Source organism: Acinetobacter sp. YH12129, assembly GCF_013418685.1.
Classification (GTDB): Bacteria; Pseudomonadota; Gammaproteobacteria; order Pseudomonadales; family Moraxellaceae; genus Acinetobacter; species Acinetobacter amyesii.
Genome location: NZ_VPBP01000011.1, coordinates 1 through 57671, shown reverse-complemented (window position 1 = coordinate 57671; position 57671 = coordinate 1). Strand labels below are relative to the sequence as shown.

Annotated in this window: 52 protein-coding genes, 2 pseudogenes and 1 other annotated feature; of the genes and pseudogenes, 38 read left to right on the top strand and 16 right to left on the bottom strand. The window is 39.4% G+C overall.

Annotated elements, in window-relative coordinates:
• Nucleotides 1–647: 647 nt before the first annotated feature.
• The 9 genes and pseudogenes from FTU65_RS07815 (at nucleotide 648) to FTU65_RS07780 (ending at nucleotide 9382) form a co-directional block, all read left to right on the top strand.
• Nucleotides 648–3539: a type VI secretion system Vgr family protein gene (locus FTU65_RS07815; RefSeq protein WP_180066631.1), complete on the top strand. Its 2892-nt coding sequence runs from the start codon at nucleotides 648–650 to the stop codon at nucleotides 3537–3539.
• Nucleotides 3539–4939, top strand: coding sequence for a hypothetical protein (locus FTU65_RS07810; RefSeq protein ID WP_180065543.1), 1401 nt, complete (start codon nucleotides 3539–3541; stop codon nucleotides 4937–4939). The genes FTU65_RS07815 and FTU65_RS07810 overlap by 1 nt, the downstream gene beginning before the upstream one ends.
• A gap of 14 nt (nucleotides 4940–4953) precedes the next feature.
• Nucleotides 4954–5934, top strand: coding sequence for a PoNe immunity protein domain-containing protein (locus tag FTU65_RS07805; protein ID WP_180010882.1), 981 nt, complete (start codon nucleotides 4954–4956; stop codon nucleotides 5932–5934).
• A gap of 38 nt (nucleotides 5935–5972) precedes the next feature.
• Nucleotides 5973–6881 (top strand): annotated as a pseudogene (locus tag FTU65_RS07800) (PoNe immunity protein domain-containing protein); the annotation flags it as partial.
• Nucleotides 6882–7003: 122 nt separating this feature from the next.
• On the top strand, nucleotides 7004–8272 hold the full coding sequence (locus tag FTU65_RS07795; RefSeq protein WP_180005254.1) for a type VI immunity family protein: 1269 nt from the start codon (nucleotides 7004–7006) through the stop codon (nucleotides 8270–8272).
• Entirely contained in the window at nucleotides 8241–8519 is a 279-nt protein-coding gene (locus FTU65_RS16550; RefSeq protein WP_368856485.1) for a transposase family protein, read from the top strand. Before FTU65_RS07795 ends, FTU65_RS16550 begins: the two co-directional genes overlap by 32 nt.
• Nucleotides 8520–8547: 28 nt before the next feature.
• Nucleotides 8548–8775, top strand: a complete 228-nt coding sequence (locus FTU65_RS16165; protein ID WP_257245643.1) for a transposase — start codon at nucleotides 8548–8550, stop codon at nucleotides 8773–8775.
• Between the two features lie 153 nt (nucleotides 8776–8928).
• Nucleotides 8929–9180 (top strand): hypothetical protein, encoded by a 252-nt coding sequence (locus FTU65_RS07785; RefSeq protein ID WP_180010878.1) that lies wholly within the window; start codon nucleotides 8929–8931, stop codon nucleotides 9178–9180.
• A 19-nt stretch (nucleotides 9181–9199) separates the two neighbouring features.
• The gene (locus FTU65_RS07780) at nucleotides 9200–9382 is read left to right on the top strand and encodes a hypothetical protein (protein WP_180005252.1); all 183 of its coding nucleotides are present in this window, start codon (nucleotides 9200–9202) and stop codon (nucleotides 9380–9382) included.
• An 82-nt stretch (nucleotides 9383–9464) separates the two neighbouring features.
• On the opposite strand, the gene FTU65_RS07775 is transcribed toward FTU65_RS07780, so the two are convergent.
• The gene (locus FTU65_RS07775; protein ID WP_078189109.1) at nucleotides 9465–10244 is read right to left on the bottom strand and encodes a ferredoxin--NADP reductase; all 780 of its coding nucleotides are present in this window, start codon (nucleotides 10242–10244) and stop codon (nucleotides 9465–9467) included.
• A 106-nt stretch (nucleotides 10245–10350) separates the two neighbouring features.
• Here FTU65_RS07775 and tsaA point away from each other — a divergent pair, with 106 nt between their 5' ends.
• Nucleotides 10351–11064, top strand: a complete 714-nt coding sequence (tsaA, locus tag FTU65_RS07770; RefSeq protein WP_180010876.1) for a tRNA (N6-threonylcarbamoyladenosine(37)-N6)-methyltransferase TrmO — start codon at nucleotides 10351–10353, stop codon at nucleotides 11062–11064.
• 39 nt (nucleotides 11065–11103) lie between these two features.
• Here the strand turns inward: tsaA and FTU65_RS07765 are convergent, their stop codons facing one another.
• Nucleotides 11104–12117 (bottom strand): hypothetical protein, encoded by a 1014-nt coding sequence (locus FTU65_RS07765; protein ID WP_168379329.1) that lies wholly within the window; start codon nucleotides 12115–12117, stop codon nucleotides 11104–11106.
• 210 nt (nucleotides 12118–12327) lie between these two features.
• Between FTU65_RS07765 and FTU65_RS07760 the strand changes: the two genes are divergently transcribed.
• The 4 genes from FTU65_RS07760 (at nucleotide 12328) to FTU65_RS07745 (ending at nucleotide 16676) form a co-directional block, all read left to right on the top strand.
• The gene (locus tag FTU65_RS07760) at nucleotides 12328–14085 is read left to right on the top strand and encodes a GspE/PulE family protein (protein ID WP_180027311.1); all 1758 of its coding nucleotides are present in this window, start codon (nucleotides 12328–12330) and stop codon (nucleotides 14083–14085) included.
• Between the two features lie 104 nt (nucleotides 14086–14189).
• Nucleotides 14190–14552, top strand: a complete 363-nt coding sequence (locus tag FTU65_RS07755; protein ID WP_180066629.1) for a NirD/YgiW/YdeI family stress tolerance protein — start codon at nucleotides 14190–14192, stop codon at nucleotides 14550–14552.
• A 131-nt stretch (nucleotides 14553–14683) separates the two neighbouring features.
• Nucleotides 14684–15352: a response regulator transcription factor gene (locus FTU65_RS07750; RefSeq protein WP_180009491.1), complete on the top strand. Its 669-nt coding sequence runs from the start codon at nucleotides 14684–14686 to the stop codon at nucleotides 15350–15352.
• A 4-nt stretch (nucleotides 15353–15356) separates the two neighbouring features.
• Nucleotides 15357–16676: a HAMP domain-containing sensor histidine kinase gene (locus FTU65_RS07745; protein WP_180066627.1), complete on the top strand. Its 1320-nt coding sequence runs from the start codon at nucleotides 15357–15359 to the stop codon at nucleotides 16674–16676.
• Nucleotides 16677–16874: 198 nt separating this feature from the next.
• Here the strand turns inward: FTU65_RS07745 and hemP are convergent, their stop codons facing one another.
• Complete coding sequence (gene hemP, locus FTU65_RS07740) at nucleotides 16875–17045, bottom strand: hemin uptake protein HemP (RefSeq protein WP_078189103.1); 171 nt, start codon at nucleotides 17043–17045, stop codon at nucleotides 16875–16877.
• A gap of 147 nt (nucleotides 17046–17192) precedes the next feature.
• Here hemP and FTU65_RS07735 point away from each other — a divergent pair, with 147 nt between their 5' ends.
• The gene (locus tag FTU65_RS07735; protein WP_180066625.1) at nucleotides 17193–18092 is read left to right on the top strand and encodes an NUDIX domain-containing protein; all 900 of its coding nucleotides are present in this window, start codon (nucleotides 17193–17195) and stop codon (nucleotides 18090–18092) included.
• A gap of 141 nt (nucleotides 18093–18233) precedes the next feature.
• On the opposite strand, the gene FTU65_RS07730 is transcribed toward FTU65_RS07735, so the two are convergent.
• On the bottom strand, nucleotides 18234–18755 hold the full coding sequence (locus FTU65_RS07730; RefSeq protein ID WP_257222973.1) for a tetratricopeptide repeat protein: 522 nt from the start codon (nucleotides 18753–18755) through the stop codon (nucleotides 18234–18236).
• Nucleotides 18756–18792: 37 nt separating this feature from the next.
• Nucleotides 18793–21186: a penicillin-binding protein 1B gene (gene mrcB, locus FTU65_RS07725; protein WP_180010867.1), complete on the bottom strand. Its 2394-nt coding sequence runs from the start codon at nucleotides 21184–21186 to the stop codon at nucleotides 18793–18795.
• 152 nt (nucleotides 21187–21338) lie between these two features.
• Between mrcB and FTU65_RS07720 the strand changes: the two genes are divergently transcribed.
• Together FTU65_RS07720 and FTU65_RS07715 are read left to right on the top strand one after the other, a co-directional pair.
• Complete coding sequence (locus FTU65_RS07720) at nucleotides 21339–22277, top strand: NAD(+) kinase (protein ID WP_078189100.1); 939 nt, start codon at nucleotides 21339–21341, stop codon at nucleotides 22275–22277.
• 2 nt (nucleotides 22278–22279) lie between these two features.
• On the top strand, nucleotides 22280–22546 hold the full coding sequence (locus tag FTU65_RS07715) for a YeaC family protein (protein ID WP_078189099.1): 267 nt from the start codon (nucleotides 22280–22282) through the stop codon (nucleotides 22544–22546).
• A gap of 90 nt (nucleotides 22547–22636) precedes the next feature.
• Here the strand turns inward: FTU65_RS07715 and FTU65_RS07710 are convergent, their stop codons facing one another.
• A complete protein-coding gene (locus FTU65_RS07710) occupies nucleotides 22637–23635 on the bottom strand; it encodes a glycosyl transferase family protein (RefSeq protein ID WP_180010865.1) in 999 nt (332 codons plus the stop codon).
• A gap of 408 nt (nucleotides 23636–24043) precedes the next feature.
• On the opposite strand from FTU65_RS07710, the gene FTU65_RS07705 reads away from it, so the two are divergent.
• Together FTU65_RS07705 and FTU65_RS07700 are read left to right on the top strand one after the other, a co-directional pair.
• Complete coding sequence (locus FTU65_RS07705; protein WP_180066623.1) at nucleotides 24044–25390, top strand: dicarboxylate/amino acid:cation symporter; 1347 nt, start codon at nucleotides 24044–24046, stop codon at nucleotides 25388–25390.
• Between the two features lie 171 nt (nucleotides 25391–25561).
• On the top strand, nucleotides 25562–26704 hold the full coding sequence (locus tag FTU65_RS07700; protein WP_180065547.1) for an acyl-CoA dehydrogenase family protein: 1143 nt from the start codon (nucleotides 25562–25564) through the stop codon (nucleotides 26702–26704).
• 126 nt (nucleotides 26705–26830) lie between these two features.
• On the opposite strand, the gene FTU65_RS07695 is transcribed toward FTU65_RS07700, so the two are convergent.
• Complete coding sequence (locus FTU65_RS07695) at nucleotides 26831–27361, bottom strand: DJ-1/PfpI family protein (RefSeq protein WP_180065550.1); 531 nt, start codon at nucleotides 27359–27361, stop codon at nucleotides 26831–26833.
• 572 nt (nucleotides 27362–27933) lie between these two features.
• On the opposite strand from FTU65_RS07695, the gene pheA reads away from it, so the two are divergent.
• From pheA to FTU65_RS07675, 4 genes are all read left to right on the top strand, one after another.
• Entirely contained in the window at nucleotides 27934–29043 is a 1110-nt protein-coding gene (gene pheA, locus FTU65_RS07690) for a prephenate dehydratase (RefSeq protein ID WP_078194414.1), read from the top strand.
• A gap of 69 nt (nucleotides 29044–29112) precedes the next feature.
• A complete protein-coding gene (gene hisC / locus FTU65_RS07685; protein WP_180009484.1) occupies nucleotides 29113–30204 on the top strand; it encodes a histidinol-phosphate transaminase in 1092 nt (363 codons plus the stop codon).
• Nucleotides 30205–30207: 3 nt separating this feature from the next.
• Nucleotides 30208–32457 (top strand): bifunctional prephenate dehydrogenase/3-phosphoshikimate 1-carboxyvinyltransferase, encoded by a 2250-nt coding sequence (locus tag FTU65_RS07680; protein ID WP_180065552.1) that lies wholly within the window; start codon nucleotides 30208–30210, stop codon nucleotides 32455–32457.
• Nucleotides 32458–32569: 112 nt separating this feature from the next.
• Entirely contained in the window at nucleotides 32570–32941 is a 372-nt protein-coding gene (locus FTU65_RS07675; RefSeq protein WP_078189090.1) for a hypothetical protein, read from the top strand.
• Nucleotides 32942–33024: 83 nt separating this feature from the next.
• Here FTU65_RS07675 and FTU65_RS07670 read toward each other — a convergent pair whose 3' ends face one another.
• Nucleotides 33025–33549, bottom strand: coding sequence for a hypothetical protein (locus FTU65_RS07670; RefSeq protein ID WP_180065554.1), 525 nt, complete (start codon nucleotides 33547–33549; stop codon nucleotides 33025–33027).
• 285 nt (nucleotides 33550–33834) lie between these two features.
• Complete coding sequence (locus FTU65_RS07665; protein ID WP_078194407.1) at nucleotides 33835–34461, bottom strand: alpha/beta hydrolase; 627 nt, start codon at nucleotides 34459–34461, stop codon at nucleotides 33835–33837.
• Nucleotides 34462–34586: 125 nt separating this feature from the next.
• Here FTU65_RS07665 and yaaA point away from each other — a divergent pair, with 125 nt between their 5' ends.
• The 4 genes from yaaA (at nucleotide 34587) to FTU65_RS07645 (ending at nucleotide 39148) form a co-directional block, all read left to right on the top strand.
• Nucleotides 34587–35369, top strand: coding sequence for a peroxide stress protein YaaA (gene yaaA / locus FTU65_RS07660; RefSeq protein ID WP_180065556.1), 783 nt, complete (start codon nucleotides 34587–34589; stop codon nucleotides 35367–35369).
• Between the two features lie 957 nt (nucleotides 35370–36326).
• Nucleotides 36327–37649: an NCS2 family permease gene (locus FTU65_RS07655; RefSeq protein WP_180065558.1), complete on the top strand. Its 1323-nt coding sequence runs from the start codon at nucleotides 36327–36329 to the stop codon at nucleotides 37647–37649.
• A gap of 66 nt (nucleotides 37650–37715) precedes the next feature.
• Nucleotides 37716–38717: an adenosine deaminase gene (locus FTU65_RS07650; RefSeq protein ID WP_180065560.1), complete on the top strand. Its 1002-nt coding sequence runs from the start codon at nucleotides 37716–37718 to the stop codon at nucleotides 38715–38717.
• A 56-nt stretch (nucleotides 38718–38773) separates the two neighbouring features.
• Nucleotides 38774–39148 (top strand): hypothetical protein, encoded by a 375-nt coding sequence (locus tag FTU65_RS07645; RefSeq protein WP_180009410.1) that lies wholly within the window; start codon nucleotides 38774–38776, stop codon nucleotides 39146–39148.
• A 52-nt stretch (nucleotides 39149–39200) separates the two neighbouring features.
• On the opposite strand, the gene FTU65_RS07640 is transcribed toward FTU65_RS07645, so the two are convergent.
• Nucleotides 39201–39758, bottom strand: a complete 558-nt coding sequence (locus FTU65_RS07640; protein WP_180065562.1) for a cytochrome b — start codon at nucleotides 39756–39758, stop codon at nucleotides 39201–39203.
• 212 nt (nucleotides 39759–39970) lie between these two features.
• On the opposite strand from FTU65_RS07640, the gene FTU65_RS07635 reads away from it, so the two are divergent.
• Together FTU65_RS07635 and rnhB are read left to right on the top strand one after the other, a co-directional pair.
• A complete protein-coding gene (locus FTU65_RS07635) occupies nucleotides 39971–40357 on the top strand; it encodes a hypothetical protein (protein ID WP_168379346.1) in 387 nt (128 codons plus the stop codon).
• Between the two features lie 93 nt (nucleotides 40358–40450).
• A complete protein-coding gene (gene rnhB / locus FTU65_RS07630) occupies nucleotides 40451–41020 on the top strand; it encodes a ribonuclease HII (RefSeq protein WP_111885320.1) in 570 nt (189 codons plus the stop codon).
• 92 nt (nucleotides 41021–41112) lie between these two features.
• Here the strand turns inward: rnhB and csrA are convergent, their stop codons facing one another.
• The 3 genes from csrA to alaS all read right to left on the bottom strand — a co-directional run bounded on the left by csrA (nucleotide 41113) and on the right by alaS (nucleotide 45936).
• Complete coding sequence (gene csrA / locus FTU65_RS07625) at nucleotides 41113–41367, bottom strand: carbon storage regulator CsrA (protein ID WP_078189080.1); 255 nt, start codon at nucleotides 41365–41367, stop codon at nucleotides 41113–41115.
• Between the two features lie 248 nt (nucleotides 41368–41615).
• The gene (locus FTU65_RS07620; protein WP_078194395.1) at nucleotides 41616–42896 is read right to left on the bottom strand and encodes an aspartate kinase; all 1281 of its coding nucleotides are present in this window, start codon (nucleotides 42894–42896) and stop codon (nucleotides 41616–41618) included.
• Nucleotides 42897–43242: 346 nt separating this feature from the next.
• Nucleotides 43243–45936, bottom strand: coding sequence for an alanine--tRNA ligase (alaS, locus tag FTU65_RS07615; protein ID WP_180065564.1), 2694 nt, complete (start codon nucleotides 45934–45936; stop codon nucleotides 43243–43245).
• A gap of 870 nt (nucleotides 45937–46806) precedes the next feature.
• On the opposite strand from alaS, the pseudogene FTU65_RS07610 reads away from it, so the two are divergent.
• From FTU65_RS07610 to FTU65_RS07600, 3 genes and pseudogenes are all read left to right on the top strand, one after another.
• A pseudogene (locus FTU65_RS07610) lies at nucleotides 46807–48040 on the top strand (IS3 family transposase).
• Nucleotides 47082–47199, top strand: a sequence feature (AL1L pseudoknot). Its footprint overlaps the pseudogene before it by 118 nt.
• Nucleotides 48041–48193: 153 nt before the next feature.
• Nucleotides 48194–49222: a type I glyceraldehyde-3-phosphate dehydrogenase gene (locus FTU65_RS07605; protein ID WP_180012240.1), complete on the top strand. Its 1029-nt coding sequence runs from the start codon at nucleotides 48194–48196 to the stop codon at nucleotides 49220–49222.
• A 200-nt stretch (nucleotides 49223–49422) separates the two neighbouring features.
• A complete protein-coding gene (locus FTU65_RS07600) occupies nucleotides 49423–49725 on the top strand; it encodes a hypothetical protein (RefSeq protein WP_078189224.1) in 303 nt (100 codons plus the stop codon).
• 163 nt (nucleotides 49726–49888) lie between these two features.
• On the opposite strand, the gene FTU65_RS07595 is transcribed toward FTU65_RS07600, so the two are convergent.
• On the bottom strand, nucleotides 49889–50188 hold the full coding sequence (locus FTU65_RS07595; RefSeq protein WP_078189075.1) for an AzlD family protein: 300 nt from the start codon (nucleotides 50186–50188) through the stop codon (nucleotides 49889–49891).
• Nucleotides 50185–50931 (bottom strand): AzlC family ABC transporter permease, encoded by a 747-nt coding sequence (locus FTU65_RS07590; RefSeq protein WP_180065566.1) that lies wholly within the window; start codon nucleotides 50929–50931, stop codon nucleotides 50185–50187. The genes FTU65_RS07595 and FTU65_RS07590 overlap by 4 nt, the downstream gene beginning before the upstream one ends.
• Nucleotides 50932–51073: 142 nt before the next feature.
• Here FTU65_RS07590 and FTU65_RS07585 point away from each other — a divergent pair, with 142 nt between their 5' ends.
• The 6 genes from FTU65_RS07585 (at nucleotide 51074) to FTU65_RS07560 (ending at nucleotide 57066) form a co-directional block, all read left to right on the top strand.
• A complete protein-coding gene (locus tag FTU65_RS07585; protein WP_078189073.1) occupies nucleotides 51074–51529 on the top strand; it encodes an Lrp/AsnC family transcriptional regulator in 456 nt (151 codons plus the stop codon).
• A gap of 321 nt (nucleotides 51530–51850) precedes the next feature.
• Nucleotides 51851–53017 (top strand): ATP phosphoribosyltransferase regulatory subunit, encoded by a 1167-nt coding sequence (locus FTU65_RS07580; RefSeq protein WP_168379351.1) that lies wholly within the window; start codon nucleotides 51851–51853, stop codon nucleotides 53015–53017.
• A gap of 66 nt (nucleotides 53018–53083) precedes the next feature.
• On the top strand, nucleotides 53084–54403 hold the full coding sequence (locus tag FTU65_RS07575; protein ID WP_078189071.1) for an adenylosuccinate synthase: 1320 nt from the start codon (nucleotides 53084–53086) through the stop codon (nucleotides 54401–54403).
• Between the two features lie 561 nt (nucleotides 54404–54964).
• Nucleotides 54965–55768 carry a M48 family metallopeptidase gene (locus FTU65_RS07570; RefSeq protein ID WP_078194387.1) on the top strand — a complete coding sequence of 268 codons (804 nt, stop codon included), beginning with the start codon at nucleotides 54965–54967 and terminating at the stop codon, nucleotides 55766–55768.
• A gap of 97 nt (nucleotides 55769–55865) precedes the next feature.
• On the top strand, nucleotides 55866–56174 hold the full coding sequence (locus FTU65_RS07565) for a hypothetical protein (RefSeq protein ID WP_180012234.1): 309 nt from the start codon (nucleotides 55866–55868) through the stop codon (nucleotides 56172–56174).
• A 154-nt stretch (nucleotides 56175–56328) separates the two neighbouring features.
• Nucleotides 56329–57066 (top strand): M48 family metallopeptidase, encoded by a 738-nt coding sequence (locus FTU65_RS07560; protein WP_180066634.1) that lies wholly within the window; start codon nucleotides 56329–56331, stop codon nucleotides 57064–57066.
• 56 nt (nucleotides 57067–57122) lie between these two features.
• Here FTU65_RS07560 and FTU65_RS07555 read toward each other — a convergent pair whose 3' ends face one another.
• The gene (locus tag FTU65_RS07555; RefSeq protein WP_180066621.1) at nucleotides 57123–57449 is read right to left on the bottom strand and encodes a hypothetical protein; all 327 of its coding nucleotides are present in this window, start codon (nucleotides 57447–57449) and stop codon (nucleotides 57123–57125) included.
• Nucleotides 57450–57671: the final 222 nt, after the last annotated feature.

The following is a 57671-nucleotide window of genomic DNA, read 5'->3' as shown; positions in this document are numbered from 1 at the left end:
ATTTGTATTGATTAACCATCAATTTTTTTCACATGACTTAAGATTCTAAGAAAATAAAAAGCGCGATTATTTGGGGTAATCGCGCTTTGCTGACAATTGTGCGTTCAAATCATTCACTTTGTTAGCTTAAGTCAATGATTTGATTTTCGAACGTTTTATACGTTTTCTCTCATTTATATTTTTACCCTCTGAATGCTAAATTCATTCGGTTTTTGCAGCAAAATAGACAGACTTGTCTGTTTTTTTTGAATTATAGGGGATCTTAGGTGAATTACAAGACAGGAAAGAAAGGGTTGTGTGTTTTTTAATCTGACTTGAGTTTAAATTAATCTACTATTTTTAAAGATAATATTAAAAAATTGATCATTAAGCTCGATTTAAATTAGACGATAAAACTATTTTTACAGTTGCGTGCATGACGCTGTTCGTTGGGTGCAAGTACATGGTCTAAGACCATTTGGTGAATATTTTATATGCAAGAAGTAATTAGTGAGTGGGTTCTCCGCTTTTTATTTTTAAGTGAATTTTTGAATCGTGGATTTTACATAACGAAACATCTTCTATGGTTTTAAGCATTAAGTTTATTGATGAATTTGACTAAACTAGCAGCAAAATTATTTCCATGATTACAATTTAGAATTTTTATTATGTTAGGCAAAATATTTGCTGTATTAGAACAATTGGGTCTATCCGCTCAAAAACGTGCCATTCATGTGCAATTTTCCAACCCTGCGTTGAATGAAGAGCTTTTTATTCAACGTATTGATGGGGAGCATGTCTTAAACCAAGGCCTGCAAGCGACTTTGATTTGCCTATCTACTAATGCACTTATTCCACTAAAACAATTTATTGGCGTACAAGTCGCCGTTGATCAAGTGACCGATCAGGGCGAACTCTTCCGCACCACGGGTATTATTACCGAAGCCACCCAAGGCCAGAGTGACGGTTCACTCACGCTGTATAAACTCACTTTAGAAGATGCAACATCGCTGTGGCATAAACGCAGGAACAGCCGTGTGTTTATGAACAAATCTGTTCGCGATGTCAGTGAAACTCTCTTTAAAGAATGGCAAAGCAAAAGTCCGCTCTTTGCTGCCAGTCTAACGCTAGATCTAAGCGGTTTAAGTCAGAACTATGATGTACGACCTTTCATCATGCAGTCGAATGAAAGCGATTATGACTTTTTAACGCGTCTTTGGCGCAGTGAAGGCATCAATTGGCTCATCGATGAAGCGCAGCTGAAAGCACCACATTCCTCAGCGCCAATTGAAAAACAAAAACTCCGCCTGATTGATGACAATAGCCAATATCAAGCACTCAGCCGTCGTAGTATCCGCTTTCATCGTTCTAGCGCCACTGAAAAACAAGACAGCATCACCAGCTTGATTGGTGAACGTAGCATTCAGCCGACTGCGGTACACGTACAGCGCTGGCAAGCCGATGGACTCAGCCAAGAAGAAGGCGCAGGTTCAGTTCAAAGTAAACATCAACATAGCCAAAACCAAGACAATGCCAGTTTAAGTTTGGAACAAGCATGGCATATCAGCCCTGCATGGATGCAAGATTTAAAAGGTGAAGACCAAGCTACCGCTTCATCCAACAGTCAAATTGAAAAATTGAATCAAAACCTAACGCGCTATCATGAGCTACAATCGAAAAAATTCAATGCACAATCGACTGTGCGTGATACACAAGTCGGTTATTGGTTTGAACTGAATGAACACCCTGAAATTGATCAACACAGTGGTGCAGACAAACAATTTTTAATCACAGAAAAGAAATTCTATAACCAAAATAACTTACCCAAAGATCTCACTGAACAGGTCAATCAACTGATTGAACAAAGCCAGTGGAATATTAAACCCATCCATGAACAGGCCGAGCGTCAGGCCAATCAGCTCACATTGCAACGCCGCAATATTGCGACCGTTCCTGAATATAACCCACTCGAACACCGTCCAAGCACCCATCCGCAACGCGCCAAAGTCGTTGGGCCAAGCGGTGAAGAAATACATGTCGATGAATGGGGGCGTATCAAAGTCCGCTTCTTATTTACCCGTGGTGATGACCACAGCCATGATGGCGGTGCAGGCAGCAATGATAATGATACGGACTCTGCATGGGTCGATGTACTGACTCCATGGGCAGGTGAAGGCTATGGCGCACGATTCTTACCGCGGATTAATGAAATTGTAGTCATTGATTTTTTTGACGGTAATATCGACCGACCATTTGTGGTGGGGCGTATACATGAGGCACAGCGCAGTCCGACCCAATTTGATGGTAAAGGCAAACTGCCCGACACCAAAAAACTGGCTGGAATAAAAAGTAAGGAAGTCCAAGGTGAAGGCTTTGGACAACTTCGCTTTGATGACACGACTGGACAAATCTCAACACAATTACAAAGTACCCATGGTGCCACCCAGCTCAACCTCGGTAACCTCAGTCATCCCAAAGAAACCGCAGAAAGTGAGGGAAGAGGCGAAGGCTTTGAGCTGAGAACCGATCAATGGGGTGCAGTACGAGCAGGACAAGGGCTACTTGTCAGCACACACTCACAACAACAAGCAGCGGCAATGCACCTCGACGCACAAGCTGCAAAAGATCAAATCGAAGCCAATTTAAACAGCAGTAAAGCTTTAAGTGAAGTGGCGAAAAATCAACAAACTGACCCACTTGAAGTCTTGGATAATCTGAAAAACTTTCTTGGACAAATTGAAAAAGGCAGTAAAGAAAAAGCTGATGCCTTTAAACAAGCCTTAATGATTTTATCTGCACCAAACTCCATTGCTGTGAGTAGTCAGGAAGATATTCATCTTTCAGCAGATGGACAAATCAGCCAAAGTGCAGGCGATAGCATCAACCTCAGTAGCCAAAAATCTTTAATTGCCCATGCACAAAGCAAAATCAGTCTGTTTGCAGCTCAGGAAGGTGCAAGGCTGTTTGCTGGTAAAGGCAAGATAGAAATACAGGCTCAAGGTGATGGTGCTGATTTAATTGCTCGCAAAGGGATTCAGATCATTTCGACGGAAGATGTAGTTTATATCACCAGTCCTAAAGAAATAATCCTGACTGGAGGCGGATCACAGCTCAAGATTAATGGTTCTGGCATATTCCCTACCACGGGTGGAAAGTTTGAGGTTAAGGCCGGGCAGCATTTATTTACAGGTGGAAGTACGGCTCAACCAAAAAATATTACTTTATCATTATTAGGTGAAATGCAAAATTGGATGGAATTGAACTACCATTATGATGATTTATCACCAGTTAAAGGGGCTCCTTTTAAAGTCTTTTTTGAAGATGGAAGTTACAGAGAAGGTACTTTAGATGATAAAGGGTACGCTAAATTAGAAAATGTACCTAAAGGAAAATCTGAAATTTATTATGGGGAAGATCCGTCAGAGTTTAAAAAAGACATTCCCGATGACCTAGATGCAGAAATTGAAGATACAGACACTATTGACGATGATATTTGGTCACTATTAGATGAAGAAGCATATCAAAAACTTACAAATAACTTACAGAATGGAGCGAAATAATGGGCTCTGTCGCTAAATATAAACGTTCTGTAGATTCTGTTCCCGGTGGATGGCTACAAAGTTTAAAAAAAGACACTATGACTTTCTTTAAAGGTGAAAGTACTGGTGGTTGGGCAATTTTAGCGGAGACGGTAATTGGGTGTGTACCTGTTTTAGGTCAATTGGTAGACGCGAGAGATATTATTAAAGCGATTATCATTTTATCTGCAAATCCAGCTAGCCCTGCTGGATGGTTTGATCTTATTACAGCATTAATTGGCTTAATTCCAGGTGGTGGGGATGCTGTCAAAATGTCATTAAAAAGTGTCAAAAAAGGCGCTTTACCAATGGATAGTATTTTAGATGGTATCCGAAAACTAGGGAAGGGTGATCCTGAGCAATTGATACGTAAGTGTCTAGATCTAAATGCATTACAAAAAAATTTGGATAAGATACTGACAAACCCTAAAGTATTAAATCAGCTAAGCCCTGAAGCTCGTAAAAATGTTGATCAGATTCGAAAAAATTTAGGTAAACAATTACAAGAATTTAAAAAGGAAGTTGATGGCTGGCTAATAAAAAGTAGAAAAACTTCAGCAGATGCAAATAAAAATTCTAAGAACCAAACAAATAAGCCAAATTCTCCAGCAAATGGTGGACAAAAAGCAAACAATACAAATCAGGGCAAATCTAACAGTACCAATAATTCGTCAATAGGCCAAACAGCTATAACTAATTTATCTAATAAATTTAAAGGTATTCTAGGTGAGCATATGGCAGATTACTATTGCCAAGAAATTAAAGGCTGGGGAACTTCAACACATGATAAGATAGGAACGAAAAACTCTCATAAATTGAATGATAATGGGGAAATGGTAAATCTATTTTCTATTAAAAGTAGAGGGCGTGGTATAGATGGAGTTTGGAAGAAAAATAATAATGACGCAAAACCATATGCAATTATTGAGGCTAAATGTAGCCAAAATCCTGCTGCTTCACTTAGAGATTTATTAGGTGATGCTAATGATAAAAATGGTATTGATAAATCAATACCTCAACAACAACAAAGATCTGGCAGAACTTCTAGAAACCGTACTAACACTAGTTCAACTAATCGTAATCTAACTTTAGGTGGCGAAAAATATAGAGATTCTAGTGGAAAAGTAGTTCAAATGAGCCATCATTGGATAACAAATCGTCTTGTTAAATCAGTAGGAATTAAGCTAGCTCCAATAATATTGAAAAAAAGAAGATATGAAAGATATGTTATTTTTTTTAGTGGATTGCAGGTAGTAGAACATGCTGTTGCATTAATTAAATTCTTATCTAAAAAAACAGTAACTGATAAAGAACATTCTATTCATACAGCTACAAAGGTTTGGACTGATAAAGACATTAGTATCGTTGTTAATAATAAATAATTGGAAATTTATTTATGATGGAATTTAAGTTTAATCGTAGACAACAATTTTTAGATGAAAGTTACTATCAATCTACAAGGAGTGAGCTTGTCAGCGCCATAGAAAGTTTTTTAAGTGAATCAAATGATGATGATGATATCGAAGCAGGATGGATAGACTCTTATTCGATAGCGTCTAGATATCAGTTTGATTTGCTTATTTTGGACTATACTGCTGGTAAACCGATTGAGTATTTACGCTTAGAATTTGATAAAGTAATTGAATTATTCAAGGAACTCTCTATAAAACAAAGAGCCTATTATAAAAATAATAATTTTAGTGTTTTTGACATCGAAATTTTAGATGACTATTGTGTATATATATGGATTATCAGCCTTTGTTATTTATTAAAAAGAACTGATTTACTACCGTTGGTAGCTAACCTTGTTGATGGAGAGGATCAAGAAAATGGAGGGAAAGATTGGATTGTAGAGGAATTTTTGGCTTTTAATGACGATAACCGTTTTGATTGTTCAGATGTCCTTTTTTCAAATCCTTATTTTGAGTTATCCAATGCATTTGTGACCCAAGATAATAAAGTTTCATTCAAGCATTTAAACAAATTTTTAAAAAAATGGTATAAAGATTTATCTGGAGCTCCATGGCATGATACCCATAAATCAGAGGGTGGATATTATGGATATTGGGCTTTTGAAGCAGCTTGTGCTGTTATTCTATTAGAAATAGAAAATGATAAAGAATTTCATGAATACCTCTATTATCCTAAAGACTTAATAGAGTTCTATCGTACATTTAAACCTAGTAGTGCTGAAATTGACCTCCTAACTAAATATCAAAAAGTATCAATTCAAGCAGGTAAAAAATGTCCTCAATCAGGTTATTGGTTCAGTGTAGCCAAGGAAAACACTCGTAAATACTTTAAACAAGGGGAAATATTCCCTGATTTTGAAAGTGATTGGGGGGATGTATATTGGCAGTTTGACGGTGAAGAATAAGTGAAAATATGCCCTTCGGGGCAGTTTTTGGGCATAAAATGGATTTAGTTAATATAAAAAGACAACAATTTCTTACACCTCAAATGTATGAAACATTAAAGGCGGAAACTCTGAACACTATTGAAACTTTTAAAGTAAATCCTACAGGTGTTGGTGATTCAATAGAAGAAAGATGGGTATACTCTTATGCTATCGTAGCAGAGGACTATTTAAATCTGCTTATATTGGAATATACAGCTGGCAATAGTTTACCTTTTATTAGAAGCCAAATTGAAATAGTTATTGACTATTATGAGCAATATGGAAGTAAATTAAGAAGTTATCATAAAAATATAAACTTACCAGTTTTTGAATTATTTACTATTGATGGCTATTGTCCATGTATTTGGTTAATCAGTTTGTGTTATTTACTCCACCGAAAGGATTTGCTACCTAGAGTTGCGAAATTAATTGACGGAGAAATGAGAGAAAATGTTGCTCAAGATTGGCTAATTGAAGAGTATTTATCTTTTTCAGATGAAAATAGATATGATTGTTCAACAGTATTAGTACCAAAACCTTACTTATTATTATGTGAAGCCTTTTCAAATCAAGATAATGAAATTTCTTTAGCTTTTGTCCGTAAGTTTTTAAAGAATTGGTACAAAGATTTATCAGGTGCGCCTTGGCATGATACTCATAAATCAGAAGGTGGCTATTATGGATACTGGGCTTTTGAAGCAGCGTGCGCTGTTATTCTGTTAGAGATAGAGAATGATACTGTCTTACATGAATACTTATATTACCCTAAAGATTTGGTTGAATTTTATCACAAATTCAAGCTCAAAACTTCAGTAATAAATTTTCTTGAAAATCATAATAAATTTTCAATTAAAGCTGGGGAAAAATGTCCTCAACAGGGTTATTGGTTTACAGTTGCTAAAGTGAACTCACGTCAATACTTTAAATAGGGAGATATTTTCCCTGATTTTGAAAGTGATTGGGGTGATGTGTACTGGCAGTTTTATGCCTTCGGGGCTTGATAATATTGGATCTCTAAAAAAAGAAGTATTAATTAAAAGAATATTTTATGAGCACAGCACAAGTTTATTTAAATGATGAGGAAATAGAAGAACTCATTCGTGATATTCCATTTGATACTTCCATTTTGTATGGAGAGGAAAATAAAGAGTTCGGAGTTTGCCCTTATATTACATTTTATATTGATCAAAAAAAAACAAATGCGCAAGAATTTTTGATAAAAGTAATTGATATTTATGAGAAATTTGAATTCGAAATAATTGATAAGCCATTTCATTTAAGATTTCGATGTGATATAGAAGTTTGGAAAAAGGCAATTTCATGGATTAGAAGTCGTGAAGAAATATCAGCTGAAATGGCAAAAATTTATAAAAAATATTTCATTTACTATTTAGGTGCAACATCTGCACAATCTCAAGATCAAAGTCCACGTTGGGCTTTAAGTGCAAAGATTAGAGACTCTAGTGAGCGCTATTCTAGTCTAAAATTAACTTTTGGTGATCAATGGTATAGATCCAATAAAGATATTTGGTACTCATTTGTTCAAAAATGTCTAGAAATGCTTAACCCAATTCAAGCATATAGTGGATATGAAATTGGAAACACAAGTCAATTTGCATTTGTTTCTCCTGAATTTGAAACAGTTGAACGGACTTTCACGGATTATTTTTACGGGCTCGATATTGATCATCCTGGTATGGAGTTTTCTCATGAAAATATGTTTATTGCAGAAGATCGGGATGGTTTAGGTGGCGGTATTCGTACCCCAACATGGTGCTTTTTACTTTCTCCCTACTGGCTAGAGAAACTAGGCTTGAGTGAAGAACAAATTCGTGAAAAACTGGATGATCCACGAATTGAAATTACTAAAATTATAGACCCAGAAGATTCAACAAAATACAGCTTATGGATACGTTTGGGAGAGCTTTCACTTTATCCAGTTGAAGAAGGTGTTCCTGATTTATTGGTGATGGCAAATGAACTAATTAAACCGATACGTTGTGATAACTTAAAACTGACCACTTTAGATGCATGGTCAGATGATCCAAATCCACGTTTTGATGCGGTCAGTTCAAAGCAATGGATTGCACGATTTGATGAAGACAGCACTTGGCCTGAATTAAAACGAGTGAAAGTTGAAGTTCAAGAACCAGAAAGAATAGATATTGTTATTGCCGGTAGCCCATGTCCTCACGCAGGATATTGGTATACTTTTGCTAAAGAAAACTCACGTCAATATTTTAAACAAGGTGATATATTCCCTGATTTTGAAAGTGATTGGGGTGATGTGTACTGGCAGTTTGATGGTGAAGAATAAATGGATGTCCTTAGACGCTTGTTCATTTAAGCATGCCACAGAAATTCCAATCCAAAGGTCTAAAAAACAGAAGAAAAGCTATAGTGGCAAGAAAAAGAAATACACCTTTAAAGTACAAGCCATCATTCATTATAAAACTCAGAGAATTCTGAGTTTATGCGCTGATCGAGGTTCAGTACATGATTTTGAGCTCTTTAAACGCAACTTTAATCAGATTCCTATAGGGGGCTTTTATCCTCGCAGATAAGGGTTATCAGAGAATTTATGTTGTATATGTGAATAGTCTGTTGCTATCAAAAGCTAAACGTCACTGTAAGTTAGATCCTGAACTTAAAATTTATAACCAAGAGATCAATAAAAGAAGAATTGGGATTGAGCACATATTTGGTTGCCTTAAAACCTTTAAAATTTTGGCTGAGCGTTATCGAAATAGAGATAAAAGACTGGGATTACGATTCAATTTAATTGCTGGGGTTTACAATATGGAGTTGGATAAAAAATGATTTATGCAAGAGGTCTAATATATTTTTAAATTCACATAATATTTATTTCTTTACAAATAAAAACATTTTGATAGAATTTAAATTAAGTATAAGTAATGTAAGTAATTTCTAAAAATAAACTGGATATTTTAGAGATTTTTAGCAGAGGGTGTAGTGAAAATAATTAAATTTTTAGTCGTAGGTGCTGTGTTGTTAATTACTGGGTGTAGCTCGAAAGTTGTGACCTATGATGCAACTGGTCAGGTGATTGGATCATGTAAAGCAACACGTGGTTTACTTTCGACTGCCAGTGCCCATTGTGGTGGCTCAGGCAATGCGATTGGTGTGAATTACAATACAGTGGATGCCAAGACTGGACTATTACCAGTACCACCAAGTCAAAATCAGATTAATTTAGCACCGTAAATAATAGAGGGGAAATATTGTGAAATTATCAGCACTTATTGCATTAGTAGCAACGGTTGTACTGACGGGTTGTGCATCGACGGTTACTACATTTGACTCACATGGTCGTATGATCGGTTCATGTAAGGCGGAAAGAGGTTTTATTATTGGGGGGGGCGCAGGTTGTTCAGGTTCTGCAAACCAAGAAGGCCGTGGACGTTAATTTTTTCGTGATGATAGCAATAAAAAACCGAGCTAAATAGCTCGGTTTTTTGATCCAATATTATTGGAAATAATAAGAAATCTTATTTTTCAACGAATGCACGTTCGATCACGTAGTCGCCTAGAACGCCCATCTTAGGAGATTCTTTCAAACCGTGCTGGTCAAGTAGTGCAGCAACGTCGTCTAGGAATGCAGGTGAACCACAAAGCATTGCGCGGTCAGTTTCAGGGTTGAAACGTGGAAGCCCAATTTTTTCGAAAAGTTGTCCAGATTCAATGGCAGTTGTTACACGGCCTTGAGTATGGAATTCTTCACGAGTTACCGTAGGGTAGTAAACCAATTTTTCTTTCGCGCCTAATTCACCAAAGAATTCGTGGTTAGGAATTTCATCTAAGATTAAATCTTGATAAGCCAATTCCGAAATGAAACGTGTACCATGTACAACGATGATTTTTTCAAAACGTTCGTAAGTTTCAGGGTCACGAATTACAGAAAGGAACGGTGCAAGACCTGTACCTGAAGAAAGTAGGTATAAGTTTTTACCAGGGTTTAAGTCATCTAGAACCAACGTACCTGTAGGTTTTTTAGATACTAAAATTTCATCGCCAACTTTTACTTTTTGTAAAATAGACGTTAAAGGACCATCTGGAACTTTAATAGAGAAAAACTCTAATTCTTCTTCATAGTTTGCGCTTGCAATAGAATAAGCGCGCATTAAAGGCTTACCATTTACTTCAAGGCCGATCATCACAAATTGACCGTTTTTAAAACGTAACGCAGTATCGCGAGTGGTTTTAAAAGAGAATAAAGTGTCATTCCAATGGTGGACGTGAGTAATCTTTTCGACGTTAAAAGCAGCCATTAAAGGTCTCAATAAAATTATCAAATTAGAACAGCTTACTATTCTAATCTAAAATCATTCTCGATAAACTGAATATATTTAATTGAACTTATCAGAAAAAGTGATTATGTCTGAGCTTAAAATGCCAATTATCGGGTATATGAAATCTCCCTACCGAGAAAAATTTGGTATTCCACGTCAGCCGAATTTGGTGCAAGTCGAATCTTATATTGAAATGGTGGAACCTTATAACGATTTATTGGCTTTCGAAGGGATTGATGATTTTAGTCATCTTTGGCTGATTTGGCAGTTTCATGAAAATAAAAATGCAGATTCGACAAAATTTCGTCCGCAAGTTCGTCCTCCGCGTTTAGGTGGTAATCAAAAAATCGGGGTATTTGCGACACGAAGTATGTACCGACCGTCACCTATGGGCTTGTCGGTTGTGCAGCTCAAAGGGGTGAAAAAAGTCGGAAAATCGGTACGTGTCTATGTTGTCGGTAGTGATTTGTTGGATGGAACACCAATTTTAGATATCAAACCCTATATTCAATATTCAGATGCAGTTATGGATGCGCAAAGCGGTTATGCGCAGGATGAGCCAGAAAGAAAATCTGTGATTTGGTCAGAGCACGCTGAGCAACAAAAACAGGTATTTTTGAATAATGGCAATTTAACCGAACAATTAACAGCAGAACTGGAACAAGTATTGAGTTTAGATCCACGTCCTGCTTATCAGCATGATGTTGAACGTATATATGGCATGTTGTTTGGCGGTTGTAATGTGCGTTTTTGCGTAGACACTAATAAAATAGTCGTACACGAAATTCTAAGTGGTTAAAAAGATCAGGTTTTAAACCTGATCTTTTTTGAAATCGAATTACTTTAATTTAGAGTATTTATCAATTTCAGTACTAGCGATATTGTTAAATAGCGAGCATTCATTTTTGATTGCTTCTACATAGTTAGTTTCAACTTTTGCTTCCAGGCTATCCTTTCCATAATTTTGAATCGCCTCATCTAAGTCAGCTTGATAGTCTTTAATATCATTAGCCAATGTGTAAGTGGTCCCTGATTTATAGTATGAGCCATAACGATAATTTTGATTAAACTGCACATAAGCATCAAAATCATAATTTACAGGTTGATTTTTCGAAATATAAACTGGATAAGAAGCTATGTTTTGGATGGTATAACCGTCATCTAAATATTCAGTAGGATCAAAACCATTAATGTTGTCACCAAGGAGTTCAACATAATTTTTTGAACTTGATGATGTTTTCAGTCTTAAGCAAGTTGAACCTTGAGGAAAAGTTTTTCCTTTTAATTTTGAATAATAGAAACTAGGGAATGTGCCCAACTTCGTTGCTAACGTAGTATCTGCACCTGAAAGATAATTAAATGTGTCTACGTAATAGCCAATTTCTTTACCTGTTAAATTTACCACTTCGAAATTTTGAGTCAGTTTCAGACCATTGAAGTTTTGACTAGATGCTGGTGTGAAAATCCATTGGCTATCATTTTTAGAAATTAAATTGGCAAATTTATAACCATATTCGGTTTTGTTCAGCACTGGTGTATAAAGGCCTTCGTCTGTTAAATAATCAGAAATTATCCATTTCAAGTCATAATTTTCATTGTTATTGCTTAAATAATCAACATTGAAATAAATAGTATTATTTTGAATATTGAAATGTGTTTTTTCGAATAAATTGTCGCTTCCATCCCAATATGATGATGAGTAGATTGACCATTTATTATTTTCGGAACTAGTTTCAGCTCCATTTCCTGATCCAGTTTCAGATGAAGTAGAACTATTGTCTGAAGAGCCGCCGCCGCAAGCGCTTAGAATTAAGGAACTAAAAATGGCTAGGCTTAAAATTTTAAATTTCATGTTACCCTCTTTAATAAATTATGAATTACGTCACTATTATTTGTGACTGTTGCATATAGTATAGAAAAACATAAAAAAGGGAATGTTAAAAATTAACTAATTAAAATTAATGATTTAAGTTAAATTTTTCTTAATAATTTAAGTAAAAAATATTGCGTTTTAATCAGCTGGTTTTGTTATAGTGAACCTATGTTTGGGGAACATAGAACAATGACTTTTAATTTTGAAATTGACACTTCTTGGTGTTTAGACCAATTACAAAAAGATGGACGTATTACTGAACGGGACAAAATACTGATTCAAACCACGCACCGTCAGCGTGAGCAGTTGAAATGGCATCCTCTACAATGGATTGCCAATTTTAATTTAGTCGATCAGAGTCATCCGCAGTCTACCTTAACATTGAATAGACTTTGCCAATGGTTGGCAGAAAAGTCTGGAGTACCGTTTTATATTATCGATCCTCTAAAAGCTGATGTGCCTGCTTTGACAGCCATTATGTCTCAGGAATTTGCAGTACGAAATCGCATTTTAGCGGTTGAATTACAAAATGAGCATGTGCTGATTGCAACGGATCAACCTTATAAAAATGAATGGATTGCCAATTTAGAGAGAACGGTATTACCACGCAAGATTCAGCGTGTATTACTCAGTCCAGACCAACTACAGCGTTACTTGGTTGAATATTACCAAGTGAGTCGTGCGGTCAGTAATTCGCAAAAATCATCGAGTTATGACCGTGAAAATAAAGGCGTTGAAGCACTATTACAATTAGGTGATACACAAAATCCAGATGCCAATGATCAGCATATTGTGAAGCTTGTGGATTGGGTCTTACAGTTTGCCTTCGAACAAGGTGCAAGTGATATTCACCTCGAGCCGCGTAAAGATACAGGAAAGGTGCGTTTTCGTATCGATGGCGTATTGCATACCATCTACAACATGCCCGCAAATACCCTGACAGCCGTGGTCTCGCGAATTAAGATCTTAGGTCGGATGAATGTGGCTGAAAAACGTAAACCGCAAGATGGACGTTTAAAAACCCGTACACCCAAAGGCCAAGAAACAGAGCTACGTTTATCGACGCTGCCAACAGCCTTTGGTGAAAAGTTAGTCATGCGTATTTTTGACCCTGAAGTCTTGGTACGTAGTTTCCAACAGCTCGGTTTTGAAGGGCGTCTGTTGGATGATTGGAAAGCATTAACCAGTCATAGTCACGGTATTATTTTAGTGACTGGTCCGACAGGTTCAGGTAAGACCACCACGCTTTATTCATCACTCAAACAATTAGCAACTGAAGAAGTGAATGTCTGCACCATTGAAGACCCGATTGAGATGTTAGAGCCAAGCTTTAACCAAATGCAGGTGAATACAGGGATTGATCTGGGCTTTGCTGATGGTGTACGGGCTTTAATGCGTCAAGACCCTGACATTATCATGGTCGGGGAGATACGAGATCATGATACGGCAAATATGGCGATCCAAGCTGCATTAACAGGTCATTTGGTGCTTTCAACTTTACATACCAATGATGCACCATCGAGTTTGACGCGATTACATGACCTAGGTATTCAGCCTTTTTTAACGGCAGCGACCATTTTAGGGGTTTTGGCACAACGTTTGGTTCGTCAACTCTGTCCACATTGTAAGCGTGAGACTTTTATCAATGAACAAGAGTGGAAACATTTGACCTTTGAATATGCGATACAAATGCCTGATTTTGTCTACGAGGCGGTGGGCTGTGATGAATGTCGTCAAACGGGTTATAAAGGCCGTGTGGGGATTTATGAATTTATGCCACTCAGTATTGAAACCAAACAATTGATTGGTGCCAATGCAGATCTAACCCAATTACGTACACAGGCACGTAAAGAACATGTCGAGCCATTACGAATTGCAGGTGCGCGTAAAGTACTTGCAGGGGTGACGACTTTAGAGGAAGTTCTGCGTGTCGTACCGCTCAACTAATGGTTCGATCAAATAAATAAAAACGTCTTTGCAGCTTAAGATTCGACTCATCTTGCTTTGTTTAAATAGCGCTATCGAAATAGACAAAGTAAGAGAGACCGAAGATGACAACATTCACTCAATTGGTATGTGGTTTAGCATTTGCAGGTGTGGCATCAGTGGCAGTTGCGAATACAGCAGTCAATCAGGCTGCAGTTGCACCGATGAAAACCACATCGGTGAAACATGCCTTAGGCTTAAAAGATGATAGTAAAGTTCAATTGAAAGGTTATGTTGTGAAATCGATGGGCGATGAAAAATATCAGTTCCGCGATAGCACAGGCAGCATTACAGTGGATATTGATGATGAACTTTGGCAAGGCAAAGCGATTTCAGCTAAAACACCGGTAACGCTCATTGGAGAAATCGACATTGATTACAAACCGACGAAACGCGTTGAAGTTGATGTCGATCAAGTAAAATTTTAATTTAGCCTGTTATTCATTTCAGTGCTGCTCCATAAAAAACCACGGCTTGCTGTGGTTTTTTTATGATATGAGTAGATATGAGCAAAAGTTCGATACACTGAAGTCGGAACCATAGAAATAGGGTAGGTAAGATGCGAATTTTATTGGCAGAAGATGATGCATCCCAAGCAGACAGTATAAAAACATGGCTTGAAATGGATGGCTATAGTGTCGATTGGGTTGATCGCGGCGATCACGCTATTTTGGCTTTAGAACAACATCAATATGATTGCATACTTTTAGATCGTGGCTTACCAAAAGTAACTGGTGATGAAATTTTAAAACGTATCGTACAGTTGCATCCGCTTACACCAGTTTTATTCATTACTGCTCGGGACAGTATTGCAGATCGTGTAGAAGGTTTAGATCTGGGTGCTCATGATTATTTGGTAAAACCCTTTAGCTTGGAAGAGTTGTCAGCAAGGGTACGTGCCCAATTACGCTTGCATCATCAACAGCGTGATAATTCTCTGACTTTCGGGGATTTAAGTTTAGATGTACAAGCCAAAACGCTGCGTAAAAATGCGGAATTGATTACGCTGACATCGCGTGAATATCAAATCTTGCATAAGATGATGTTAAATCCTGAGCATATTATGACGCGTAGCCAACTCGAAGAATCACTCTATGCTTGGGGGGATGAAGTTGAAAGTAATGCGATCGAAGTTTTTATTTACCAATTGCGTAAGAAGATTGGCAGTGATTACATCAAAACCTTAAGAGGTTTGGGTTATCGCATGAATCTTCCACAACAAAGTTAAGTCTATGAGTGATAAAAAAAGCATTTCCTTACAGTCGCAACTGATTAAAACCTCACTGCTCAGTGCAATTTGGGCGGGAGCAATCTCCCTGTGTCTGATGTTGGGATTTGGTCTTTATCACATCATGAGTGTACATGATGCCCTGATGGACGAAGTGGCTGACATGCTCACTGCTACTGATCTCACGCTGAAGCAAGACGAACAAATAGATGAGCTGAGTGAAGAGTTTGATATGCAATATCAACTCATGCAAGGGTCGCAAGTCTTAACCACATCGGAACAACACACAGCATTTGAACATCAGCCCAATTTAAAACAAGGGTTGCATTATCAATGGAGAGAAGGCGCGCTTTGGCGTAGCTATGCACTTCAGGACGATGGATTAAGCGTACAAATCATTCAACCGATGAAAACACGGCTCAGAGAAACGCTGCAAAGCGTACTAGGCTATGCAGGGATTCTGTTGATTGTCTGGTTGATCCAATGGCTATTACTGCATATTTTGATTAAACGTCAATTGAAAGTTTTACAGCTTTTTTCAAAACAAATCGCTGAAAAAAATGTAGATGACTTACAAGCCATTGTCTTACCTGAACCTGTATTACAAGAACTAGAGCCGATCCAAACACAGCTGAATTTTTTATTAAGTCGATTAGATCAAGCCTTAGAGGCGGAACAACGCTTTACATCCGATGCTTCACATGAATTACGCTCACCGCTGTCTGCGATTCAAATGCGACTTCAGGTATTAAAACGAAAATATCCCGACATTCAGCAGGATTTATTGAGCATACAGCACGATGTTAATCGAGGAACGCGCGTGTTGGAAAATCTACTGATTTTGGCACGGCTCGACCCGACGCAATCGGAGCAATTAGATAAAAAACAAGAAGACTTAGAACAGCTGAGTTTACAAGTCTTTGACGCTTTACAGCCTTTTATTGAAGAAAAACAGATCGAATTGAAGCTACAGACCCAGTCTGTACAGTTTGCGATGAACCCAGAGTTGATGTTTAGCTGTCTACGCAATTTAGTCGATAACGCAATTCGCTATAGTCCTGAGCAAGGACAGGTAAAGATTGATTTAACGGTAACAGCACAGCAGGCGGTTTGGACGATTGAAAATCAAGGTGCGGGACTGACAGTCGCAGAATTGCAACGCATTGGCGAGCGATTTTACCGTGTATTGGGAACGAAGACGCAAGGTTCAGGTTTAGGTATTTCAATTGCCCAAAAAATTGTACAGTTACATCAAGGCCATTTAAATGTGGATGCATCTGAACTGGGTGGCTTAAAGGTACAACTCATTTTTCCAATCCGCTAAAAACATAATTTACCCTATGGAATTTGAGCGAAAGAGTATTGTGAGAGGAAGATGAGTGTTGCGATTTAAATTAAGTTTGAGTAGCTATAAAACTTAATTTAACTAAGTACAAAACTTAAAAAAGCAGTAAGCGAATGGCTTACTGCTTGTGTCCACGATTATTTTTATTGCGCTGATAATTATTATTTTTATCAGAAATTATTTGGTCAAAATAAGGCGATTATTTCGTGTTAAACGTAGTCGATATTCTTCACCTGCATGCATAATGCGAATTTCACGTCCTAAAGCAAAAAGGTTGTTTGAATGTAGCATTGGCAGTGAGTGGTGTGCTTCATTGCTACGAGTAAAAAGGCTAAATGGTGCGTTCATTCCGTCGACTCCGTGGTGTATTTCTGAATGGTTTAAATGATAATCATTATCGAATAGGCCTGTCAACGGTAATTTTAGGATTTTATAAAAAAGATAAATTTGCTTACACTTAGATATCAATTGGAACAGAGTAGAGAGCAGGGAACTATGTCTAAACCGCAAATCGATGTCGCCATTGCGATTTTATTGCATCAAGACAAAGTACTGGTGGGTTGGCGTGAAGCAAAACAACATCAGGGCAATAAACATGAGTTTCCGGGCGGTAAAGTCGAGCAGGGTGAAAGTCCTGAACAGGCTTGTCGTCGTGAAATTTTTGAAGAGGTTGGAATTGGTTTACATGACTGGCATGCTTTTGATTTTATTCAACATGAATACGATGATGTTATTGTGAAATTACATTTATTTCATGCCACCGTCCCGCATGCGTTGCTGAATGAAATCCAAAAGCCATGGGCCTGGTATTCGCGTCAACAACTCATGAGTTTGAATTTTCCAAAGGCCAATCAAGCTATTTTGCAGCGTTTATATTGGCAGCAACAGATCAAAATCACCGCCGATTTACCAACACTTGAAACGCTTAAAGAGACGCTGTTGTATTATTGGCGAGTCGATGCCAGCGCAGAAAATGCAGAGGCATTAAATCAATTACCTACCGTGATTTTAAAGCAATTGATAATTAATGAAGATCTATGGTCATTACTCTCTACAGAGGTGCAAGCACATATTTCGGCTTTACATCTTAAGCAGCACCAATTGCTGAAAAAAAATAAAGGTGATTTACAGCTTGGGAAGCGCTATATCGCAGCTTGTCATGATCAAGTTTCTGCGCTGCATGCGCAAAAAATTGGCTGTGAGGCTATTTTTATGAGCCCAGTTCTGGCGACACAAAGTCATCCAGAGGCGCAAGGTATGGGATGGGCGCATTTTTCTGAGATTGCACGAGGCATAGAAATCCCTGTTTTTGCTTTAGGTAGCATGCGTCCTGAATTATTGTCTATTTCACAGCAACATCATGCTTATGGGGTGGCAGGTATTTGCAGTTTTTAAATTAAAGTGTGTATTGAATTAAATTTGTATTTAAAGTCGATATTTTAGACTTAAAGTAACTATTGGAAATAAGCTTACTTTTAGTATGTTTTAAATAAAAAAGCCTGATCTCAATTAAGATCAAGCTTTTTTACGGGGTGCTTAAAGAGCTTTAATTGCTTGTTGTGCTTTTTGAATGGTGCTGCTTTTCTTTTGCATTTGACCGGCTTTTAAAACAACATTCCAAAGCTGTTGTTTCATCGGCTTGGTTTGAGCATAGCTTAATCCACGCAGTGCCAACGATTCTGCATTCGCAGGCTGATTTTTTCGATTGGCGATCATTGCCAAATATAAAAAAGTTTCCGCAGATTGCGGTGCCAAACGCTGTGCTTGAGTTGCCGCACTTTCAGCTTCATTCCATTTTCCATTGGCATAAGCGGTTCGCGTACTTTGCATCAATTTTTTGAATGCAGGCAAGTCACGACCATCATCAAATTTTTGAATTTGGGTTTTCTGCTCAGGAATAACGATGCGTTGACGTTTAATTTCTGGATGGTCATATGGCGTAATAATGACCCCAGAAGAGTCATGGATATCTGCCTTTTTTTCAGGTGGAGCAGGCGGCTTTTGCTCAGGTTCGACTATGGTTTGGCAACCAGCCAAAATGATCGTCAAAACGCTCAGAATACTGAACGTTTTTAAAACTTTAATGTTTTGCAATTTAATTTGTATACTCTCCACTTGAGATGATGCGAGGTTGATCAGATGAACCCTGATCATTATCGACATCACTTTCACGAATGTAGTCACCTAAACTATCATTTTGTTCCTGAGTTGGCTGCGTCTCTTCAGTATCAACTGTGTAAGGTTCTACTTCATATTGTGTCGAACCACATGCCGTCGCTTGATTTGGAATAGAGTTGCGCGACAGAGGAATATACATCGCACCTGTACAATGCTGTGCAGATAAATTACCTGAATAACGGTCTAACCAATGCCACTGTACGCTGTCTGGTTGACGTAAATTAACTGGTTTTTGACGTAACTGCTTCATGACATTGGTCCAAACAGGAAGTGCTCCTGACGAACCAGTTAAGCCTGTAACTTTGTTGTTGTCTAAACCTAACCAAACCACACTTAAGTAATTACCTGAATAACCTGCAAACCATGAGTCACGCGTATCATTGGTTGTCCCTGATTTACCTGCAAGTTTAAGTGAAGCCGGTAATGATGCATAAGCAGAACGGCCTGTCCCTGAACTCATCACTTGTTGTAAACCGTAGTTCAAGATAAAGGCTGCATCAGGTGCAATAGTCGGTTGTACCGTTAAGCTATAACGATCTAATAAACGACCATTGGCATCGACCACTGAACGAATAGCTTTCACTGGATATTTGAAGCCACCGGTTGCAAAGTTTCCATAGACACTCATGACTTCCATCGGTGACATATCGATAGCACCGAGGTAAATCGAAGGGTAGCTTGGAATATTAGAAGTCACACCAAACTTTTTCAGATGGTTAATAAAAGTCGACATACCGAACTCTTGACCTAAGCGTACCGCAGAGAGGTTATACGAGTTTGATAGGGCATCGACCATTGGTACGACACCATGTGCGCCACCACTATAGTTTTTCGGTGTCCAAGCTTTGCCATCACTTTGAATGCTGATAGGACTGTCTTCGATTTGACTCGCCCAGTTATAACGGTTTGATTCTATCGCACTGAGGTAAATCACAGGTTTTAGCAATGAACCGACTTGACGTTTAGCATCCATTGTACGGTTAAAGCCAGTAAAGTCCTGCGTTGAACCGACTGCTGAAACCAATTCACCATTTTCAGGATGAGACACCAGTACCGCGCCTTGTAATTCTTTCAAGCGTGCTGGATTGGCATTACTTAAACGTGCCACAGATTCTTTAAATGCAGTTTGTACACGAGTTTGAGCAATCGGGTCCATCGCGGTGAAAATACGCAGACCTTGATTGGTCAAATCGCTTTCTTGGTATTCGGTACGCAGTTGACGACGCACGATATCCATATAGTCTGGGAAGCGAGAAGGGCCCAATGTTGGTTTTGTAATGACATTTAATGGACGCGCTGACTCAGTTTCATATTGTTCTTGAGTTAAATAGCCCATCACCACCATATTGTTTAACACAATATTACGGCGTTTAATCGCACTTTCAGGGTTTTTCCACGGATTATATAGGGTCGGACCTTGAACCAAACCGACTAAATACGCCTGCTGAGCAATATTTAGTTCACGCAGCGGTAAACCAAAATAGAATTGTGAAGCTAAACCATAACCATTGATGGAATAGTTACCGTTTTGCCCTAAGTTCACTTCGTTTAAATAAGCTTCAAGAATTTCATCTTTGTCATAGTGAAGTTCAATCAGCATCGCCATTAAGGCTTCGTTGGCCTTACGCTTAATGGTTTTTTCAGGCGATAAATAGAAATTTTTCACCAATTGCTGAGTGAGGGTCGAACCACCTTGACGTTTACCACCAGTGACATTACTTACGATGGCACGTGCTGTACCACGAATGGAAATACCATGATGCTGATAGAAATTGCGGTCTTCGGTAGCAATTAAAGCTTGGATTAAAGGCTTAGGTACTTTATCGAGTTTAATCAGCACACGGTCTTCATTGTGCTGAGGATAAATACCACCAATTAACATCGGCTCTAAACGGGCAATACCACTACTTGAAGGTTTGGTCGCACTTACTTCAGTGATTTGATCTTCACCAAAGGTCACTTTAAGGACTTGTTCAGGGTCGACACTATCACCAAAGTCAAAACCACGCGTATGGATATAGGTCACATTGCCAGAAGTAACGTAACTCCCCGTTTTCGCATAGCTGTCTTGAGCGTTATAGCCCAAAAGTTTCAGTTCTTGGTTGAGGTCTGCTTGGCTTACAGGCGCATTGGTGTAAATTTCTAAAGGACGTGCAAATACCTTGGCTGGAATGTCCCAACGTTGACCTTCGAATTTATCCCGTACAATATTATCTAGACGAATAAGATAAATGCTGAACACGAGAAATCCGCCGATAATCAACAGCGAAAAAATCAGTGCAATTATGCCTATGCCACGTTCAGAATTCATAAATAGTGATAAGACCCTGAGAAATTTTGCTAATCATGCGAAGCTTTTCAGTATTTTGCAATATTTAAACTGTTATATGTATGCAAAATATTGGAAGCTACTTCACTAAAGTCGAAACTTTAAAGTTTTTTTAAATCATTTCTGTTAGTGATATGATACCAATGAGGCGAAGCGGAGCAAAAGCGCAGGTGCAAATTTCACATAAATCATTTCGAAACATTGGGTTGATTGGTCGTCCAGACAAATCATCAGTGATCGAAACCCTATGTTTGATCCACGATCATATTTTGAGTTTGGGATTACATCCTGTATTTGATACGCAAACAGCGCAGCTGGTTCCCTACAATAATACTCAGACGGTCAGCCGTAATTTATTGGGTGAAGTTGTCGATTTGGTGATCGTTGTCGGCGGTGATGGTTCATTGCTTCATGCTGCACGTGCCTTGGTGAAATACAATACTCCTGTGATTGGGGTGAACCGTGGTCGTTTGGGCTTCCTGACCGATATCAAACCGACAGAAGTGATTTTCAAGTTAGATCAAGTGCTCAAAGGTGAGTTTCAGCTAGACCGACGTTTCTTGTTGGAAATGGAAATTCGCTCGAAAGGCGAGTCGATTTATGATGCTGTGGCTTTAAATGATATTGTGCTGCATTCAGGTAAATCGGTACATATGATCGACTTTGAACTGAATATTGATGGGCAATATGTATACCGCCAACACAGTGATGGTTTAATTGTTTCGACACCAACTGGCTCTACAGCCTATGCATTATCTGGTGGTGGTCCGATTGTCCACCCAAGTATGGATGCGATTGCCTTAGTGCCAATGCATCCTCATACTTTGTCGTCACGTCCGATTGTCGTGGGCGGACAAAGTGAAATTAAAATTTTGATTCGTGAAAACCGTGTTTTACCAATGGTCAGTGCCGATGGTCAACACAGTGTATCATTGGGTGTAGGCGATAGTTTACATATCCGCAAACATCCATTTAAGCTCAACTTATTACATCCACCTGGTTATGACTTCTATATGGCATGTCGTACCAAGCTAGGCTGGAACCAAGATTTTGACTCATTAAAGCAGGATTAATTATGAATATTGAACAGATGCTTGCCGTACTCGATCCTGAAATTGTTGGTCGATTAAAAACGGCAATTGAAATTGGTAAATGGCCAAATGGCGTAGCGCTGACTCAAGAACAACGTCAAATTTGTATGCAAGCGGTGTATGCATGGGAAATTAAACATTTGCCAGAAGATGAGCGTAGTGGTTATATCGACCGTGGGACCAAAGAAGAAGATGAGCATTGTGACTCGCATGTGGAAGAACCTGAGTTCAAGCCGATTCGTTTCGTTTAATCTATTTTCTTTCTGATTGAAAAAGCCAGCTTAATGCTGGCTTTTTATTGGCTTGATGCATGCCTAAATTTTTTGCTTCATACTGCTTATTTAAACGTGACGATTTGCCCACATGGTTTTGGCAGTTTGCATTGCATCATCAAAACTTGCGACGGCGCCCATGGTATACAGTGCGATTCCCATGGTTTCGGTGACCGCGATTTCACCATATTCATGTGTCTGCTGACCGTCCCAAACGGCTTTAAAAACGGCCAAATCGAGTTCTTCTTCGACTGGACTACGGTTGTCCGTCAGTTTAGGCAACTCATGTTCATACATTTCACCCTCTTTGATGCCACAAATTAAGGTTTTTGCATCGGGGTTACGTTCGAATTCACCACCTTCACCCTTAATGACAGCACTATTTTGATAACCCAATTGGAATGCCGCACGTTGGTGTGATCCACGATAGGCCGGATGGAAAATCGCTTGCATGGTGGCTTTGGCATTAAATGGATTTATCAGACGCGCAAGGGTGTGAATTGGGGAACGTAAGCCCATGACATTGCGTAGTGAAATTAAATCACTGAGTATTGGTGAAATCACGTCGAGCGGAATATAAGCAAAATGACGTTGTATAAGCTGCTGTTCCACATCTGTATCATTTTTGCAAATAGGAAAACCCAAATACTCTAATACTTGTTCTGTATAAAGGCGGTTAATGGTATGACCTGAAGCGCCATGCATTACGACATTGTAGCCGTGTTTTGCCAGCGTTAATGCGGCCAATAAAAACCAAGGATAATGTTTGCGTTTACCTGCATAAGATGACCAATCTAAATCGACATCAAGCTTTTTAAACTTGAGCTGATCACGTGTGGCTTGGACAAAGCCTGTCAGTTCATCGACAGATTCTTCTTTTACACGCAATAACATCAAGAAAGCGCCCAATTGAACGTCTAAAACCTCATCTTTTAAGATCATGCTGAACGCTTGGTAGGCTTCATCATAAGTGAGAGAACGTGCGCCATTTTTACCTTTACCCACGATACGGACAAATTGCGCAAAAGGATGTTCAAAATCTTTGTAAATATTTCGTTTATTGTTCATGCAAATACTGGGCTTAAAATTAGGACTTAAGGATAGTTTACTTCTATAGTTGGTATTTTTCAGCCTGATAACAGGTTTAAAAAAGGATGTCTTTAGACTATCGTCTAATAAACTCGGTCTATTATTTAACCGAAATTAACATTTGTGGCAGAACAAGCCCTTAAAAAACAGGTAAAATTTAACCTACTTTAGTATGTGTTTCATCTCCTGATCAATGCGCTGATTTTATATCAGGTCCTGATGTGATTATTTAATCACCATACATATTTCGTTTTTCTGTATTTGGCTAAGTCAAATACCTTTGGTGCTCTTTTGTCGAAGACAAAGGGGTTTTGGGCTGTTTATTTTTTGAAAATAGACAAAAACTGAATATTTCTTTGAAGCAGAAATATATCGTGAAGTAATGTCATGGCTAAAAAACCAATTTATAAGTCACTATATTTTCAAGTGATCGTTGCCATTATTGCGGGTGTATTGGTGGGGCATTTCTCACCAAGTGGCACACAAATTATCAATGGTACCGAGCAATACGTAAAAGGCTGGGGTGAATTGTTCTATCCACTAGGACAAGGTTTCATCAAGCTGATTAAAATGATTATTGCACCTGTGATCTTCTGTACCGTGGTGAGTGGTATTGCAGGTATGGAAAGCATGAAATCTGTGGGTAAAACAGGTGGTGTCGCTTTACTATACTTCGAAATTGTTTCGACCATCGCACTCATCATTGGTCTTGCAGTAATTAATATTGCAAAACCAGGTGTAGGCATGAACGTAGATCCAGCATCTTTAGATACTTCAGGTATTTCTAAATATGTTGAATCTGGTGCAGCACAATCTACCCAAGATTTCTTTATGAATATCATCCCAAACACCGTTGTTGGTGCGTTTGCTGAGGGTGAGATTCTTCAAGTTCTATTATTTGCCTTATTATTTGGTTTTGCATTGCATAAACTTGGTGATGCAGGTAAGCCTGTATTGAAGTTTATTGATCAAATTGCACATGTATTCTTTAACATTGTAAACATGATCATGAAGCTTGCGCCAATTGGTGCCTTCGGTGCGATGGCTTATACCATTGGTAAATATGGTATCAGTAGTTTGGCGCAATTGGGTCAGTTGATCATCTGCTTCTATATTACCTGTTTGCTGTTTATTTTCCTTGTACTTGGCTCAATTGCACGTATTTGCGGTTTCAGTATCTTGAAAATGATTCGTATGATTCGCGAAGAATTATTGATCGTACTAGGTACGTCATCTTCAGAATCTGTACTGCCACGTATGTTGAAAAAACTCGAACTTGCAGGTGCAGAAAAATCTGTAGTGGGTCTGGTTATTCCAACAGGCTATTCATTTAACCTAGATGGTACGTCTATTTACCTGACTATGGCGGCGATCTTTATTGCACAAGCGACCAATACGCCGCTTGATATTTCGCATCAGATCACTTTGTTATTGGTTCTACTGATTTCATCTAAGGGTGCTGCGGGTGTGACGGGTTCAGGCTTTATTGTTATGGCTGCAACACTTTCTGCTGTGGGGCATATTCCTGTTGCTGGTTTGGCATTGATTCTTGGTATTGACCGTTTCATGTCAGAAGCACGTGCATTAACCAACCTTGTAGGTAACTCATTGGCAACGATTGTGGTTGCGAAATGGGTGGGTCAATTAGACAAAGAAAAACTAGATTTTGCTTTAGCAAATCCTGAAGAAATTGATCGTCAGATGCAAGAAGAAGGCAATGCACATCATGCCTAAGGCTGATGCTGTGATGTAAAAGATGTCATTTAAAAAGGAAGCTTCGGCTTCCTTTTTTTATGTAAGCCCAAAGCCAAATTTGAACGCTTTAGTTTTTAGGCATGACGGCTGTTCTAAACTGCAATAGGATGGAACTCAACAAAATAACAAACTCAACCAAGGAAGAAACACATGCTAGCTTATGATGCAGACTTAGAATTATTTCGAGATAACTTTCGCCGCTTTATGGCAGAGCATGTCGCACCATATTATGAGCAATGGGAACGTGAAGGCATTATGCCGCGTTCAGTATGGAATGCTTTGGGTGAAAATGGCTTTTTATGTGTGGATGTGCCTGAAGAATATGGCGGCTATGGCGTCCCAACGCATTATTCACTGATGCTAGTCGAAGAATCTGCGCGAGCAGGTTTTAGTGCATTATCGACAGGTATTTCATGCCATTCTGAAATTGCAGCGCCTTATATTTTGCACATTGGTTCAGAAGAACAAAAACAATATTGGTTACCGAAAATGGTCACAGGTGAAGTGGTCGGTGCTATTGGTATGACGGAGCCGGGAGCAGGTTCGGACTTACAGTCTATGCGCAGTAGTGCAATTTTGCAGGGCGATCATTATCTACTCAATGGCTCGAAAACTTTTATTTCAAATGGTCAACATGCAGACCTTGTGGTATTGGCTGCGAAAACTGATCCACAAGCACGTGCCAAAGGTGTGTCATTACTTTTAGTCGATACACATTTGGATGGATTTAAGAAAGGTACCAACCTCGACAAAATTGGTCTGCATGCGCAAGACACTTCAGAGTTGTTTTATGACAACGTCAAAGTGCCAAAAGAGCAACTTTTGGGTCAAGCTGGACAAGGCTTTGCTTACTTGATGCAAGAGTTACCGCGTGAACGTACCGCAATTGCCTCGACTGCAATTGGTGCGATTCGTGGTTCCATTGATGTGGCAACGCAGTATGTTAAAGAGCGACAAGCGTTCGGACAGGCGATCGGACAGTTCCAAAATACTCGTTTTGTCTTGGCACAGGCTAAGATTGACGAATTGGCTACAGCGGCATTTTATAATCAAAATGTTGAACTTTATATGCAAGGCAAACTTGATGTTGAAACTGCAGCAGCACTCAAGAGCTTTTCTACCGATATGCAAATGAAAGTGGCCCATAATCTACTTCAATTATTTGGTGGCTATGGTTATATGACGGAATATCCAATTTCACGTTTCTTTGTCGATGCACGTATTCAGCAAATCTACGGTGGCACCAATGAAATTATGAAAGAAATCGTGGCACGAAGTATTTTAGGTCGATAAACAAATTATCAGGCTGAAAATTAAAATAGCGAAGTGATGACTTCGCTATTTTTTTAAGATGTCTTTCTATAGATTTGCGTGTTTGAATTAGATTATGCGGTTGAGTGTAAGTGAATATATTGAGACCTAAGATAATGACGGTTGCCCCAAAACTTGCAGACAGACTTCGATAAATTCAGGTATATCTAAAGTACTGCGAGACGATATATATAGGTTATTATCATTCACGACCGATTGATCCGACACCACCACACCTGCGTTTAACAAAGCAGATTTCAGCGTGTCAGATTGGGCGAAATGACGACCTTGTATGACACCAGCTTCTAATAACAACTGTGGACCATGGCAACTGCTCAAGATCGGCTTTTGGCTATCTGCAAAATTACGTACAAAATAGATAAAACGGTCGTCTAAAGCGAGTTTTTCGGGGGAATAACCGCCGGGGATAAACAAGGCATCAAAATCATGCACAGAGGCGTCGTCGATACTCTGGTCAATGGTGATCTGGGAACGGCGTTTAATGCCGTGAACGATTTTTCCAACCTGATCTTCGATATTGATAATGCTGTGCCGAGCGGCTCGAAATGCCTCCACAGGCTCAAGATACTCAATATCTTCAAAATCGTAGGTCACTAACACTGCAATTTTCTTGTGCATACTTGTACCTATGGGTCTGTTATTTTTTTTCTGATATTTAGACTACAAAGCAATGATAAAAATTACCTGTGTCTTTTGTAATAAATGCGTCAATGACTGTAAACACTAGATGAAAGTGCCTATTAAGTCACTGAAAAAACGATCAATGACCAAGTGTTTATATAGATCATCTTTAAGTTTCAAATTATTTCTATGCCATGAAAACCAAGTTTTGAAATTTTTATTTTGCTTCAAGTATTGAGAGCAAAATTTAAAACTGAAATGACCAATGAAACAAATTGATTGATGGGCTTATACAAGGAGATGGATCTGAGGCAAATTTGGAGGAAAAGAGAAGGGCTATTTATTGTGCTGCTCAAGATGAATGATCAATAAAGCCGTCAAAAGGTAAGATTTGCCTTAATTATGGCTTTACCTATCAGTTTGGCTGTTTTGGCTCTTAAGTTAAGCTGATGAAGCTTTAATCAACTGTATGTTTTTAAGGCTGAAACCATCAAAGTCGTATTGCGCAACATTTGAAAGCTAACTATTGTTATACTGTTTGCAAAATTTTTTTGAAGGGCGACATAACAATGATCAACGATGATCAAAACACTCCGACTTCTCTGGACTTAGCTCAAATTCGTGAAGATATCGACTCTGTTGATATGCAGATTCAACAACTTATCAACCGTCGTGCGAAACTAGCTGAAGCTGTGGCAAAAGCAAAATTTGCTGCAGAAGAGAATCCATTGTTTTATCGTCCTGAACGTGAGGCGCAAGTTTTACGCAAAGTTATGGATCGTAACGAAGGCCCATTGTCTGATGTGACAATGGCACGTTTATTCCGTGAGATCATGTCGGCTTGTTTAGCCCTTGAAGCACCGCAAAGTATTGCGTTCTTAGGTCCAGTTGGGACTTATACACATTCGGCAGTGTTGAAACACTTTGGTCAAGACGCTGTGGTGCGCCCATTACCAACAATTGATGAAGTATTCCGCGAAGTAGAAGCAGGCAGTGCGCACTATGGTCTTGTGCCTGTAGAGAACTCATCTGAAGGTGTAGTGAACCACACCCTAGATTGCTTCAAATCTTCACATCTGAATGTTATTGGTGAAGTGGAGCTGCGTATTCATCACCAGTTCCTAGTGTCTGAAAACACACGTAAAGACAGCATTAAACAAATTTATGCTCATCAACAAACTTTGGCGCAATGCCGTGGTTGGTTAGATGCACATTATCCGGGTGTAGAACGTGTTGCACTCAGTTCAAATGCAGAAGCTGCACGCCGTATTCGCAATGAATGGCACTCAGCAGCAATTGCTTCTGAAGTCGCTGCGAACATTTACAACCTTGAAATTTTGCATAGCAATATTGAAGACAATCCTGAAAATACTACTCGTTTCTTGGTGATTGGTCGTGAGAAAGTGCCACAATCGGGCAATGATAAAACTTCATTGTTGATTTCTGCGCATGACCGTGCGGGGGCATTACTTGAAATTCTTGCACCGTTTGCCAAGCATAATATTAGCTTAACAAGTATCGAAACACGTCCTGCATTACCAGAAAAATGGGCTTATGTATTCTTTGTGGACTTGGAAGGTCATGTTGAGCAAGAAAACGTGAAAGCGGCAATTGAAGAAATTCGTCCGTTAGTAAAAGAAATTCGTGTATTGGGTTCATATCCGATTGCTGTTCTTTAAGATCACAACTGTGATCAATTCCATCAGGAGTTGATCACCTTCATCATTTGAAAAAACTGGAAGTGTAAAATGACGTTTGTCCCAGCCAATGAAGGCATTGCAAAGCTAAAGCCTTACCAACCAGGTAAACCAATTAGTGAACTTGAGCGTGAGTTGGGTATTACAGATATCGTAAAACTCGCATCAAATGAAAACCCATTGGGTTGTTCTGACAAAGTGAAAGAAGCGGTTGCTGCTGAACTTGCAGAAATTGGTCGATATCCGGATGGTGGCGGTTTTATTTTGAAAGACCAAGTTGAAAAACAATTTGGTATTGCACATGACCGCATTACGTTAGGTAATGGTTCAAACGATCTTCTAGAAATTTTCGCTCGTGCTTTTGTTTCAGAGCAAGACTCTGTGGTGTATAGCCAACACGCATTTGCTGTGTATGGTCTGGTGACACAAGCCATTAATGCTGAAGCGATTGAAGTGCCTGCAAAAGGTTTTTCACATGACCTAGATGCAATGGCTGCGGCAATTAAAGACAATACTAAATTAATTTTTATTGCGAACCCAAATAATCCAACAGGTACATGGTTTGAAGAAGCTGAATTTGAAGCGTTCATGCAAAAAGTACCTGCAAATGTGATCGTGGTTTTAGATGAAGCTTATGTGGAATATTTCCCAGAAAACTTCAACAGCTTGAAATTCTTAGATCAATACGCAAACTTAATCGTTAGCCGTACCATGTCAAAATGCTATGGCTTGGCTGCACTACGTGTAGGTTTTGCTTTGGCTTCAGCTGAAGTGACGGATTTCCTTAATCGTATTCGTCAACCCTTTAACGTAAACCATCTTGCAATGGTGGCTGCTGTTGCTGCACTCAAAGATGAAGCGTTTATTGAAAAATCACGTGTAGTCAATAAAGCAGGTATGGCGCAACTTGAGTCAGGATTTGATGCTCTAGGTTTAGCATATGTGCCTTCACGTGCGAACTTCATTTTAGTTAATGTAAAAGCAGATCCTGCACAGACCTTTAATGCTTTATTAAAAGAAGGTGTGATTGTTCGTCCAGTTGGTATCCCTGAGCATTTACGTGTATCAATTGGGACTGAAGCTGAAAATGCTAAATTCTTGGCGGCATTAGCTAAAGTTTTGGGCTTAGAGGCTAAAGCTTAAGTCATGTCTGTGCCACTATTTGAAAAAGTTGCTTTTATTGGGCTTGGTCTGATTGGCTCAAGCCTAGCTCGCGTCATGATTGCTGAAGGTTTGGCTAAGGAAATTGTGGCGTCTACGCGTTCACAAAAAACTTTAGAAGATGCAAAAGCTTTAGGGCTTATTCAGCAGGGTTATAGCGATCCTGCTGAAGCGGTCAAAGGTGCAGATCTTGTTGTTTTGGCTTTACCTGTTCGTGCGACACAAAAAGTCCTTGAAGCGATCAAACCTTATCTATCCGAACAGACGATTATTACCGATGTTGGAAGTACCAAAGGCAATGTTGTTGATGCAGCTAAAGCGGTTTATGGTGAGCAATTACCTGCTGGTTTTGTACCGGGGCATCCGATTGCGGGGGCTGAACTAACAGGTGTGCATGCCGGTAAGGTAGATTTATTTGCTAATCACAAAGTGATTTTGACACCATTACCTAGCAGTGCAGATTGGGCTGTAGAGAAACTGATTCAATTGTGGCAAGCTGCCAAAGCGGAAGTGATTTGCATGGATGTGGAAAAACACGATGAAGTGTTGGCCCATACCAGTCATCTTCCGCATTTGATGGCATTTAACTTGGTTGAGCAACTTGCGAACCGAGAAGACAATTTAGATATTTTCCGTTATGCCGCTGGCGGTTTTCGTGATTTCTCACGCATTGCTGCAAGCGACCCACATATGTGGCATGACATCTTTTTTGCCAATAAAAAGGCAATTTTAAATGCGGTGGATGGCTTTGAAAAACAATTGGCTATTCTTCGCAAACTGATTGAAGATGAAAACTCACAAGCGTTGATGGGACTGTTGGGGCATGCACAAGCGGCACGTCAACATTTCAATCACATGCTCGCAAAGAAACCACTGATGGAGAAAAATAAAGTGACGACACAGCAATTCAAAATTTTACCGGGTCCAAAGCAATTCCAAGGTAAATTTACTGTGCCAGGTGATAAATCTGTGTCACATCGCTCTATCATGTTTGGTGCTATTGCAGAAGGCACAACGCATGTCACTGGTTTCCTTGAAGGTGAAGATGCCTTAGCAACCCTTCAAGCATTCCGCGATATGGGGGTGAGTATTGAAGGTCCTAAAAACGGCGAAGTCACCATTCATGGTGTAGGTATGCATGGTTTAAAAGCTCCTGCAGGCGCTTTGTATATGGGTAACTCAGGCACTTCAATGCGTTTGCTTTCAGGCATGTTGTCGGCACAGAAGTTTGATTCGGTGATGACGGGTGATGCGTCATTATCAAAACGTCCAATGGAACGTATTGCAAAACCATTACGTGAAATGGGTGCGCAAATTCAAACCACAGGTGAGCGTGGTACGCCGCCCGTGTCTATTTCTGGAAGTCAAAACCTTAAAGGTATTCACTACGACTTACCTATGGCATCTGCACAAGTAAAATCTGGTATTTTGTTGGCAGGTCTTTGGGCGGAAGGTGAAACTGTTGTCACTGAGCCGGAACCAACACGTGACCATTCAGAGCGTATGCTTCGTGCATTTGGTTATGACGTGAAAACAGAAGGCAACCGCATTTCACTTCAAGGTGGCGGCAAGTTAGTCGGTACAGACATTCAAGTACCCTCTGACATTTCATCTGCAGCATTCTTTATGGTGGGTGCAGCGATTACCGAAGGTTCAGATGTCACTCTCGAAGCGGTCGGCATTAATCCAACCCGTACAGGTGTGATCGAAATTTTAAAACAGATGGGCGCTGACCTGACTGTTGAAAATGAACGTATCGCTGGCGGTGAGCCGATTGCAGATATTCGTATTCGTGGTTCACGCACGCTTAAAGGCATTCATATGCCAGAAGATCAAGTGCCATTGGCGATTGATGAATTTCCAGCACTGTTTATTGCAGCGGCATGTGCAGAAGGTCAAACCATTTTGACCGGTGCAGCTGAACTTCGAGTGAAAGAGTCGGATCGTATTCAAGTGATGGCAGATGGCCTAAAAATTATGGGTATTGACTGCACACCTACTGATGACGGCATCATTATTGAAGGTCAAGGTAAAACGGGCGAGTGGGGTGCAATCTTCACAGGTGGTCAAATCGAATCACATCATGACCACCGTATTGCAATGAGCTTCTCAATGGCAGGTTTACGTACTTCGGGTGAAATTAATATCGTGGGTACAGAAACCGTTGCGACCAGCTTCCCGACATTTACAGAGCTAGCCACTCAGGCCGGTTTAACGATTGCCGTAAGTGAATAAATAATTCACCAAAATTGTATATTTATTCAACAACAGCCAAGCAAATGCTTGGCTGTTTGGTTTTAATTGCTTATGCTAAAACCATACAACAAGAATGTCTTTGGATAGATACATGAGAAAACTACAATTCACCGCGCATAGCGAGTCAAATCGAGTTGAAAGCAGTGCTGATACGCAAACTCAGGTTGCTGAATTATTGGCAAATAAATTAGAGCGTTATGGCTTTCAAACGTTATCGCAAAGTGGTGATCAGATTGCAGTCAGTGTCGATCAGCATGAATTGCCGCTTTCAGTGACATGTCAGGGGCAGGATGAATCAGGTCGTTTAGTCTGTGAAATTACCTCTTATCCAGATGAAGACCAAGATTGGTTAGATCGTATTACTGAGCAAAGTTTATTGAACCAATTGGCTCAAGCAGTCGAAAACAGTTTAAAAGAAGAAGAGTCATATAGTGAGTTTCAATGGAAACAAATGACAAAATGATCTGAAAAATTGAATTAAAAATCATCCATAAAAAAGCAGCATAGCGCTGCTTTTTTGTTTTTAACAGAATGTATTGAACAAGGTTATAGACATTCAATATTGATTGGATTAATGGTTCGATTGCTCTTTTTCACATAGTCACACATTTTTTCTGACTCTTGTTCATTGAGTCCCCAAAACACGATCACACCACGTTGATCAGTCAATTTACTATCGCTTAAATAAATATAATGGGTGTCATGATAGTTTTTATCGAGCATATCTTTATATTTTTGATCGGTAAAAGGTGAACAAGATGAAATTTCAGCTTCTTTACACACCGAGTCACTCGAACAGCGTTGCTTAAAGGTTGAAATCATATTCATGGTGTCTGTGCTGTTGAGCTGGGCTTCACACACTTGGCTATTGGGAAAGTCGTAGACCATCTTTAAGCTAAAATCACGACCATCGACATTCATCTTGTATGACGCAGTCAAATAGGCTTTGGGACCATCGTTCGCAGCAACCGTAGACGCTGGCAAATTTGTCGTTGTGGATGGGGTTGAATTAAAATAATAAACCAAAGCTGCAATGCCTAGACTTAAAATCACAGCAACAATAAATTTCATTTTTCCCTCTAAATTTTATGTTCATTTTTCTGGGTATTATTTCTGCAGTTGGTCATATAAACAAGTAAATAATTGGTTTTTCGATAAAAAAATGTTGCGTAATAAAAATTAAACTAGCGACGAATTAGGTCATTACATGTTGAATAGATAATGATGGCCAATGCACTAAAAAGATGGATAAATCGAAGAGCTGTAGGTGAATTTATCTGAAATATTGGTGGGGAATAGAGCGGTCACTAGGCAAAAAAAATGAGCCAGTTAAGCTGACTCATTTTTTTGTATTTTTTATACTAAAAAGCGTGAAATCGCAATACGAAGCTGTTTTAGATAGCCCGTAAAGAAGTGGTTTGCACCTGGTAAAACCGTGATTAAATGGCGCTGTGGTTTGGCCCACTGAATCAAGTCAGATAACAGTGTGACATTATCTTCTTCACCATGAATAAATAAAATATCACCCTTAATATGCGGAGTCACATAGTGACGCACACCTGCAACTGTTGTGGTTGGTAGGCCACATAAAATAGTTTGTACAGGCTGCAATTCTACTGGCAATAGGGCATAGCATTTAGTCATGACATTTGCACCAAAACTAAAACCGCCTGCATAAAATGGCAAGTTTGGGTGTTGGCTACGAGCAAATTCAATGACTTGCATGGTATCTTTGGTTTCACCATTGCCTTCGTCATGTATTCCTGCACTTTGGCCAGAGCCGCGGAAACTTGGGCGATAGACAACATAGCCACGTTCTAAGAACATTTGCGCTAAAAGCACAGGTACTTTGTGCTGTGGTGTGCCACCTTGCAATGGGTGAGGGTGTGTAACTACCGCGAATCCTTTCACTTCACCCTGTGGATAATCAACAAAAATTTCAAGCTGACCAACAGGCCCTTGAATGAACAGTTGTTCTGACATAATGACTAAAATGTGAAAGCGGGAGAGTCGCATAGTTTACAGATTAATATTATCTAAAACACAGATTGGATTTGAAAATACTCTACTGTTATAGTTTGTTTAATTAAAAATTAATCAGGATGTTTATGCTCGCTTTAATTTCTCCAGCAAAAACTTTAGATTACGAAACCGCTTTACCGACTGAAAAATTCACTCAACCACGGCTATTAGATCATTCTGAAGAATTAATCTCAGTCGCACGTAAATTGTCGGTAAGTGAAATTTCAAGCTTGATGAGTGTCAGTGAGAAAATTGCGACTTTAAATGTTGAGCGCTTCCGAGATTGGCAGCCTGATTTTGATTTTGCCAATGCACGCCAAGCAATCTTTGCCTTTAAAGGTGATGTATATACCGGTTTAGATGCTTATAAACTTACAAACTCAGACCTTGAATATGCACAAACCCATTTGCGTATGCTCTCGGGTCTCTATGGTTTATTGCGTCCGCTTGATTTAATGATGCCATATCGTTTAGAGATGGGGACCAAGCTGCAAAATCCACGTGGACATAACCTATACGAGTTTTGGGACAATACCATCACCAATCTCATCAATGACGATTTGGAAAAAGCGGGCTCTGAACTTTTGGTCAACATCGCTTCAGATGAATATTATAAGTCGGTCAAAGAATCAAAAATTAAAGCCGAAATCATCAAGCCAGTTTTTCTCGATCAAAAGAACGGCAAATATAAAGTCATCAGCTTCTATGCCAAAAAAGCACGTGGCCTAATGGCGCGATATTTGTTGGAAAATAAAATTGAACGTATTGAAGAAATCAAGTCGTTTAATACCGATGGATATTATTTCGATGCTGAGAGTAGCTTAAAGGGCGAATTGGTCTTTAAGCGAGATGAGCAACAAGCCGCTTAAGTTCAAGATTGAAAATTTTGAATCTGTAAAAAATATGAATAGCCGCTGTTTTTAAGTCAGCGGCTTTTTTATCTTCTTCACTCGGGATGTAACGGTGGGCCTGTGAAATTGATCGTGCTTTAAATTTCGTATATGAAATGATCTACAATTTGAGGCTTTTTACGGAAAAGGATTCGAAAAATCATTCAGCGATTATCTTGTCTATCAGTCTAAAATATATTACAAAGTTAACATTGATCGAACAAATAGCTTATTAAATGACTTAATAAGATATAAAATTGTGAAATACGTCACTTTTTTGTTTAAGTTTTTTGTTATTATAGCCAAATATTTAAACATGAATAAAATTTTGTTATGAAAAAAATACTGATACCAATTTTTATACTCAGCATTTTATTTTTAGGATTTAGTGTTTATAAAAATGCTGAGTTAAAGCGACAGCAAGAAATTAATCAGGTGTTCAATGATGATTTGAACGCATCACCTTATATGCGCTAAAAAAAATCAATCTTGCTGCTTTTGAATTGAGCTCAAGCATGATCTTGAAGAGTTCGTCTAAATATTGATATTTTATTTTTACATATAATAATTTGAAACTTTATAAATAAAACAATGTCTTAAATTTACTAAATTGAAAAGCGATGAAAATGTGGAAACATTAAAAAATCAATGTGTTATAATTTTACGAAATTAATTTGATCAGTATTTATTGATATTAAATACGAATTAAATGACATAAATAGAGGAGCTGCATAGGTTTATGCAGCTTTTTTGTTTGCAAATTTCAACATTTGTACCGTGTTGTATGCTGTTGAAAATAGGATTTTTTAAAGCCTACAATCTGCCGAATTGGCATATTCGTTGCTTAGGCATACATAAAATTAATGATGAATACATCACATGATTAATTTTGTGGAATGCTTATATGCATAAAGTTTACTTCATAGGGGCTAGGTCATGACGACTCCTAATCCATCTTCCGAGAACATGCTTGAACGTCTGTTTAAACTGAGCGAAAACAAAACCAGTTTCAAAACAGAAGTCATTGCAGGTGTAACTACTTTCTTGACAATGTGTTACATCATTATTGTCAATCCAATGATTTTGTCCGAAACGGGTATGGATCATGGAGCTGTTTTTGTCGCAACGTGTCTAGCAGCAGCCATTGGCTGTTTAGTAATGGGTATTGTTGCTAACTATCCAATTGCACTAGCACCGGGTATGGGCTTAAACGCTTACTTTACCTATTCCGTGTGTTTGGGTATGGGGGTGGATTGGCAAACTGCTTTAGCAGCTGTTTTTGTCTCTGGCCTTGTTTTTATCGCTATCAGCATGTTCAAAATCCGTGAAGCGATTGTCAATGCGATTCCAATGTCGCTTAAACTGGCGATCGGTGGCGGTATTGGTTTATTCCTTGCGCTGGTTTCTTTGAAAAATGCCGGCATTATTGTTGATAACCCTGCAACATTGGTTAGTCTGGGTGATTTAAAACAGCCGTCTGTCTTGTTAGCTTTACTTGGCTTCTTGATGGTTGTGGTTATGCATCACTTTAAAGTACGTGGTGCAATCATCATCAGTATTTTGGTGATTACTGCAATTTCAACCCTGCTGGGCTTCAACGAATTTAAAGGTGTTGTAGGTGCTATTCCTTCAATTGCTCCAACATTCATGCAAATGAACTTTGAAGGTCTATTCACCGCAAGTTTGATTGGCGTGATCTTTGTATTCTTCTTGGTCGATTTGTTTGACTCTACAGGTACATTGGTCGGTGTATCACACCGCGCAGGCTTATTAAAAGACGGTAAATTACCACGCTTGAAGAAAGCATTATTTGCTGACTCATCTGCAATTGTTGCGGGTGCGGCATTGGGTACGTCTTCAACTACGCCTTATATTGAATCATCAGCAGGTGTTGCTGCCGGTGGTCGTACAGGTTTAACTGCGGTTGTGGTTGCTGTATTGTTTATTTTGGCATTGTTCTTAGCGCCACTTGCTCAGTCTGTACCAGGTTTTGCAACTGCACCAGCATTATTGTTTGTTGGCGTGTTGATGATTCAAGGTATCGTTCATATTGAGTGGGATGATATTACTGAAGCAGTCCCAGCATTCTTAACAATTGTATTTATGCCGTTTACGTATTCAATTGCAGACGGTATTGCAATGGGCTTCATCAGCTATGCATTGGTTAAATTGCTTACAGGTAAGGCGAAAACTGTACCATATATGGTCTGGATTATTGCTGCACTTTGGGCATTAAAATTTGCTGCATTTGGCGGTTAATACTGTCAAATAGCGAAAGGGTGTAAACTCCGTTTGCACCCTTTTTTATTTTTATGAGGATAAAAGATGGATCAACTTGAGCTGATTCGCGCTTTGCCAAAAGCAGAGCTACATGTGCATATTGAAGGGACATTTGAGCCTGAACTCATGTTTGCAATTGCCCAACGCAACAATATTGCAATTCCTTATCAGTCAGTCGAAGAATTAAAAGAAGCGTATAACTTTCATAATTTACAGTCTTTTTTAGACATTTATTATGCAGGTGCAAATGTACTGATTCATGAGCAAGATTTTTATGATTTAGCATGGGCATATTTAGAAAAATGTGCAGAAGATCATGTGGTTCATACTGAAATGTTCTTCGACCCACAAACTCATACAGATCGTGGCGTTGCTTTTGAAACTGTTTTGAATGGCTTACAACGCGCTTGTAATGATGCCAAAGTAAAACTGGGCATTAGCTCACATCTGATTATGTGTTTCTTACGTCATTTATCTGAAGATGCAGCATTTTCAACTCTAGAACAGGCTTTGCCATATAAAGATCAAATTATTGGTGTCGGTTTAGATTCGAGTGAAGTGGGGCATCCGCCATCAAAATTCGAACGTGTTTTTGCCAAAGCACGTGAAGCAGGTTTTCTTATTGTTGCGCATGCAGGGGAAGAAGGTCCAGCAGAATACGTATGGGAAGCCTTGGATCTACTGAAAGTAAATCGTGTTGACCATGGTGTACGTTCAGAAGAAGATCCTGTCTTAATGCAGCGTTTAATTGCAGAGAAAATGCCATTAACCGTTTGCCCGCTAAGCAATTTAAAGCTCTGTGTGGTCAATAATATGGCTGAGCATAATATTCGCCGTCTATTGCAACAAGGTGTGCATGTGACCGTCAATTCAGATGATCCATCGTACTTTGGTGGTTATATGAATGATAACTTCATTGCGATCACCAAAGCGCTTGATCTAAGCAATGCAGAGTTAAAGCAACTGGCAATCAACTCTTTTGAAGCATCATTTATTTCAGTTGCTGAAAAACAAGCTTGGATTAAAAAGATTGAAGCGTTGAATTAATAATCAGCGTATAATCTCAGGCAGTGAATATTCACTGCCTTTTTTATGTTTAAATCATGCTTTTCTCTCATTCAAATCGCTCTATATTTGCCCCATCGATTACATTTTTAGCCTCAGTATTGATTTCTTCGGCTGCTATTGCAGATAAATCAAGTTTAAGTCAGCGTATGCTAAAGCCTGTGATTGAATATCAATGCTCGCAAGAATTAAATAGTTCTAAAATTTGGAAAGGCGCTGCGTTGTTTATGAGTGCTCAACAGAAAAAAGACAATCAAACTGCGATTTGTCAGTGCGTGAGTGAGCATGCCATGGATGATATCGGTGCGAAAGATCTGATGACTGCTGCAGTGAATGAAACTGAAAAGAATAAACTGATTTCTAAAGCGGTTTTGAATAGTATGCGCGGCTGTGCTCAGCAAGTGCTGAATTAAAAGATGATGCTCACAATAAAAGCCACATGATGTGGCTTTTATTTTGTCTTTATTAGGGTTTTGGTTGTCGTGTCATGCTTTTGAGCACATGGTCTTTATCAATAAAATGATGTTTCAATGCTGCCAAAATATGACCCACTAAGAGCAAGCCTGCTGCCCAAGAAATCCAAATATGTAATGGTTTCACGATGGCTAATAATTCAGAATTATCTTGTACCAAGCGTGGTATTTCAAACAAATACAATACGGGAGCAGGGTGACCTGCACTCCAGCTAAATAAGCAACCTTTAATCGGTAAAGCCAGTAGTACAAAATACAGTGCTAAATGACCCAAATGTGCCAAGGTTTTCATGCCGGATGACATACTGTCAGGTAATTCAGGTGTGGGGTGGGTATAACGCCAAAAGATTCGTAGCACCACCATAAAAATAATCGTAGTCGCAATATTTTTATGGAGGGTAATGACTTGCCCTTTAAAGCTACCATCGACGTCATAACTCAGAAAATTGCCACTATAAAAGCCAATTAACCATGCCACGATGAATATGATCGCCATCAGCCAATGTAAGACCTGAGCTGTTCGAGTGTAGTATTGTGTGTTATTGCTCATGTTGATTATTTAAGCGTCCAATCTTATGCAGATTCTAATACAGACCACAAAAATATGCGTCGTTTAAAATCGGGACACTGTGTTGTGAATATGCAACACAGGCTTTGATGATTAACTACACAACTACCGAATTTATTTTAAATAGTCATATCAGATGGTGTGTGATTTGGGGCACAATATGCGCGTTAATTAACAGAACAAAGGAAATATTCGTGAAAAAATTAGTTGCTGTTCTAGCGCCATTAGCGCTTGTTCTTTCTGCATGTGCTGCGACTGGTACAACAGGTACAAGTTCTACAGGTACAACTTCAGCAAACAGCTTGGCAATGATGGCGGTTAAAGTGGGTGTTCAAGCGAAATGCGTGACTGAGCTAAATAACAACAGCTACTGGAAAACAGGTTCAAAATTATTAACAGAAACTCAAAAATCTGAACTACAAACTGAAGTTTGTTCATGTGTAGGCGAGAAAGCGACAACTAGCGTGACTGCAACGGATTTGGTTGTAGCAGCAATGGATAAAACTTCACAAGCTAATCTTGCGGCTAAAATCGTGACAAATACTTTAAATGCTTGCGTGATCGAAACATTTAAAAACTAAGATTTAGAACAATTTATACGACCCAAACAGTGGTATTGCTGAGTATTAGCAAATCCAAATTAAGGGTCGTATTTTATTTTGAGTGAGAGATATATGAAAATTGCTGGTGCAGATGAAGCGGGTCGCGGTCCATTGGTGGGTTCGGTTGTTGCGGCAGCTGTCATTTTAGATCCAAATAACCCGATTGAAGGTCTAAACGATTCTAAGAAACTCACTGAAAAAAAACGTGAAAAGTTATTTATTGAGATTCAAGAAAAAGCCTTGGCTTGGGCGATTGCTGAAAGTTCTGCACAAGAAATTGATGAGATCAATATTTTGCAAGCATCATTACTTGCAATGCGTCGTGCAGTGGAAAAACTCAGTGTGCAGCCAGAACACGTGTTGGTCGATGGTAATAAAGTCCCAACCGGTTTAGCGATGAGCTGTGATGCTGTCGTAGGTGGTGATGCGATTCATCCTGAAATTTCGGCTGCGAGTATTTTGGCAAAAGTGACTCGAGACCACGAAATGGTTGAACTAGATGCAAAATATCCACAGTATGGTTTTGCGAAACACAAGGGCTATCCAACCAAAGCACACTTTGAAGCAATTGCGCAGTATGGGGTGATTGATGAACATCGCCGCAGTTTTGGTCCCGTACGTAAAGTTCTAGAAGGGCAGTAATAAAGCTTAGTTGAACGTCTATAGTAAAAGCATGTTCTAGATAAATTTAAAGCGGCCTAATGAGCCGCTTTATCATTTAAACAACTTAAATCTTAACGATTATAGTTATTTTGGGAATAATCAGTTTCTTCAAAAGATGGCTGATATTCTTGATCAATGTTTTGGAGATGTTCGTGCATTGCGCGTTCATGTTGAATTCGTTGGTAAATTTCTTCACGATGAACAGATACTTCTTTTGGAGCATTCACGCCAATACGAACCTGATTACCTTTAACACCAAGTACAGTCACGCTAACTTGGTCTCCAATCATTAATGTTTCTCCGACACGACGAGTCAGAATCAGCATGTTTCTCTCCTTGCAAAATGCAAAACCTGCAAATGATCTGTTATGTAAAATTCATAACTTGTAAAAGCAAAAAATTTAGCAGTGCATCTGAAACAATCATTGTGACAGTCGCAAACTGAGTAAATTTTAAAATCCTCAGGTTTAATATAACAGAGCCACTATAAAAAAAACTATAGTGGCTCTGAATTTTTACGATGTTTTTCAAAATCTGTCTAACAATGACAAATTTTGACACACAGCAAGGTTAATTAAGCACGTGCGCTTGATTCACCTGTTTCACGGTCTAGACCGAATGCAGTGTGTAGAGCACGTACAGCAAGCTCTAAGTATTTCTCATCAATAATCACTGAAATTTTGATTTCAGAAGTCGAAATCATCAAAATATTAATGCCTTCTTTTGCAAGAGCAGTAAACATTTTGCTTGCAACACCTGCGTGTGAGCGCATACCAACACCAACAATCGATACTTTAACGATGTCTGCGCGAGTTGCAACTTCACGTGCACCAATTTCTTGTGCAGTCGCTTCAAGAATGGCTTTCGCTTTTGATAATTCACTACGGTTAACTGTAAATGTGAAATCAGTTGTGCCGTCTTCTTCAACGTTTTGGATAATCATATCCACTTCAACATTGGCATCACCAATTGGTGAAAGGATGTTTGAAGCGATACCTGGTTTATCCGGTACACCAAGAATAGTTAATTTAGCTTCATCACGGTTGAACGCGATACCTGAGATGATTGGTTGTTCCATGTTGTCTTCCGCTTCAGTGGTGATTAGTGTCCCGACGTTTTGTTTAAAGTTTTCGTCGAATGCGCCATCATCGTCATTATCAAAACTTGATAATACGCGTAAAGGCACTTGGTATTTACCGGCAAATTCTACAGAACGAATTTGAAGGACTTTAGAACCAAGTGATGCCATTTCAAGCATTTCTTCAAAAGAAATACGATCAACTTTTTTCGCTTTTGGAGCGACACGAGGGTCAGTGGTGTAAACACCATCAACGTCTGTGTAAATCTGACATTCATCAGCTTTAAGTGCGGCGGCCAATGCAACACCCGAAGTGTCAGAACCACCACGACCTAGAGTCGTAGTGTTACCTTCGGCATCAAAGCCTTGGAAACCTGCCACTACAATGACACGTCCAGCGTCAAGGTTTGAAGTCAATACATCCGTATCAATCGCTTCAATACGCGCCTTGGTAAATGCGCTGTCGGTTTTAATACCGACTTGACGGCCTGTAAGTGATTTAGCTTCAACACCAATAGAGTTAAGTGCCATTGCTAACATAGAAATCGTTACCTGTTCACCCGTAGACACCATTTGGTCTAATTCGCGTGGATCAGGGGTTTCGGTAATGGCTTTCGCTAAAGCAAGTAGACGATTGGTTTCGCCACTCATTGCAGATACAACAACCACAACTTTGTGACCGTGATCATGCCAACGCTTTACACGACGAGCAACATTTAAAATGCGCTCTGGAGTACCCATTGAGGTACCGCCATATTTTTGAACGATTAATGCCATAACTATCCTTACCAAGTAAATAAGTCTAAAGACTTAAAGCACTTACACATATTTTAAGACCGCACTTGAGCGCGATTTTAATATACCACGTAGCTCATGAACTCCAAGGTAGGAGGAGTTCAAATAGATACTTTGTGTCTGCAGGGGATTCACATGAACCCAGCCTTTTAGACTCCATTTTCATCATTTAGCCAGAGGTTGAATATTGGTTTCAACATGATGATTGAGTTTGCGCTTTCACGCATCAACAGTGTTTAAGCAGGATCCAGCATTAAAAAACACACTGCTTAAACCTGTTGATTTGCTCAAAGGAGGTGAGTCACTTTGAGCTATAGGACTTTTGGTCTTATTTTGCAGCTAACCATGCAACGAGGTCAGTCATTACCGCTTCAAGTTTGTCGCTATAAGGCGCACCACCTTGAGCCATATCAGGTTTACCACCACCTTTACCGCCAAGTTCTTGACCAAGGTGTTTGATGATATCACCTGCTTTTACAGCAGCAGTGTATTCTTTAGCAACCGAAGCAATGAGGCTCACTTTGTCGGCATCAACCGCTGCGATCACGATCACAGCATTGTCTAACTTAGATTTCACACCGTCGTGCAAGTTGCGAAGTGATTTCGCATCTACACCTTGAACCGTGGTGATTAATGTTTTACGGCCAGCAATCTCTTGAACTTGACTCAATAACTCAGCGGCTTGGAAGCTTGCTAATTTTTGGTTCAATTGTTCAATTTGTTTTTGCAGGCTAGACGCAGTGTGAGATAAAGCTTCAACTTTTTCTAAAGTTTGATCTTTTTGCGCTTTCAGCAAGTCATTAATTGCATGAATGTCACGATCAGCTTTTTGCGCAGCTTCAACAGCTTTAGTGCCTGTAACGGCTTCAATACGGCGTACGCCTGCAGCAACACCGCCTTCAGAAGTGATCTTGAATAGGCCGATGTCGCCTGTGCGTTTTACGTGAATACCGCCACAAAGTTCGATAGAGAAGTTTTTCTCATCTTTGGTTGTACCCATTGAAAGTACACGTACTTCGTCACCGTATTTCTCACCGAACAACATCATCGCGCCTTTTTCTTTAGCAGCATCGATGTCTAAAAGTTCAGTTGAAACAGCAGTGTTGGCAATCACTTCGGCATTGACAATGCGTTCAATTTCTTGAAGCTGTTCAAATGAAACAGGCTGATCATTGGCAAAGTCAAAACGTAAAAGTTCGCTGGCAACCAATGAGCCTTTTTGCTGTACGTGCGTACCCAAAACTTGGCGCAGCGCTGCATGCAACAGGTGAGTCGCAGAGTGGTTGCGCGATGTTGCTGCACGGATATCTGCTTTAACAATCGCTTCAACCGCTTGAGCCGCTTTTAAGTTACCCATGGTCACGATGCCTTGGTGTACAAATGCGCCGCCTGATTTTTTGGTGTCTTGAACTTCAAAAATACCAGTTTCGTTTTTGAAGATACCTGTATCGCCAACTTGACCGCCACTTTCTGCATAGAACGGAGTTTGGTTTAGAACGATTAGTGCTTCGTCACCTTCAAAAACTTCATCAACTTGTTCGCCGTCTTTGTAGATTGCAACAATTTGACCTTGGCCTTGAGTTGCGTCATAGCCGTCAAATTGAGTCTCGCCTTCAACTTTGACAATTGAGTTGTAGTCGACAGCAAATTTACCAGCATCACGCGCACGTTGACGTTGAGCCGCCATTTCGACTTCGAAACCAGCTTCGTCAATGGTTAAATCACGTTCACGTGCAATGTCTGCTGTTAAGTCAGTCGGGAAGCCATAAGTATCGTAAAGTTTAAATACAGTTTCGCCTGGAATCACTGAACCTTTAAGTTGAGCCAATTCGCCTTCAAGCAATTTCAAACCTTGCTCAAGTGTTTTAGCAAACTGTTCTTCTTCTTTCAAAAGCTGTGCTTCAATACGTGCTTTTTGTGCTTCAAGCTCAGGGTATGCAGCGCCCATTACCTTAATTAATGGTTGAAGCATTTTGTGGAAGAATGAACCAGTCGCACCTAATTTATTACCATGACGAACTGCACGGCGAATAATGCGGCGAAGTACATAGCCACGGCCTTCGTTAGATGGGTTAACACCGTCTGCAATCAAGAAGCAGCAAGAACGTGCATGGTCAGCCACAACTTTAAGTGAAGCAGGGTATTCAACTGGTTTGTTTTCTGCTTGCGCTTTTGCTTCAAGTTCAGTGGTATCTAAACCAATGATTTCAGCAGCAGCTTTAAGTAGGTTTTGGAATAGGTCGATTTCGTAGTTTGAGTTTACATGCTGTAAAACTGCAGAAATACGCTCAAGGCCCATACCAGTATCTACAGAAGGTGCAGGAAGGGCATGCAGCACACCATCAGCAGTACGGTTGAACTGCATGAAGACGTTGTTCCAAATTTCGATGAAACGATCGCCATCTTCTTCAGGAGTGCCCGGTAAGCCGCCCCAAATGTGGTCACCATGGTCAAAGAAGATTTCAGAACATGGACCGCAAGGACCTGTATCGCCCATTGCCCAGAAGTTATCTGAAGCGTATTTTTCGCCTTTGTTGTCACCTATACGGATAATTCGTGAAGCGTCTAGACCAATTTCTTTGTTCCAGATATCAAATGCTTCGTCATCTGTATGGTAAACAGTGGCATAAAGTTTATCTTTTGGCAGACCTAACCATTTTTCGTTGGTTAAGAAATCCCAAGCAAATGTGATGGCATCACGTTTGAAGTAGTTACCAAATGAGAAGTTACCCAACATTTCAAAGAACGTGTGGTGACGTGCTGTATAACCAACGTTGTCTAAGTCGTTGTGTTTACCGCCGGCACGGACACATTTTTGTGAAGAAGTTGCACGAACGTAGTCACGTTTTTCAAGACCGAGGAAGCAGTCTTTAAACTGGTTCATACCAGCATTTGTGAACAATAGTGTTGGGTCGTTGGCAGGTACCAGAGAACTCGACGCGACACGTGTATGCCCTTGCGATTCAAAGTAGCTTAAAAAAGCTTCGCGAATTTCAGCTGATGTCATAAAACGAGTACTCACAACCAAGTCTCTCCTAATTTCGATTTGGTAATAGCCTATCAAGCAAGTCTCACAAAATTTTAAAGCTGGCTTGAGATGCTGACATAAAATTTAAAAACGCTAAATTATAACGGAAAAAGGTGTAGTGACCAATGATTTTCGGCTATCTCTATGACTTTTTATATGTTTTAAATTTAGCACCTATATTTTTAGATTTTTAAACCTTTGGAACGCTGAAAGTATTCATTGATTAATCTTGTGAGCGCACTGTTGCTGCGTTTTATTTACTGATGTTGCGCAGTAACATCAGAAGCGCAATTTGATCCAAATAAAAGAACGATACGCGGTAACGTCATCCGCAAGTGTTTGAGATAGTGCTACTTTTAATCAAAAATGTTTTTGCGATATTTTCAATAATTTGACGCTAGTGAAAGAGTTTTGTCGGTGAGGTGCATTCACGGCAAGTTGGTTTCCTTACGAAGCACGCTTCTCATTTTGCCGAATGAGAAACAATGTTTCGTAAGAGTACCTCCAGCCGAAGGCTAATACCTTTATCAATTCAAAAATGTAAGACTCCGTCGAATAAACTTAAAAAGCATTTTAAAAATGCTTAATTACTTTTACGACATAACATGAGTTGTTTATATGTCTTGAAAAGCTTTGAAATTTCAAATTCAACATGTTGATGAATGCTCTACATGAAGGTGGGTTGCTTTTATATTTTTCAGTTCATTGGGAAAATTGCATGTTTATACCCAATTTAATCATAGTGTTTGGACTTGATCTTAGTGCTGTACATTTCTAGTGAAGCTAATATTTAGATCTATACAGGTGCTAAAGTTGAACCGTACCGGGTTTGTCGGAGACCAACTTTCTTGAGAGAATGTTCCAATGACAAAACCAAAATATACCCCTGAAATCAGAGAAAGAGCGGTTCAATTATTGATTGAATCTGAAAAAGATTATCCTTCTACTTGGGCTGCAATCACAGCTATTGCACCTAAGATTGGTTGTACTCCTGAAACATTGCGTGTTTGGTATTTAAAGCATATGGATCAACTAAATCCTGCCAAAGTACAACAGATATCTGACCAAGAAAAAATGAAGCAAATGGAACGTGAAATTAAAGAATTAAAACGTGCCAATGAAATTCTACGTAAAGCAGCCGCTTTTTTCGCCCAGGCGGAGCTCGACCGCCCACACAAATAATGGTGGATTTTATCCAGAACAATAAAGATCGATATAGTGTTGAAGCGATTTGTAGAATTTTACCGATTGCAGCTTCGACCTATTATCGGGCTTTAGATCTCGCTGACAATCCAGAACATCGAGCGAAACGTGCTCTGCATGATTTACATCATGCAGAGCAAATCAAACGTATTTGGAAAGAAAGTTTAGGTCGATATGGTGTGCGTAAGGTCTGGCAACAATTGAAACGTGAAGGTTATGTTATCGCACGTTGTACAGTTGCTCGATTGATGCAGAAGCTAGGTATACAAGGTGTTTGGCGTGGTAAGAATAAACAAACCACCCGTAGCCGAGATGATCAAAAACGAGCAGATGACTTAGTAAAACGCAATTTTAATGCAGATCATCCTGACCCTTGCGAAGCAATGCTTCTCAGGTCGCTGACTTCACGTATATTCAAACTCATTCAGGCTGGGTCTATACCGCCTTTATTATTGATGTGTTCTCGCGAGCAATTGTTGGATGGAAAGTATCAACACGTATGAATACAGATATGGTGCTCGATGCACTGGAGCAAGCATTGCATGATCGAGGCATGCCAAAGAACGTGATTCATCATAGTGACAGAGGCGTGCAATATCTTTCCATTCGTTATACCAATCGTTTAGAAGCAGCAAATTTACGAGCATCAGTCGGTACGACCGGTGATTCATACGATAATGCTTTGGCTGAAATGGTGAATGGCTTATACAAAACAGAGGTGATTGAATATTTAAAAGCGGATTGGCAAGGTTTAGCGGATGTACAACTTGCGACACTAAACTGGGTAGATTGGTTCAATAAAGAGCGTGTACACAGTGCACTGGGTTATGTATCACCTTTTGAGTTTGAAGCAATGTACTATGATAAGATTAACCCGTTAGGTCAGGTGGCCTAACTTAAATAAAAAAGTCTCCGACAAACCCGGTACGATTCAAGTTTTATAAAAATAAAGCCCAATAAGCATTAAACGAATAAATGATAACGTTTTCATGTTGAAATCCATTAATATATAGATGCTTTATTTTTGTTTTAAAACGAAGGATTGGTCATGCAGCGAGTGGCAATTAATGGATTTGGTCGAATCGGACGCAATGTATTACGCGCTTGGTTTGAAAATCTAAAGGAATTTCACTATGAAATTGTTGCCATAAATGATGTCGCTGATGTGGAAACCATGGTGCATTTGTTTAAATACGACACCACGCATGGTCGTTTTGCAGGCCAAGTCGACATTCTTGAACAAGATGGCGCTATTTTTCTAGAGATCTCTTGTGCCCAAGCACATCTCAAAGTGCAAGTTTTAAATGAAGCACAGCCGAGTCTTTTGCCTTGGCAACACCTGAATGTCGATGTGGTACTCGAATGTACAGGTTTATTTAGATCGCGAGAGGCAGCCACACAGCATATTGGTGCAGGTGCCAAACGTGTGATTATTGGTGCTGCGCCGTTTGACAGTGTTGATGCTGCGATTGTGTATGGTGTTAATCATCATGAAGTCAAAGCGACGGATCAAATTATTTCGAGTGTGTCGTGTACCACGCAGGCTTTGGTGCCTTTAGTCAAAATTATTGATGATGCCTTTGGTATAGACACAGCACTCATGACAGAAATTCATGCTGTGACTGCGGATCAGTCTGTATTGGATCATGCACATCGTGACTTACGTCGTGCGCGAGCTTCAGGTCAAAATATTATTCCAACAACCTCTTCAGCTCTAGGTGCGTTGAAACGGGTCATGCCGAAAATGGAAGATCGAATCGATGGCTATTCGATTCGTGTGCCGACTATCAATGTTGCTGCAATCGATTTAAGTTTTGTGTCTCAATCAGTTATCACCAAGCATAAGTTAAATGCAGTGTTAAGCAAAGCTGCACGTTTTGATTATCATGAAATTATGTCAGTAACCGATGAGCCCTTGGTCTCAAGTGATTTTAATCATTCACCTTATTCATTGATTGTCGATTTGAATCAAACCATGGTGGTAGGAAAGCAAGCAAAAGTTTTCGCATGGTATGACAATGAATGGGGCTATGCGAACCGCTTGCTCGATTTATGTGAAAGTTTTCACTCTTTATAAAAATTCAAACTTATCCAATATAGAAAACATCTACTAGCTTGTAGGTGTTTTTTTATTTTCTAAAATTAGATGAAAAATCATGCGTAATCTCGTTGATGTATCTCGAAAATATTGAAAAACTTTAAAAAATATTCAAGCACAGCCAATTTATTGTTTAAGATGAAAGTCAAAGAAATATATAAAGAGTATTGAGCATGATGTTGATGTTACTTTGGGGATTTATTTTATTATTGGCGCTGGCGGTTATATTTTTAATTTGGCTACAGTTTAATCGTGACGTATCGCAATCTACCGCGCATGAAACCTTGCCACTTGAAGAAAAAGTGGTGCATTTAGAAGCCAACCTGAAAAAGACCTTGGAAATTATGCAAGATCTTGCAAAGAAAATGCATATCCAGCAAGAAGTATTAGATCAAACCACTCACAAATTACAGCAAGTTGAATTGCAAAATGCAGAGTTGGTGAACCTTTTGGCAAAAGTAGTCAAGACAGACCAAAGCTAATCAAAAAAATACAAAAGACTGCCCACACCTCGATATCTGCATGAAGCATGTGATCTCAAGGTATGGGTATTTTTTATCCAATAAGATGATTCCTAATATTCATCATCATTGGGTTTAAATCGTAGTTCACGCGTTATTCAAAACATGATCGCGTATTACTTAGTTAAATCAAAATTTGTCTTAATACTGCTGCTGAAAGCATGCTAATCACAACGGTAGGCAATAACGAAAAACGTGATGCTGCAAATAGGGTAATAGCCATCGCGATCAAATCAGCAGGATTATCTTTAACAAAATAAGGCGCGATCACTGAGATCAACACACAGCCGGGAACAACTTCCATAATTTGACGTTGTTTGTTGGTGAGGCTACGGTTTTTCAGTAACACATAACCCAAGATACGGGTCAGGTAAGTGGTTAAGGCAATAAATAGAATCGCGATCAGGGTGCTAGAGTGGATCATACATCATCTCCAATTAGGAAAAATGCAGAAGCAATACCCGTAACTGCGCCAATCGGAACATACCAGCCCGCAGGGAGATACAAATAAGCCAGAGATGCGGCAATCAAACTGACCAGCCATGGACGTGCCGCTTTAAAGCCTTTCCACATGCCACGTAGTAAAACAAGAAATACAGCAGGGAAGGCCATATCAAAACCAAGTCGACTAATATCGCCAAGTATCGGTCCGATCATTGCTCCTAAAGTGGTAAAGCCGACCCACATCAAATATAGAGCACAGCATAAGCCTGCATAGAACATTAAACTAAAGGCGCGCTGAATTCCCAAAGCATTAGATTTTTTTTGCGCATCGGCCAAACCTACGGCCCAACTTTCATCGCACATAAAAAATAAAGCGGTATAAACCGTGCGATTCGGGAGATGTCGTAAATACGGGACAAGGCTCGCCCCCATTAATAGGTGCCGACTATTCACTAAAAACGTAATAAACATCAGCATGAGAATATTAGGGGGATTGGTCCAAACTTGCAAAATGGCAAATTCAGAACCACCTGCAAAGTTAAGACCAGTCAAAAGCGGAACTTCTAAACTAGAAAAGCCTTTATGTGTTGCCTGAGCACCCAGAACTAATGTAAAAGGAATAATGCCCAGCAGCATTGGAATAGATGTTTTTAGACCTCGTTTAAACTCAATAGAATGCTCTGAATGGGTATGATTGAGTGTACTTTGTCTAAACATCAACATGACGTTTTCCATGAAGCGAGATCGAAAGCAATATTTTATGGATATCTGAGCAGCATTTGGCAGCTGTTTTGTGAAAGATTGCTTTTATTGTGCAATGAAATTGCTAAAATAAAGCTTATTGTGAAATTTAGTGCCTTTATTGATGGATCAGATAGATAAACGCATTTTGCAAGCATTACAGCAAAATGGAAAACTACAAAATAATGAATTGGCCCAACTTGTTGGTTTATCTCCTTCGCCGTGTTTGAGACGGGTTAAGCAACTAGAAGATGAAGGTTATATTGAGAAATATGTGGCTTTACTGAATCAGTCAAAATTGAATTTAAGTTTAACGGTTTTTGCTCGGATTTGGCTAAAAGGTCAAGATGCAAAAACCGTGAATGATTTCGTTGCAGCCATTCAAACGATGCCTGAGGTGGTTGAATGTCAACTCATGGCAGGGGATTGTGACTTTTTCTTACGTATCGTCGTGGCAGATTTAGAAGCCTATCGGAAGTTTCAGATTCATCATTTAACGCAGATCGCCAGTGTGCAAAATGTAAAAACAGAGATACCGTTACAGGCTGTTAAACAAACTACAGCACTTCCTTTGGATTGATGTTCGAGTCTTAAATTAAGTTATTGAGCCTGATCATATTTATAACTTTGTTTAAAACTTCATCTATAGAAAGTAGGATGCTTATTATTTTTTATCAAATGGTTAAAAAAATAACGTTCACAGAATTTTAAAATATAAGCATAAACATGGATTTAGTTGTAAAAATTAAAGCTGTTGATGAAGTAATGAATGCTGAAGCATCTTTTATGAAAAAGTCGTGTGCAAGCGTAAAACTATCGTGCTAAACTAGGAGAAATCGGGTGTTCTCCCGATTTTTTTATGCGGATTTGTTCCGCGCTGACAAGAATTTAGGTTTACAACATGCCCATTTCAGAGACATGGTTATTACCTGATGGTGTAGCTGATGTACTGCCAGAACAGGCGCAAGTGATTGAATCTTTGCGTCGCGAAGCATTAGATTTCCTCGCATCTCGAGGTTATCAGTTGGTGTACACGCCATTCATTGAATACATCGAATCTCTATCTTCTCTTTCAGAATCGAATCAAGATTTAGACTTAGCCACTTTTAAAGTGATCGATCAACTTTCAGGTCGTTTGCTTGGTGTGCGTGCCGATATGACACCACAAGTGGCTCGTATTGATGCGCATGTACATCCTGTCGAAGGTGTAGCTCGTTATTGCTACGCTGGTACAGTACTACATACTAAGCCACAGGGTTTTAATACCACACGTGCACCTTTACAGTTAGGTGCAGAATTATTTGGTTCAGACAGCATTGATGCTGACGTTGAACTGATTGATGTCATGATCAACTTGCTTGCTAAAGCAGGTCATGCAGATGGTATCCATCTTGATTTAGGGCATGTCGGTTTATTCCGCAGCATGGTGAAACAAGCTGGCTTGAGTAAAGCGGTTGAACGTCAGTTATCTGACTTGTATCAACGTAAAGCGCTACCTGAACTTGCTGAATTCACACAAAGCATTCCAAATGGTGCTGACTTCTATACATTAGGTCGTTTTGCAAGTGACTTAGATGCATTGCAAGCCAATTTAACGGCTGATGTATTGGCAAATGAAGCATTTAAACTGGCTTTTGATGCAGTGAAATCGACTCAAGCGGCAATCCAAGCCCGTTGGCCAGACTTACACATTGGTATAGATGTGGTTGAACTTCGTTCATATCACTATCACACTGGTTTAATGTATGCCGTATATGCACCAAACCGTGCTGCGCCATTGGCTCAAGGTGGCCGTTATGACGGTATTGGTGAACACTTCGGCCGTGCGCGTCCAGCAACAGGTTTCTCTTGTGACTTATATGCATTAACTGCTGGTCAAGTTCAGAAAAATCAAGTTTTGGTTGCTCCAAAAGGCATCGAAGCAGATTTATTAAAGGCAATTGAAGCAGCACGTACCGAAGGGTTCAGTGTGGTTCAATTGTTAGGTAATGATGATTTAAGCTCGGCTCCGTATGCAACGCACCAACTGGTGAATGCAAATGGCGAGTGGACAATCAAACAAATTTAATCTCGGATGTGCCTGCGGGCACACACGTTTTTTCCAATTTTAACAGCATGATGCAATGAGGCTATTATGGGCAAGAATGTTGTGGTACTTGGTACCCAATGGGGCGACGAAGGTAAAGGTAAGATAGTCGACCTGCTCACAGATCAAGCGGCTGCGGTAGTTCGCTATCAAGGCGGACACAACGCAGGTCATACACTTGTGGTTGGTGGTAAGAAAACTGTTTTACACCTCATTCCATCTGGTATTTTACGTGACAACGTATTGTGCTTAATTGGTAATGGTGTTGTTTTATCACCTGAAGCTTTAATCCACGAAATGGAAGTTTTAGAAAAAGAAGGCGTGCCTGTACGTGAACGTCTACGTATTTCTCCAAACTGTCCGTTGATCCTTCCACACCATATCGCCCTTGACCAAGCACGTGAGAAAAAACGTGGCAATGCGAAAATTGGTACAACAGGTCGTGGTATCGGTCCTGCATACGAAGACAAAGTGGCTCGTCGTGCAATCCGTGTTGCTGACTTGGTTCGTGGTGGTGCTCATCTTAAAGCTCAACTAGAAGAGCTTCTTGAATACCATAACTTCCAATTGACTCAATTCTTCGGTGTTGAAGCCGTTAAAGTTGAAGATGTAATCGCTCTATGTGACGAATGGCGTAAAGTCATCGAACCTATGGTGATGGACGTGACTGGCGAACTTCATGCTTACCGTAAAGCAGGTAAGAAAATCATGTTTGAAGGCGCGCAAGGTTCACTTCTTGACGTTGACCACGGGACATACCCGTATGTTACTTCTTCAAACACAACTGCTGGTGGCGTAAGCTCTGGTTCAGGTCTTGGTCCATTGCACCTTGACTATGTATTGGGTATCACTAAAGCGTACACAACTCGTGTAGGTGCTGGTCCGTTCCCAACTGAACTTGTTTATGATGCTGCTAACGATGTTGGTGATGCAATCGGTAAACACTTGGGTACTGTAGGTTCTGAATTTGGTGCGTCTACTGGCCGTCAACGTCGTTGTGGCTGGTTCGATGCTGAAATTCTACGTCGTTCAGTAGAAGTAAACTCACTTTCTGGTATTTGCTTAACTAAACTAGACGTTCTAGATGGTTTAGAAGAAGTGAAAATCTGTGTAGGTTACGAAGCAGCTGATTCTGGTTGTGTAGGTTCTTCTGATGCGCTTGCATTTGAAACTTTAAAACCAATCTACGAAACCATGCCAGGTTGGTCTGAGTCTACTTTCGGTGCGAAATCACTAGATCAATTGCCACAAAATGCAATTAACTACGTGAAACGTTTAGAGCAATTGATTGAATGTCCAATCGACATCATTTCAACTGGTCCAGACCGTGATGAAACAATCGTATTACGTCATCCATTCGACGCATAATGTGCTGTTGAATTAAGATGTAAAAGCCTCGCGAAAGCGGGGCTTTTTTTATATAGCGAAGAACATAACTTCAAAAAACAGCATGTATTATAAACTGATAGTACTCAGTAACATCCGAAGTGCCATTTGATTCAAATAAAAGAATGATACGCGATAATTCATCCGCAAGTGTTTGAGACAGGACTACTTTTAATTAAAAATGTTTTTGCAATACTGTAAATATTTTGACACTAGTGAACGAGTTTTGTCGGTGAGGTGCATTGCACCGCAAGATGGTTTCCTTGCGAAGCACGCTTCTCATTTTGCCAAATGAGAAACAACGTTTCGTAAGAGGTACCTCCAGCCGAAGGCTAATCCCTGTATTTAAACCCAAGATGTAAGACTCCGTTGAATATACTTAAAAGTATTTAAAAAATGTGAAATTATTTTTACGGGGTAACATCAGATATTAAATTTAAATAATGGAAAAATAAAGATTTTGAAAAAAATAAGCATAAAAATATTGAGTCAGTCAATTTTTTGTATATATTTGACACTCTTTATAAATAACTAGAGATCATGATGAATTATAAAAAATCTTTGGCATGCTTTGCCGTAGCAGCTTCTTTATCAGGTTGTACCACGATTGCTGATCTTGCAGGTGCTGATTCTGCATCTTTGAACTTACAAGCAACACAGTCTTATAACGCAATGCTGAAAGACGCGCAGACCAAACAAGTGCTCGATACCAAGTCTGCGACTTATCAAAAAGTAAACCGTGTTTTCTGGAAAATGAAACCGTTTGCAGATCAGATGAATCAAACGGGTCAGGCTTTTGATTGGAAAGTTGCCGTGATCAAGTCTAAAGAAATCAATGCCTATGTCGCACCCGGTGGCAAAGTTGTTTTCTATACAGGAATCGTCGAAACACTCAAACTTACGGATGATGAAGTCGCTGCAATCATGGGTCACGAAATGGTTCATGCCTTAGAAGAACATGCAAAAAATAAAATTGGCGCTTCAGCACTAACCAATCTTGCGGTGAGTATCGGTTCACAATACGTAGGCAACGCTGCAGGCGGCTATGGTGCAACCTTGCTTGATTTGGGTAGTCAGTTCGGTGTGGGCTTGCCGTATTCTCGTAATTTGGAAAGCCGCGCGGATAAAGGTGGCCTAGTGATGATGGCAAAAGCTGGATATAACCCAGAAGCAGCGATCTCGTTGTGGAAAAAAATGAATGCGAATGACAACAGTGGCAATGATGCACTGAGCAAATTTATGTCTACACACCCAAGTAATAATGATCGTATTGCTGCTATGCAAAAAATGATGCCAGAAGCACAGCAATATTATAAAAATGCGACACCTTCGAGTGTACGTCGTTAATATCGGCTGTTTTCAAGACTAAAGTTGCATTTTAGTACGCTATACACTTTGTGGTGAGTTGCTAAAATGCAATTTGAATTAGGAAGAGAAGTGCAGGATGCAAAAGAATATTTCGACCACCATTTTTTATTCTTTATTATTTGCGATGGGGGGTGCACCTACCATCGCTATGATGATCATTCGTGCCCAAACACAAGATCCACAATTGATTTATCAAGCCCTGATTGGATTGTCGGTAATTATTGCCTGTATTCTTGTGCCCATAGTTTTGATACAAAATGCTGTCCTATTTTTTAAGCGAAAAAATGTGCAGTTAGAAGAAAAAATTAAGCCTTTAATGCATGCGTATTTGGGGTTGAATGTGGTTTGTTTAATCTATTGGTTGGTTCTTCAATTTTCGGCTTAAAAAAATTACATAAATACTATTATAAGTCGCTATAACTTCGTTTTAAGCTCTAAATCATAAGAATATAATATGCATAAATTTACTTATATTTTAATGGTCTGGAGTAGCCTAAGTGAAAAAAATAATTTTAACGAGCCTGTGTGTGGCTGGTGTAATGACGATTTCGGGCTGTGCGACAGTGGCAGATATGGCAGGAGCGGATACTGCTACATTGAACGCGCAAGCAACACAAAGTTATAACAAAATGGTGACAGATGCGCGTTCTAAAAATCAGCTCGATACCTCTTCGAGTACATATAAGCGCATTAATACTGTATTCCAAAAACTGCGTCCTTATGCAGACCAAATGAACCAAACGGGTCAAGCGTTCCAATGGCAATTGGCGGTTATGAAATCTGATCAAGTCAATGCCTTTGTCGCTCCAGGCGGTAAAGTTGTATTTTATACAGGTATCGTCAATAAACTAAATTTAACTGATGCAGAAATTGCAGCGGTTATGGGACATGAAATGGTCCATGCTCTTGAAGAACATGCAAAAAGTAAATTGGGTGCTCAAGCCTTAACGGATCTTGCGCTGAATATTGGTTTAAGTGCCGCAGGCAATAATGTCGGTCAATTGGGCACTGCTGCTGCGCAGTTAGGTAGTCAAATCGGTATAGGGTTACCGTATTCACGTTCTCTGGAAAGCCGTGCTGACCAAGGTGGTTTAATGTTAATGGCACGTGCAGGTTATAACCCACAAGCGGCGATTACACTTTGGGAAAAAATGAACAAGCTTGAAGGTGCGGGAGGTTCATCATTCCTGTCTACGCATCCATCAAACTCACAACGTATTGAAGCGATGCGTAAAAATCTACCTGCAGCGCAGCAGATTTATAACCAACGTCGTTAATAGTATGAATGAATTATCCATTTTAAAAAAGCAGGCCGTGGCCTGCTTTTTTTCTATCACGAACAAAAATCATTGATAGATTTAATTTCATTATCTTTTTTATCAAATTCTTTAAGGTTGTTTTGATAAGTTTTAAAGATTGTACAATTCCATTGCTTTAGCTTTTGATCCGATTCTTTCCATTGATAAGGGTTCCATTTTTTTTCGTTACTTATTTTAATGGATGAATTTTCTAGGTCGGTTAAAAAATATTTTGCAAATTTAGTTCCATACCAAACATTATCTTTAAATACCAGTGAACCATCAATATAAGTTCTCTTTAGAAGCTCATCGGGGACTAAGAATGCATCTTTTTGTTGTTTGAAAAACAAACGCCGCCACATGTGATTATAGTTTTTATTAAAGAATTGCTCATTAACTTGTAATGCATTTTGGGGTAATGCACGTAATTGAGTTGTTTGCGGTGTAATATCACGTCTATAGCCAAATCCTAAAAACTATAGAACAATAGAGATATGGGATATTCAAAAGATTTTAAAGACAAAGTCATAGAAATTATGATTCGAGATGAAATGTCTGTGCGAAAAGCAGCACAGCATTTTAAC

Bases quoted from the DNA above. Each gene is read 5' to 3' on its own strand.
- FTU65_RS07815 (WP_180066631.1), top strand. From the start codon at position 648: ATGTTAGGCAAAATATTTGCTGTATTAGAACAATTGGGTCTATCCGCT.
- FTU65_RS07810 (WP_180065543.1), top strand. From the start codon at position 3,539: ATGGGCTCTGTCGCTAAATATAAACGTTCTGTAGATTCTGTTCCCGGT.
- FTU65_RS07805 (WP_180010882.1), top strand. From the start codon at position 4,954: ATGATGGAATTTAAGTTTAATCGTAGACAACAATTTTTAGATGAAAGT.
- FTU65_RS07795 (WP_180005254.1), top strand. From the start codon at position 7,004: ATGAGCACAGCACAAGTTTATTTAAATGATGAGGAAATAGAAGAACTC.
- FTU65_RS16550 (WP_368856485.1), top strand. From the start codon at position 8,241: ATGTGTACTGGCAGTTTGATGGTGAAGAATAAATGGATGTCCTTAGAC.
- FTU65_RS07775 (WP_078189109.1), bottom strand. From the start codon at position 10,244: ATGGCTGCTTTTAACGTCGAAAAGATTACTCACGTCCACCATTGGAAT.
- tsaA (WP_180010876.1), top strand. From the start codon at position 10,351: ATGTCTGAGCTTAAAATGCCAATTATCGGGTATATGAAATCTCCCTAC.
- FTU65_RS07765 (WP_168379329.1), bottom strand. From the start codon at position 12,117: ATGAAATTTAAAATTTTAAGCCTAGCCATTTTTAGTTCCTTAATTCTA.
- FTU65_RS07760 (WP_180027311.1), top strand. From the start codon at position 12,328: ATGACTTTTAATTTTGAAATTGACACTTCTTGGTGTTTAGACCAATTA.
- FTU65_RS07755 (WP_180066629.1), top strand. From the start codon at position 14,190: ATGACAACATTCACTCAATTGGTATGTGGTTTAGCATTTGCAGGTGTG.
- FTU65_RS07750 (WP_180009491.1), top strand. From the start codon at position 14,684: ATGCGAATTTTATTGGCAGAAGATGATGCATCCCAAGCAGACAGTATA.
- FTU65_RS07745 (WP_180066627.1), top strand. From the start codon at position 15,357: ATGAGTGATAAAAAAAGCATTTCCTTACAGTCGCAACTGATTAAAACC.
- hemP (WP_078189103.1), bottom strand. From the start codon at position 17,045: ATGAACGCACCATTTAGCCTTTTTACTCGTAGCAATGAAGCACACCAC.
- FTU65_RS07735 (WP_180066625.1), top strand. From the start codon at position 17,193: ATGTCTAAACCGCAAATCGATGTCGCCATTGCGATTTTATTGCATCAA.
- mrcB (WP_180010867.1), bottom strand. From the start codon at position 21,186: ATGAATTCTGAACGTGGCATAGGCATAATTGCACTGATTTTTTCGCTG.
- FTU65_RS07720 (WP_078189100.1), top strand. From the start codon at position 21,339: ATGATACCAATGAGGCGAAGCGGAGCAAAAGCGCAGGTGCAAATTTCA.
- FTU65_RS07715 (WP_078189099.1), top strand. From the start codon at position 22,280: ATGAATATTGAACAGATGCTTGCCGTACTCGATCCTGAAATTGTTGGT.
- FTU65_RS07710 (WP_180010865.1), bottom strand. From the start codon at position 23,635: ATGAACAATAAACGAAATATTTACAAAGATTTTGAACATCCTTTTGCG.
- FTU65_RS07705 (WP_180066623.1), top strand. From the start codon at position 24,044: ATGGCTAAAAAACCAATTTATAAGTCACTATATTTTCAAGTGATCGTT.
- FTU65_RS07700 (WP_180065547.1), top strand. From the start codon at position 25,562: ATGCTAGCTTATGATGCAGACTTAGAATTATTTCGAGATAACTTTCGC.
- FTU65_RS07695 (WP_180065550.1), bottom strand. From the start codon at position 27,361: ATGCACAAGAAAATTGCAGTGTTAGTGACCTACGATTTTGAAGATATT.
- pheA (WP_078194414.1), top strand. From the start codon at position 27,934: ATGATCAACGATGATCAAAACACTCCGACTTCTCTGGACTTAGCTCAA.
- hisC (WP_180009484.1), top strand. From the start codon at position 29,113: ATGACGTTTGTCCCAGCCAATGAAGGCATTGCAAAGCTAAAGCCTTAC.
- FTU65_RS07680 (WP_180065552.1), top strand. From the start codon at position 30,208: ATGTCTGTGCCACTATTTGAAAAAGTTGCTTTTATTGGGCTTGGTCTG.
- FTU65_RS07675 (WP_078189090.1), top strand. From the start codon at position 32,570: ATGAGAAAACTACAATTCACCGCGCATAGCGAGTCAAATCGAGTTGAA.
- FTU65_RS07670 (WP_180065554.1), bottom strand. From the start codon at position 33,549: ATGAAATTTATTGTTGCTGTGATTTTAAGTCTAGGCATTGCAGCTTTG.
- FTU65_RS07665 (WP_078194407.1), bottom strand. From the start codon at position 34,461: ATGTCAGAACAACTGTTCATTCAAGGGCCTGTTGGTCAGCTTGAAATT.
- yaaA (WP_180065556.1), top strand. From the start codon at position 34,587: ATGCTCGCTTTAATTTCTCCAGCAAAAACTTTAGATTACGAAACCGCT.
- FTU65_RS07655 (WP_180065558.1), top strand. From the start codon at position 36,327: ATGACGACTCCTAATCCATCTTCCGAGAACATGCTTGAACGTCTGTTT.
- FTU65_RS07650 (WP_180065560.1), top strand. From the start codon at position 37,716: ATGGATCAACTTGAGCTGATTCGCGCTTTGCCAAAAGCAGAGCTACAT.
- FTU65_RS07645 (WP_180009410.1), top strand. From the start codon at position 38,774: ATGCTTTTCTCTCATTCAAATCGCTCTATATTTGCCCCATCGATTACA.
- FTU65_RS07640 (WP_180065562.1), bottom strand. From the start codon at position 39,758: ATGAGCAATAACACACAATACTACACTCGAACAGCTCAGGTCTTACAT.
- rnhB (WP_111885320.1), top strand. From the start codon at position 40,451: ATGAAAATTGCTGGTGCAGATGAAGCGGGTCGCGGTCCATTGGTGGGT.
- csrA (WP_078189080.1), bottom strand. From the start codon at position 41,367: ATGCTGATTCTGACTCGTCGTGTCGGAGAAACATTAATGATTGGAGAC.
- FTU65_RS07620 (WP_078194395.1), bottom strand. From the start codon at position 42,896: ATGGCATTAATCGTTCAAAAATATGGCGGTACCTCAATGGGTACTCCA.
- FTU65_RS07605 (WP_180012240.1), top strand. From the start codon at position 48,194: ATGCAGCGAGTGGCAATTAATGGATTTGGTCGAATCGGACGCAATGTA.
- FTU65_RS07595 (WP_078189075.1), bottom strand. From the start codon at position 50,188: ATGATCCACTCTAGCACCCTGATCGCGATTCTATTTATTGCCTTAACC.
- FTU65_RS07590 (WP_180065566.1), bottom strand. From the start codon at position 50,931: ATGTTGATGTTTAGACAAAGTACACTCAATCATACCCATTCAGAGCAT.
- FTU65_RS07585 (WP_078189073.1), top strand. From the start codon at position 51,074: ATGGATCAGATAGATAAACGCATTTTGCAAGCATTACAGCAAAATGGA.
- FTU65_RS07580 (WP_168379351.1), top strand. From the start codon at position 51,851: ATGCCCATTTCAGAGACATGGTTATTACCTGATGGTGTAGCTGATGTA.
- FTU65_RS07575 (WP_078189071.1), top strand. From the start codon at position 53,084: ATGGGCAAGAATGTTGTGGTACTTGGTACCCAATGGGGCGACGAAGGT.
- FTU65_RS07570 (WP_078194387.1), top strand. From the start codon at position 54,965: ATGAATTATAAAAAATCTTTGGCATGCTTTGCCGTAGCAGCTTCTTTA.
- FTU65_RS07565 (WP_180012234.1), top strand. From the start codon at position 55,866: ATGCAAAAGAATATTTCGACCACCATTTTTTATTCTTTATTATTTGCG.
- FTU65_RS07560 (WP_180066634.1), top strand. From the start codon at position 56,329: ATGACGATTTCGGGCTGTGCGACAGTGGCAGATATGGCAGGAGCGGAT.
- FTU65_RS07555 (WP_180066621.1), bottom strand. From the start codon at position 57,449: ATGTGGCGGCGTTTGTTTTTCAAACAACAAAAAGATGCATTCTTAGTC.